At 44.9% G+C, this 57,671-nt stretch carries 41 protein-coding genes and 1 tRNA gene (1 of these 42 running past the window's edge); 19 read left to right on the top strand and 23 right to left on the bottom strand.

The genetic code is table 11. From position 1 onward, the window contains the following. Nucleotides 1-201: 201 nt before the first annotated feature. Nucleotides 202-285, bottom strand: a tRNA-Leu gene (locus tag AAE250_RS07440). 157 nt (nucleotides 286-442) lie between these two features. Between AAE250_RS07440 and AAE250_RS07445 the strand changes: the two genes are divergently transcribed. Beyond that, nucleotides 443-1,528 carry a mannose-1-phosphate guanylyltransferase gene (locus tag AAE250_RS07445; RefSeq protein ID WP_342288797.1) on the top strand — a complete coding sequence of 362 codons (1,086 nt, stop codon included), beginning with the start codon at nucleotides 443-445 and terminating at the stop codon, nucleotides 1,526-1,528. A gap of 90 nt (nucleotides 1,529-1,618) precedes the next feature. On the opposite strand, the gene AAE250_RS07450 is transcribed toward AAE250_RS07445, so the two are convergent. From AAE250_RS07450 to AAE250_RS07460, 3 genes are all read right to left on the bottom strand, one after another. Further along, on the bottom strand, nucleotides 1,619-2,011 hold the full coding sequence (locus AAE250_RS07450; protein WP_342288798.1) for an HIT family protein: 393 nt from the start codon (nucleotides 2,009-2,011) through the stop codon (nucleotides 1,619-1,621). A 48-nt stretch (nucleotides 2,012-2,059) separates the two neighbouring features. After that, on the bottom strand, nucleotides 2,060-2,524 hold the full coding sequence (gene greA / locus AAE250_RS07455; protein WP_342288799.1) for a transcription elongation factor GreA: 465 nt from the start codon (nucleotides 2,522-2,524) through the stop codon (nucleotides 2,060-2,062). Nucleotides 2,525-2,715: 191 nt separating this feature from the next. Then, on the bottom strand, nucleotides 2,716-3,867 hold the full coding sequence (locus tag AAE250_RS07460) for a thioredoxin-like domain-containing protein (RefSeq protein WP_342288800.1): 1,152 nt from the start codon (nucleotides 3,865-3,867) through the stop codon (nucleotides 2,716-2,718). 225 nt (nucleotides 3,868-4,092) lie between these two features. Here AAE250_RS07460 and pnp point away from each other — a divergent pair, with 225 nt between their 5' ends. From pnp to AAE250_RS07485, 5 genes are all read left to right on the top strand, one after another. Beyond that, on the top strand, nucleotides 4,093-6,237 hold the full coding sequence (pnp, locus tag AAE250_RS07465) for a polyribonucleotide nucleotidyltransferase (protein ID WP_342288801.1): 2,145 nt from the start codon (nucleotides 4,093-4,095) through the stop codon (nucleotides 6,235-6,237). A 174-nt stretch (nucleotides 6,238-6,411) separates the two neighbouring features. Next, nucleotides 6,412-6,972, top strand: coding sequence for an RNA polymerase sigma-70 factor (locus AAE250_RS07470; RefSeq protein ID WP_342288802.1), 561 nt, complete (start codon nucleotides 6,412-6,414; stop codon nucleotides 6,970-6,972). A 279-nt stretch (nucleotides 6,973-7,251) separates the two neighbouring features. Then, a complete protein-coding gene (locus tag AAE250_RS07475) occupies nucleotides 7,252-8,190 on the top strand; it encodes a FecR family protein (protein ID WP_342288803.1) in 939 nt (312 codons plus the stop codon). Nucleotides 8,191-8,380: 190 nt separating this feature from the next. After that, nucleotides 8,381-11,809: a TonB-dependent receptor gene (locus AAE250_RS07480; protein WP_342288804.1), complete on the top strand. Its 3,429-nt coding sequence runs from the start codon at nucleotides 8,381-8,383 to the stop codon at nucleotides 11,807-11,809. Between the two features lie 20 nt (nucleotides 11,810-11,829). After that, nucleotides 11,830-13,431 (top strand): SusD/RagB family nutrient-binding outer membrane lipoprotein, encoded by a 1,602-nt coding sequence (locus AAE250_RS07485; protein WP_342288805.1) that lies wholly within the window; start codon nucleotides 11,830-11,832, stop codon nucleotides 13,429-13,431. A 671-nt stretch (nucleotides 13,432-14,102) separates the two neighbouring features. Here the strand turns inward: AAE250_RS07485 and AAE250_RS07490 are convergent. From AAE250_RS07490 to AAE250_RS07500, 3 genes are all read right to left on the bottom strand, one after another. Continuing rightward, nucleotides 14,103-16,931, bottom strand: a complete 2,829-nt coding sequence (locus AAE250_RS07490; protein ID WP_342288806.1) for an ATP-binding protein — start codon at nucleotides 16,929-16,931, stop codon at nucleotides 14,103-14,105. A 477-nt stretch (nucleotides 16,932-17,408) separates the two neighbouring features. After that, nucleotides 17,409-18,470, bottom strand: coding sequence for a butyrate kinase (gene buk / locus AAE250_RS07495; RefSeq protein WP_342288807.1), 1,062 nt, complete (start codon nucleotides 18,468-18,470; stop codon nucleotides 17,409-17,411). Nucleotides 18,471-18,494: 24 nt separating this feature from the next. Further along, nucleotides 18,495-19,406, bottom strand: coding sequence for a phosphate acyltransferase (locus AAE250_RS07500; RefSeq protein WP_342288808.1), 912 nt, complete (start codon nucleotides 19,404-19,406; stop codon nucleotides 18,495-18,497). Nucleotides 19,407-19,617: 211 nt separating this feature from the next. Here AAE250_RS07500 and AAE250_RS07505 point away from each other — a divergent pair, with 211 nt between their 5' ends. From AAE250_RS07505 to AAE250_RS07515, 3 genes are read left to right on the top strand one after another with little or no spacing between them, the layout of a single operon-like run. Then, the gene (locus AAE250_RS07505) at nucleotides 19,618-20,553 is read left to right on the top strand and encodes a S66 peptidase family protein (protein ID WP_342288809.1); all 936 of its coding nucleotides are present in this window, start codon (nucleotides 19,618-19,620) and stop codon (nucleotides 20,551-20,553) included. Then, complete coding sequence (locus AAE250_RS07510) at nucleotides 20,553-21,542, top strand: M20 family metallopeptidase (protein WP_342288810.1); 990 nt, start codon at nucleotides 20,553-20,555, stop codon at nucleotides 21,540-21,542. The genes AAE250_RS07505 and AAE250_RS07510 overlap by 1 nt, the downstream gene beginning before the upstream one ends. A gap of 19 nt (nucleotides 21,543-21,561) precedes the next feature. Beyond that, a complete protein-coding gene (locus tag AAE250_RS07515; protein ID WP_342288811.1) occupies nucleotides 21,562-21,987 on the top strand; it encodes a SufE family protein in 426 nt (141 codons plus the stop codon). A 123-nt stretch (nucleotides 21,988-22,110) separates the two neighbouring features. On the opposite strand, the gene AAE250_RS07520 is transcribed toward AAE250_RS07515, so the two are convergent. The 12 genes from AAE250_RS07520 to AAE250_RS07575 all read right to left on the bottom strand — a co-directional run bounded on the left by AAE250_RS07520 (nucleotide 22,111) and on the right by AAE250_RS07575 (nucleotide 41,266). Beyond that, entirely contained in the window at nucleotides 22,111-22,317 is a 207-nt protein-coding gene (locus AAE250_RS07520; RefSeq protein WP_342288812.1) for a helix-turn-helix domain-containing protein, read from the bottom strand. A gap of 51 nt (nucleotides 22,318-22,368) precedes the next feature. Continuing rightward, the gene (locus tag AAE250_RS07525) at nucleotides 22,369-22,986 is read right to left on the bottom strand and encodes a DUF2975 domain-containing protein (RefSeq protein ID WP_342288813.1); all 618 of its coding nucleotides are present in this window, start codon (nucleotides 22,984-22,986) and stop codon (nucleotides 22,369-22,371) included. Between the two features lie 17 nt (nucleotides 22,987-23,003). Further along, a complete protein-coding gene (locus AAE250_RS07530) occupies nucleotides 23,004-23,669 on the bottom strand; it encodes a DUF2975 domain-containing protein (RefSeq protein WP_342288814.1) in 666 nt (221 codons plus the stop codon). Continuing rightward, nucleotides 23,666-24,463 carry a CPBP family intramembrane glutamic endopeptidase gene (locus AAE250_RS07535; protein ID WP_342288815.1) on the bottom strand — a complete coding sequence of 266 codons (798 nt, stop codon included), beginning with the start codon at nucleotides 24,461-24,463 and terminating at the stop codon, nucleotides 23,666-23,668. The genes AAE250_RS07530 and AAE250_RS07535 overlap by 4 nt, the downstream gene beginning before the upstream one ends. Before the next feature lie 386 nt (nucleotides 24,464-24,849). After that, the gene (locus AAE250_RS07540) at nucleotides 24,850-26,448 is read right to left on the bottom strand and encodes a glycan-binding surface protein (RefSeq protein WP_342288816.1); all 1,599 of its coding nucleotides are present in this window, start codon (nucleotides 26,446-26,448) and stop codon (nucleotides 24,850-24,852) included. 30 nt (nucleotides 26,449-26,478) lie between these two features. Then, on the bottom strand, nucleotides 26,479-28,209 hold the full coding sequence (locus tag AAE250_RS07545) for a RagB/SusD family nutrient uptake outer membrane protein (protein WP_342288817.1): 1,731 nt from the start codon (nucleotides 28,207-28,209) through the stop codon (nucleotides 26,479-26,481). Between the two features lie 21 nt (nucleotides 28,210-28,230). Further along, nucleotides 28,231-31,440 carry a SusC/RagA family TonB-linked outer membrane protein gene (locus AAE250_RS07550; RefSeq protein ID WP_342288818.1) on the bottom strand — a complete coding sequence of 1,070 codons (3,210 nt, stop codon included), beginning with the start codon at nucleotides 31,438-31,440 and terminating at the stop codon, nucleotides 28,231-28,233. A gap of 213 nt (nucleotides 31,441-31,653) precedes the next feature. After that, the gene (locus AAE250_RS07555; RefSeq protein ID WP_342288819.1) at nucleotides 31,654-35,619 is read right to left on the bottom strand and encodes an ATP-binding protein; all 3,966 of its coding nucleotides are present in this window, start codon (nucleotides 35,617-35,619) and stop codon (nucleotides 31,654-31,656) included. A gap of 186 nt (nucleotides 35,620-35,805) precedes the next feature. Then, nucleotides 35,806-36,738: a bifunctional riboflavin kinase/FAD synthetase gene (locus tag AAE250_RS07560; protein WP_342288820.1), complete on the bottom strand. Its 933-nt coding sequence runs from the start codon at nucleotides 36,736-36,738 to the stop codon at nucleotides 35,806-35,808. Beyond that, on the bottom strand, nucleotides 36,710-37,327 hold the full coding sequence (locus tag AAE250_RS07565) for an HAD family hydrolase (RefSeq protein ID WP_342288821.1): 618 nt from the start codon (nucleotides 37,325-37,327) through the stop codon (nucleotides 36,710-36,712). Before AAE250_RS07565 ends, AAE250_RS07560 begins: the two co-directional genes overlap by 29 nt. A 3-nt stretch (nucleotides 37,328-37,330) precedes the next feature. Further along, nucleotides 37,331-40,015, bottom strand: a complete 2,685-nt coding sequence (locus tag AAE250_RS07570) for a calcium-translocating P-type ATPase, PMCA-type (RefSeq protein WP_342288822.1) — start codon at nucleotides 40,013-40,015, stop codon at nucleotides 37,331-37,333. A 90-nt stretch (nucleotides 40,016-40,105) separates the two neighbouring features. Beyond that, a complete protein-coding gene (locus AAE250_RS07575) occupies nucleotides 40,106-41,266 on the bottom strand; it encodes an ATP-binding protein (protein ID WP_342288823.1) in 1,161 nt (386 codons plus the stop codon). Nucleotides 41,267-41,379: 113 nt separating this feature from the next. On the opposite strand from AAE250_RS07575, the gene rd reads away from it, so the two are divergent. Next, nucleotides 41,380-41,541 carry a rubredoxin gene (gene rd, locus AAE250_RS07580; RefSeq protein ID WP_342288824.1) on the top strand — a complete coding sequence of 54 codons (162 nt, stop codon included), beginning with the start codon at nucleotides 41,380-41,382 and terminating at the stop codon, nucleotides 41,539-41,541. Here the strand turns inward: rd and AAE250_RS07585 are convergent. Next, nucleotides 41,538-43,235 (bottom strand): Na/Pi cotransporter family protein, encoded by a 1,698-nt coding sequence (locus AAE250_RS07585; RefSeq protein ID WP_342288825.1) that lies wholly within the window; start codon nucleotides 43,233-43,235, stop codon nucleotides 41,538-41,540. The genes rd and AAE250_RS07585 overlap by 4 nt on opposite strands. A gap of 83 nt (nucleotides 43,236-43,318) precedes the next feature. Here AAE250_RS07585 and AAE250_RS07590 point away from each other — a divergent pair, with 83 nt between their 5' ends. The 4 genes from AAE250_RS07590 (at nucleotide 43,319) to AAE250_RS07605 (ending at nucleotide 48,972) form a co-directional block, all read left to right on the top strand. Continuing rightward, nucleotides 43,319-44,992, top strand: a complete 1,674-nt coding sequence (locus AAE250_RS07590; RefSeq protein ID WP_342288826.1) for a nucleoside kinase — start codon at nucleotides 43,319-43,321, stop codon at nucleotides 44,990-44,992. A gap of 74 nt (nucleotides 44,993-45,066) precedes the next feature. Then, a complete protein-coding gene (locus AAE250_RS07595; protein WP_342288827.1) occupies nucleotides 45,067-46,572 on the top strand; it encodes a sensor histidine kinase in 1,506 nt (501 codons plus the stop codon). 135 nt (nucleotides 46,573-46,707) lie between these two features. After that, nucleotides 46,708-48,438 (top strand): tetratricopeptide repeat protein, encoded by a 1,731-nt coding sequence (locus AAE250_RS07600; protein ID WP_342288828.1) that lies wholly within the window; start codon nucleotides 46,708-46,710, stop codon nucleotides 48,436-48,438. Between the two features lie 114 nt (nucleotides 48,439-48,552). Continuing rightward, a complete protein-coding gene (locus AAE250_RS07605) occupies nucleotides 48,553-48,972 on the top strand; it encodes a DUF3244 domain-containing protein (RefSeq protein WP_342288829.1) in 420 nt (139 codons plus the stop codon). Between the two features lie 857 nt (nucleotides 48,973-49,829). Here AAE250_RS07605 and AAE250_RS07610 read toward each other — a convergent pair. Then, the gene (locus AAE250_RS07610; protein ID WP_342288830.1) at nucleotides 49,830-51,203 is read right to left on the bottom strand and encodes an aminopeptidase P family protein; all 1,374 of its coding nucleotides are present in this window, start codon (nucleotides 51,201-51,203) and stop codon (nucleotides 49,830-49,832) included. Nucleotides 51,204-51,389: 186 nt separating this feature from the next. On the opposite strand from AAE250_RS07610, the gene rpoN reads away from it, so the two are divergent. The 5 genes from rpoN (at nucleotide 51,390) to AAE250_RS07635 (ending at nucleotide 56,435) form a co-directional block, all read left to right on the top strand. After that, nucleotides 51,390-52,880 carry an RNA polymerase factor sigma-54 gene (gene rpoN / locus AAE250_RS07615; protein WP_342288831.1) on the top strand — a complete coding sequence of 497 codons (1,491 nt, stop codon included), beginning with the start codon at nucleotides 51,390-51,392 and terminating at the stop codon, nucleotides 52,878-52,880. A 37-nt stretch (nucleotides 52,881-52,917) separates the two neighbouring features. Then, nucleotides 52,918-53,580, top strand: a complete 663-nt coding sequence (locus AAE250_RS07620) for a hypothetical protein (protein WP_342288832.1) — start codon at nucleotides 52,918-52,920, stop codon at nucleotides 53,578-53,580. Nucleotides 53,581-53,664: 84 nt separating this feature from the next. After that, nucleotides 53,665-54,045, top strand: coding sequence for a glycine cleavage system protein GcvH (gene gcvH, locus AAE250_RS07625; RefSeq protein ID WP_342288833.1), 381 nt, complete (start codon nucleotides 53,665-53,667; stop codon nucleotides 54,043-54,045). A gap of 17 nt (nucleotides 54,046-54,062) precedes the next feature. Then, the gene (gene purE, locus AAE250_RS07630) at nucleotides 54,063-54,572 is read left to right on the top strand and encodes a 5-(carboxyamino)imidazole ribonucleotide mutase (RefSeq protein WP_342288834.1); all 510 of its coding nucleotides are present in this window, start codon (nucleotides 54,063-54,065) and stop codon (nucleotides 54,570-54,572) included. Nucleotides 54,573-54,575: 3 nt separating this feature from the next. Further along, complete coding sequence (locus AAE250_RS07635; protein ID WP_342288835.1) at nucleotides 54,576-56,435, top strand: 4-hydroxy-3-methylbut-2-en-1-yl diphosphate synthase; 1,860 nt, start codon at nucleotides 54,576-54,578, stop codon at nucleotides 56,433-56,435. Nucleotides 56,436-56,481: 46 nt separating this feature from the next. Here the strand turns inward: AAE250_RS07635 and AAE250_RS07640 are convergent, their stop codons facing one another. Beyond that, nucleotides 56,482-57,249, bottom strand: coding sequence for a carboxylesterase family protein (locus AAE250_RS07640; RefSeq protein ID WP_342288836.1), 768 nt, complete (start codon nucleotides 57,247-57,249; stop codon nucleotides 56,482-56,484). Nucleotides 57,250-57,324: 75 nt separating this feature from the next. Then, on the bottom strand, nucleotides 57,325-57,671 hold the final stretch of the coding sequence (locus AAE250_RS07645; RefSeq protein WP_446715744.1) for an alpha-L-fucosidase. Its footprint extends 1,321 nt past the window's final position; the window shows 347 of its 1,668 coding nt (coding positions 1,322-1,668); its start codon lies beyond the right edge, outside the window — the gene reads right to left on this strand; the stop codon is at nucleotides 57,325-57,327.

The raw sequence follows: 57,671 nt of genomic DNA on the forward strand, positions 1-57,671 counted from the left end.
GAAGAAGAAGGCGATAACCGTTTGTTTCCATTATTACATATATTACATAATGTGGAGGCAAAGATAAGAATTTAGACATTAATCCCTCAGGGTTTTACGTTGATCCCAACAAAGTTCTCGATTTAATCTATCAGCAAACCAACGAGTTACGAGGAAAAGAAAAAGCGGACAAACTGAATAATTCAATTTTGTCCGCTTCAGTACCCAGACCCGGGGTCGAACCGGGATGGAAGTGAATCCACTGGTGTTTGAGACCAGCGCGTCTACCGATTCCGCCATCTGGGCATGCTTGATTTCTCAATTGCGGTGCAAAGATACGTCTTTTTTCTGAACCTGCAATACTTTTCCTAAAAAAAGGCGAAAAAAGTAATAAAACATATCGCAAACATTTCTTGTTTGTAAAATATGCAGTACATTAGCAGAAACTTTAAAAACAAATAACATGGTAACCAATAAGGATAACTTCTGTGTGATTATGGGCGGAGGAATAGGCAGCCGCTTTTGGCCGTTCAGCCGCAAAACGCTTCCTAAGCAATTCTTGGACTTCTTCGGTACGGGACGCTCATTGTTACAACAAACGTTCGACCGATTCAGAAAAGTAATACCGGAAGAAAACATACTTATCGTGACAAACGACTTGTATGCCGATCTCGTGAAGGAGCAACTTCCCGAACTCAATCCCGACCAAATATTGCTAGAGCCGACACGCAGAAACACCGCCCCCTGCATCGCATGGGCATCTTATCACATCCGTGCCCTGAATCCAAATGCCAATATCGTGGTAGCACCTTCCGACCATCTGATATTGAAAGAAGGTGAGTTTCTGGCTGCTATCGAAAATGGACTTAAGTTCGTTTCGCAATCAGAAAACCTGCTTACGCTCGGCATCAAGCCCAATCGTCCGGAAACCGGATATGGCTACATACAAATAGCCGAGTCTGCCGGAGGTAACTTCTACAAAGTAAAGACCTTTACAGAAAAACCGGAGCTGGAACTGGCAAAGGTATTTGTAGAAAGCGGAGAATTCTATTGGAATTCCGGCCTTTTCATGTGGAATGTAAATACCATCATTAAAGCAAACGAGGCCTTACTGCCCGAACTGGCCTCCAAACTGGCTCCCGGCAAAGATATATATGGCACTTCCAAGGAGAAACAATTCATCGACGAGAATTTCCCCGCCTGCCCTAATGTCTCCATTGACTTTGGCATTATGGAGAAAGCAGACAATGTATACGTTTCACTGGGTGATTTCGGCTGGTCCGATTTAGGTACATGGGGATCGTTATACGACTTATCTCCAAGAGACGAAGCAGGAAATGTTACCCTGAAATGCAAGTCACTTATCTATAACAGCAAAGACAATATCGTAGTGCTGCCCGACAACAAACTTGCCGTTATCGACGGACTGGAAGGCTATCTCATCGCCGAGTCGGACAATGTCTTGCTGATCTGCAAAAAAGACGAAGAACATGCCATCCGCAAGTACGTGAACGATGCGCAGATTAAAATGGGAGACGATTATATCTAATCAGGAATTTAGAATTGAGAAGATAAGGAAATGGGGACCAGGCTCACGCTCAGTCCCCATTCTTATTTAATTAAGGGAGGAAATTATTAATTAAAGTGCGGCACGAATCGCTTCTGCCACAGTTTTGAACTCTTCGTCCGTAAGCTTCAACTTAGGATTTGAGAAGAGCATGTCCTTTTCGTTCTGCATAGGAATCAGATGGATATGGGCATGAGGAACCTCAAGTCCCAATACAGCCTCACCAACCTTTCTGCAAGGAAAAGCCTTACCGATGGCAAGTGCCACTTTCTTAGCAAATACATGCATTGCTGCCAGATCTTCATCGTTCAAATCGAAGATATAATCCACTTCCTGCTTGGGAACGACCAATGTATGACCTTTCACCAACGGATTGATGTCAAGGAATGCAAAGAACTTGTCATCCTCCGCTACCTTGTAGCAAGGTATTTCACCTGCGATAATTCTGCTGAATATTGTTGCCATAGCTTTATATATTAAATAAGGCAAGCCCGCACGCGGACCTGCCTTCAATTAAATCGATATGTTCATTACTTCCAGATGAATCATGCCCTGCGGCACCTTGATTTCTGCAACGTCACCCACCTTCTTGCCAAGCAAACCTTGCGCAATCGGAGTATTCACAGAAATCTTACCTTCCTTCAGGTTGGCTTCACTTTCCGAAACAATGGTATAAGTCATCTTCATGCCATTCTTTACGTTCTTCAGTTCCACCTTATTAAGAATCTGTACCGAGTCGGTCTTCAACTTGGACTCATCGATGATTTTGGCATCTGCAATGGTAAGCTTCAGATTATTGATTTTCATCTCAAGCATACCTTGTGCTTCTTTTGCAGCATCATATTCCGCATTCTCCGACAAGTCGCCCTTATCACGTGCTTCGGCAATTGCAGCCGAAATCTTGGGACGTTCTACCGTCTCCAGATGTCTTAATTCGGCCATCAATTTCTTGTAGCCTTCTTCTGACATATAAGCCATACTTTTTTCCTCCTAAATATTTATGTTAGTTTTTAATGGTACTATAAACAAAAAAGAATTCCAACATGGTCAGCATGCTGGAACCCTCTTCTCGATTTTCCTTTGCAAAGATAGCCTTTTATTCAATGCATGTCAAGCAAAAAAGGCTGCTTTGTAACATATTTAAATGAAAAGTTCTAATTTATAACATGTTACAGCAATGCTTTCACTGCTGCTTCCAGGTCCTTAATAGTCTCACCACGAGCGCTCAACTCATTGTTTTTGTTGATCAGGAAGACAGAAGGGACGTTTTGCACATTATAAGACGCTGCAATAGAAGAATACACTCCATTCGCATCGCGCACACAAACCCAAGGCAGATTATCGGCCGTTGTTTTCCAATAATGCTCATCGGCATCCAAAGACACCTGATAGATTTCCAATCCCTGGCTTGCATACTTGTCATACAAATCGCGCAACATATAATTATGTGTAGCCGAAACAGCATTCTGATAGATGGTAAAGTCCAAGATAACCGCTTTGCCTTTCAGCTCGCTCAACTTACGCACATTACCTTTCATATCACGCAAGCTGATGTCAATCACACCCGTTTCATTAATTGCCTCTTCGGGAATTTCCAGAACTTTCTGTTGCGGAGTACGCGTATTCTTCATTCCTTTGATTACAATATTATAGAGATTTTTGGAACGGTCGGCATGCGGATAGTAGTTATTCAAGCTTGTTGCAACAGCAGCAAAGCATTTGATATCCTCTTTACTGTTCAACGGATCGAAAATCAGATAGTTATTCAATTTCTGGAACAGTGCGAAATAAGCAGCCGCCATATTGGGAGCAGCAAAGATATAATGAATCTTCACATCATCCTTGTAGTTCTTCAACAGCGTGGCAAGGCTGTCTTCAAACGCATCCACAGCAATGCTATGAGCCTGCACGGACTGCAGCAGCGTATTCACCTTGTTCTGAAGTTCCATTTGTTTCAGAGTCAGTTCCTTAATCTTCGAGCTATTGGGAGAACCTTCTACGGTATAAGCAGTAGCGAAGTCGGCATACGGAGCCTTCACCTGAACCGTTTCCGTAGAATCGACCGAGAAGTTGATAACCTTGTCATCCACCCGCAAACGATAAAATTCGGGAGATGCCGGGCGTGCCTGTTTGAAACTGAATGAGCCGCTACCCTTCAACTTTACAGAATCCAAAGGAACAATGCCTTCCAGCGCCGAAGCTTCCAGATAAAGCATCTTGCCGTCAGCATCGGACACTTCACCTTCTACCTTGAATTTCGGTTCAGAATCACACGCACTCAACGCAACTGCCGCAAGTGCCACAAAAAAGATTTTCTTCATACTATTTCTCTGTTTTTACTTATCCAATGTATTTTTCATATTCAGAATCAGCCTGCAAATATACTCCTTTTCAAGTTTAGTCAAAGCATTTTCTCTTTATCTTCCGCATAGAAAATTGCAAAAAACAACTAAAAGCAAACTTTTTATCTCATTCCCACCATTTTAGACGAATAAAATATGTATCTTTGCGCGAATTTTGTAAGAAAATAGATTAAAACATTTTTTATGATCAACCCAATTGTTAAGACGATCGAGCTTCCTGATGGAAGAACCATCACGCTCGAAACGGGAAAGCTGGCAAAACAGGCAGACGGTTCTGTAATGCTTCGTATGGGTAACACCATGCTTTTAGCTACTGTTTGTGCCGCCAAGGACGCAGTTCCCGGAACAGATTTCATGCCGTTACAGGTAGAGTACAAAGAAAAATTCTCCGCATTCGGACGTTTCCCCGGAGGTTTCACCAAGCGTGAAGGACGCGCTTCTGATTACGAAATCCTCACTTGCCGCCTCGTAGACCGTGCTCTCCGCCCTTTATTCCCCGATAATTTTCACGCAGAAGTATATGTAAACATCATCCTCTTTTCAGCAGATGGTGTCGATATGCCGGATGCATTGGCCGGACTTGCAGCATCTGCTGCTCTGGCAGTTTCTGATATTCCTTTCAACGGACCCATCTCCGAAGTACGTGTAGCGCGTATCAACGGTAAGTTCGTGATCAATCCTACTTTCGACCAATTGGAAGAAGCCGATATGGACCTCATGGTAGGTGCTACTTATGAAAACATCATGATGGTGGAAGGCGAAATGAGCGAAGTATCCGAGCAAGATTTGCTGGAAGCCATGAAAGCTGCCCACGAAGCAATCAAAGTTCAGTGCAAGGCTCAGATGGAACTGGCCGAAGAAGTCGGTTCTACCGTAAAACGCGAATACTGCCACGAAGTAAACGACGAAGAACTCCGCAAGGCAGTTCACGATGCTTGCTACGACAAGGCATACGCCATCGCAGCTTCCGGAAACAACAACAAGCACGAACGCATGGATGCCTTCGATGCTATCCGCGAAGAATTCAAAGCCCAGTTCAGCGAAGAAGAATTGGAAGAAAAGGGTGCACTTATCGACCGTTACTACCACGATGTAGAAAAAGAAGCTATGCGTCGTTCCATCCTGGACGAAGGCAAGCGTCTTGACGGACGTAAGACAACCGAAATCCGTCCTATCTGGTGCGAAATCGGTTACCTGCCCGGCCCTCACGGTTCAGCTGTATTCACACGTGGCGAGACTCAGTCTCTGTCTACCGTTACTCTCGGTACCAAGCTGGATGAAAAAATCATCGACGACGTACTGGAACACGGAAGAGAACGCTTCCTGCTGCACTACAACTTCCCTCCGTTCTCTACGGGCGAAGCCAAGGCACAGCGCGGTGTAGGCCGTCGTGAAGTAGGTCATGGTCACCTGGCATGGCGTGCATTGAAAGGCCAGATTCCTGCTGACTATCCGTACGTAGTACGTGTCGTTTCCGATATCCTCGAATCAAACGGTTCTTCCTCCATGGCTACCGTATGTGCCGGAACGCTGGCGCTGATGGATGCCGGCGTGAAGATCAAGAAACCGGTATCGGGCATTGCAATGGGACTGATCAAGAATGCAGGCGAAGACAAATATGCCGTATTGTCCGACATCCTCGGCGACGAAGACCACTTGGGCGATATGGACTTCAAGGTGACCGGTACTAAAGACGGTATCACTGCTACCCAGATGGATATCAAGGTAGACGGTCTGTCCTACGAAATCCTGGAGAAGGCATTGCTGCAAGCTAAAGAAGGTCGCGAATACATCTTGGGCAAAATTACCGAATGCATCGCAGAACCTCGCGAAGAACTGAAACCTCATGCTCCGCGCATTGAAACGATGACCATTCCGAAAGAATTCATCGGTGCTATCATCGGCCCCGGCGGTAAGATCATCCAAGGTATGCAGGAAGAAACCGGTGCTACCATCACCATCGAAGAAGTGGACAATGTGGGTAGAATTGAAATTGCCGGAACCAACAAGAAGTGCATCGACGATGCTGTACGCATGATCAAGGCTATCGTAGCAGTACCCGAAGTAGGCGAAGTCTACAAAGGTAAAGTACGCTCCATCATGCCTTACGGTGCATTCGTTGAATTCTTGCCGGGCAAGGATGGTTTGCTCCATATCTCCGAGATAGACTGGAAGCGCCTCGAAACAGTAGAAGAAGCCGGTATCAAGGAAGGCGATGAGATTGACGTGAAGTTGCTCGACATCGACCCCAAAACCGGTAAGTTCAAACTGTCTCGCAAGGTATTGCTGCCAAGACCGGAAAGACAGGATAGACCGGAAAGAAAATAAGATTTCCCCTATTCCTTATTATATAGAGGCCCGACGGATATTGTTCCGCCGGGCTTTCTTTTTGTCATAAAAAGACTGTAAGAGAGCGTAAAAAAAAGTATAAAGTTTGCATAATCCAAAAAGATTATGTTGTTTTGCCGAGTGAAACCTTATATTCTATAATAAAGCTCAAAGATGTCCAACCCGGGGAGCCTACATACTATGAATCTTTTCTCACGTTTCTTTCAAGAAAATCAAGAAAAGTTTCTGGCCTTTGCTTATTCTTACCTTAGAGATAAAGCAGAAGCAGAAGATGTGTTGATGGAATCAATGATCGTCTTATGGGAGAACCGTGACCGCTGGGAAGAGAACAGCAACCTGCACGCTTTATTGCTGACCATCATTAAAAACAAATGCCTCAACCTCTTAGAGCACAAGCAAGTACGCCTGCGTGCCGAAGAGGACATCAACAGCCATAGCCAGCGCGAACTGAGCCTGCGTATATCCACGCTGGAAGCTTGTGAACCCGACCAAATATTCGATACCGAAATACAGCACATCGTCCACAAAGCCTTGCAAGGAATGCCCGAGCAAAGCCGGACCATCTTCATGCTGAGCCGCTACCAGAACTTACCGAACAAACAAATTGCCGAACAACTGAACATTTCGCTCAAAACCGTAGAAGCCCACATGACGAAAGCACTGCGCATTTTGCGGCTGGAACTGAAGGATTACCTCGCTTCTATACTATTTTGAATGATTTCAGAAATCATTGCAGCAATGTTTTCAGAACTTATTGCATCAATGATTTCAGAGAACATTGCTGCAATGAATTGAACTTCTGTGATGCATAGAAAAACGATTTTTTAATTCATCGAACTGACGAATGACAGTTACAACAATCTTCAAATGTTAAAAACATCCTTTCTGCAAAAAAAGTTGCATTTTTCCATAGGGTCATCGCAAACTATCCGGTTATATATGCAGAAAGGGCTAAAAAAGCACTTCTATTATTAAGCAAACAATTCATTTACGATGAACCAAGAACTATTATATAAGTATTTCAAAGGCACTGCCTCCATCGACGAAGAAAAGCAAATTCTCGATTGGGTGGAAGCCTCCGATGCAAACCGGGAAGCCTTCCTGAAGGAACGCATGATGTTCGACATCTCCCTGTTCTCCGAAAAGCAAGAAGCAGAAGAAAAGAAGACAGCACGCCTCATCCCGATGCTCCGCTGGACAGCACGTATTGCCGCTGCCGTCATCGTAGCCGTAGCCGGCTATTTCATGACTACCGACTATCTATATAGCAAGGACGCCCAACTGCAAACCATTACCGTACCTGCCGGACAACGTGCACAAATCACCCTTGCCGACGGAACACGTGTATGGCTGAACTCCAAATCGACCTTGACTTATGCCGCCAACTTCGGCCGCAAGGAGCGCAACGTCCAACTGGATGGCGAAGCATACTTTGAAGTAGCCAAGAACAAGCAGATTCCGTTCTACGTAAATACTGAAATGAATAAAGTAAGAGTGGTAGGAACCTGTTTCAACGTTTGCGCCTACAACGACAGCAAAGAATTTGAGACTACTTTGATAGAAGGCATCGTAGACATCTATCCCTCCCGCAGTAACCAAGTCATCACCCGCTTGCAAAAAGATGAATTCTTTGCCAACTACGACGGACGTTACAAAAAGACCGTTCTTCCTTCTTACGAGTATCTGCGCTGGAAAGAAGGATTGTATTGCTTCGACGATGTCCCGTTCAGTTGTATTGTGGACAAACTGGAGAAATACTATAACGTGAAAATCACCGTAAACAGCGCCAAACTACTGAATCACGGAGGATTCACCGGTAAGTTCAGAGAGCAAGACGGCATAGAACATATCCTGAAGACAATCTCCAAGGACCATCCGTTCAGTTACAGCATCAACGAAGCCAAAGACTCGATATTCATATATGAAAAATAAAGACCTTAGAATTTAGTACTAACCCTTTAAAATCTTATAATATCATGAAAGTATAGCAGAAACAGTCAACAATTCCTTTCCCCCTTTTTTGACATATAAAAAAGATCGGAAAGTACCCCCATACTTTCCGATCCGAAACAGTCAAAAATCGACCTTAATCAATTTATTAACTTAACACAGTGACAAAGATATGAGAAAAATTTCTTTGAATGGACTTTTTTGTCCAAAAAGTTTAGAATTTAAGCAATTATTGCGAACTATGAAGATCACACTATTCCTACTTCTGTTTGTAACTTTCCAGGTTTACAGTGCGGACAGTTACTCTCAAAGCGCCAAAGTAAGTATCCCCAACTCCCAGTTAAGAGTGGGACAAGTACTGGCTAAAATTGAATCACAGACTGAATATTTGTTCGTGTACAACAAGAAAAGTGTCGATGTACGTCGCACAGTCAATGTTGACGCCAACAACAAACCCGTATCCCAAGTTTTGGATGAAGTCTTCGACGGAACCAACATCCGCTACGTGATGGAAGGCAAGAACATCGTACTGACCAAACAAGGCGAAAGCGTTGAAAGCGTCGCAGGTGTACAACAAGAAAATGTAGCCGTCAAAGGTGTGGTAACCGACACCAAAGGCGAACCCATTATCGGTGCCAACATCCTTGAGAAGGGTACTACGAACGGTGTTATCACCAATATAGACGGTGAGTTCACCTTAAATGTTCCCGCTAATGCCACGCTGGTTATCTCGTACATCGGTTACGAGCCGGTCACTGTTGCCCTTAACGGACAGAAGATGCTTAATATACAGATGAAAGAAGAAGAACTGACGCTTGAAACTGTGGTTGTGACCGCTATGGGTATCAAGAAGAAAGCCGCTTCACTGACTTACTCTACCCAACAGGTAAACGGCAACGAATTAACCCGTGCCAAAGACCCCAATATGATTAATGCATTAGCTGGTAAAACTGCCGGTGTACAAATCAATAAGACATCCAATCTGGGAGGTTCTGCTAAAGTTGCTATTCGTGGTGCACGTTCTGCATTCGCCAGCGGTAACAACCAACCGTTATATGTAATTGATGGTGTCCCCATGCTGAATAACTCTACCGAATCTACTGCAACCGTTATGGGTGGTGACAATGATGGAGTAAACCGCGATGCAGGTGATGGTATCTCTAACTTAAACCCGGATGACATCGAAAGCATGAACATATTAAAGGGTGCTTCTGCAGCAGCATTATATGGTTCACAAGCAGCCAATGGTGTTATCTTGATTACCACTAAGAAAGGTAAAGCCGGTGTACAACGTATCACCTTCTCTACTAATTTAACAGTAGATCATGCTATCAGCACTCCTGATTTCCAAAACTCGTACGGACGCAATGAAGACGGTGGTACAGCAAGCTGGGGTGCAAAAGGCAACGTGAAAGACTACGACAACGTTGGTGATTATTTCGGAAACGGAGTTACTGCTATCAATTCTTTGTCTATAACAACCGGCAACGAGAAAATACAAACTTACTTTTCTTATGCCAATACCACCGCAAAAGGTATCGTTGACAGCAATAAAATGCAAAAACATAACCTAAGCTTACACGAAACGGCAAGCCTGTTCAACGATCGCCTGAAGTTAGATGGCAGTGCTACGTTGATGATGCAAAAAATTAAAAACTCTCCTGCTACCGGTGGTTACTACATGAACCCATTGGTCAGTCTGTATGGTTTTCCACGTGGCGTTGATATCGCACCGTATAAGAGCGAGTTCGAAACATTTGATCCGAACCGTAATATGATGCTTCAAAACTGGATTGAAAAGAACGATGACGGCACAATCAGCGAATGGTCACAAAATCCATATTGGTTAAGAAACCGAGTACTTAGCACTAATAAGCGCTATCGTGCATTAGCTTCCATCAGTGCTAATCTGAAAGTCACAGATTGGTTCAATTTACAAGCCCGCGGCAACGTAGATTATGTTAGTGATAAGTTCGAAAATCAAATGTATGCCAGTACCGCCCCTAATATCACCGGTAAATACAATGGAAAAGAAAACGGTCGCTATGTATGGTCAGACAACCAAGAATTCCAAGCATACGCCGACGTAATGGCAATGTTCAACAAGAATTTCGGAGACTTTTCGCTCAACGCAGCCTTAGGTACCAGCATCAATTTAAGCACTGTCAATTCACTAATGCTCGACTCAAAGGTGGCATCATTATACAAACCCAATGTATTCACTGTACCAAACATTGTAATGGATACTAAAGCTGCCGCTACTCAAACGATTAACCAGAAGCGTACACTTCAGTCCGTATTCGCAACAGCACAATTCGGTTGGAAAGAAATGTTATATTTAGACCTTACTGCTCGTAATGACTGGTCATCTACATTGGCCTACACAGACAGTAAAGAATCCGGTTTCTTCTATCCTTCAGTAGGTTTGACGTGGATTATCAATAAAACTTTTAATCTTCCGGAATGGATTAACTTTGCCAAAATCCGCGGATCATGGGCAGAAGTAGGTAATGACCTTCCTTTGGGAATCACAAATCCGGTAGATATTATCACAGCCGGTGGGGGTGTAAACGTTAATGATACAGAACAACGAGGTGACTTAAAGCCTGAAATCAGTAACTCTTTTGAGTTTGGTACAGAATGGCGTTTCTTCCACGACCGCTTTGGAATTGATTTCACATGGTATAAAACGAACACCAAGAACCAACTGCTCAGAATGGTAAACCCCTCCGGATCGGCTTATAAGTTCCGTTATATCAATGCAGGTAAGATTCGCAACCAAGGCTTTGAAATGACAGTCGATGCAACTCCATTGATGAATGAAAACTTCCGTTGGAAAACAGCATTCAACATGTCAGCCAACAGCAATAAAGTTGTATCATTGCATCCCGATTATACCCAATTCTCTTACTATGACGAAGGCTTCAATATGGCATATCAAATGCGCATCAAAGAAGGCGGTAAGTTAGGAGACATCTATGGTAACGCATTTCAACGTGACGAAAGCGGAAAGATCATAACCAAAATAGATGAAGAAACAGGAGAAGAAAAGCCTCAAGGCAATAGCGGAAACAAAGATTTGTTAGGCAATGCAAACCCTGACTTCTTACTGGGATGGGGTAACACAGTTACTTATAAAAACTTCAGCTTATATTTCTTAATAGATTTCCGTTTTGGTGGTGATGTAATGTCGCTGACCCAAGCCGATTTGGATTCCAAAGGTGTAACCAAAGCAACCGCTGAATCTCGTGACCGTAATTTTGTTGAATATCAAGGCCAGCATTTCAAAGACGTAAGAGCATTTTATAGTACAGTCGGTGGCAGAAACGGTATTTCAGAATACTACATGTATGATGCAACCAATATCAGACTACGTGAGGTTTCATTAAGCTATTCCTTCCCAAAGACTTTGCTTGCAAAGACTAAGTTTATCGAAGGACTTGACGTATCATTGATAGCACGTAACTTGTTCTTCTTCAAAAAAGATGCACCATTTGACCCGGATGCAGTATTGTCAGTAGGTAATAACAACCAAGGTGTGGATGTATTTGGCATGCCAACTACTCGCAACATAGGTTTCAACTTGAAATTTACATTCTAAAATCCCAAAAACGAAAGATTATGAAAAGCAAATATATAGCAACATTACTCCTCGGTGGCTTCCTTGGCTTTACAGCTTGTACCGATGGGTTTGAAAGTGACAATGAAATCAAAGGTGGTTTCTCAGAGGAATCACAAAAGCAAGATTTCCAGAACCTTACTTCTCCATTTGAGACGATTCAATCTGGTATATATTTTAACTATGCACCGGCTGGTCTCAACTGGGTATGGCAGTTGACACAAGCCCTGAGCCACGATATGTATGCCGGTTATTTCATGGATCCCACTCCGAAGTTTATGGTAAATAATGCCTGCTATAACCTAAACTCAGGATGGACAAATGCAGAGTGGCAATACACATACGGTAATATCTACACAGAAGTGCAGAAGGCCGAGAAGAACTTTAACGGAAATGAGCAATTGAAAGGCTATTTGGGTGTTACAGAAATTCTAAAGGTGGAATTAATGCACCGTGTTGCCGACACATACGGCCCGTTGATTTATCATAAATTAGGCGAAACTCCAAGGGTTTATGGCTTGGAAGAAGCTTATAAGCAGTTCTTCGAAGACTTGGATGAAGGACAGAAATTAATCAATGAATATCTTACAGCCGGTGGCGACAACAACAAATTTAAAGAATTTGACATGCTGACTAACGGCAAGACATTAAAAGATTGGTTGACATTTGCCAATTCCCTACGTCTGCGCTTAGCTATGCGCATCTCCAATGTGGATGCTGCAACAGCCAAAGCACAAGCCCAGAAAGCGCTGAATGATAAGAATGGAGTATTGGAAGGTGCTAAAGAGACAATTGCCGTATCAGGCAGAACATACGTAAATCCGCTATATGGTGTAGCTGGTTGGGGCGAAGTATATATGAATGCTTCCATGGAGTCCATACTTAATGGCTATGAAGACCCCCGTGGTGAGAAATGGTACAATACAGCTTCCCTTGAAGGATATAAAGACAAGTTGTTAGGTATTCCTGTAGGATTACCGATGAAAGATGGTGACGCCAATCTTTACGGTGCATGTTCTGCATTGAATACCAATACTATTGGTGAAAAGACTCCTGCTGTATTGATGACTGCCGCCGAAGTATGGCTGCTCCGTGCAGAAGCCGCACTCCGTGGCTATACCGACGAAGACGCAAGAAAATGCTACGAAAATGGAATTTCAACATCATTCACACAGTGGGACTGTACAGGTGCTTCCGAATACTTAGCAAGTGACAAAACTCCTGCCGACTATAAAGATGTTGCTTCAAAAGGCAAAGTCGGCAAAGATATGGAGGCTCTCATCACTGTTTCTCCTAAATGGGACGAAACAGCGAGCAAGGAAGTCAAGCTTGAGAAAATCATCACTCAGAAGTGGTTGGCATGTTGGCCCGAAAGCTATGAAGCATGGACAGAACAACGCCGTACTGGATATCCAAAGCTATTCAAAGTACAAACCAATACAAGCAAGACTATTGATACTGATGCCATGATTCGTCGTCTGCCATTCTCTACAGATGCTGCAGAAAACGACCCGGCTCAATATTCTGAATTATGCAATAAGTTAGGTAAAGATGACAACGGTGGTACTCGCCTTTGGTGGGATGCCGGAAAGAACAACTTCTAAATAGAACAAAGGTATATTTTTGATTAGTGGTGTTTTCTTCGTATTAGTTTGCGAGGGACAAAAGGTTGGAAGGAGCAAAGTCTTTGGGGGGCTTTGCTCCTTTTTTGTTTTTGGCTATTTATCTTTCAGTAATTCAGACCTTCCCCCATTCATTTCCCTCCGGCGGCAAGTAGAAAAATAGAGAAATACCTTGGCGAAAAGATGGCTTTGCCCTATTCCTTTTGTTGCTATGCCTTATCTGTTTCTTCGCCCCTCGGTTCGGGGCTATTCGGGGGACAGCCGTGGGCTATACAGCCCTCGTACGGAAACCGTTCGGCCCGCAACTGAGGGACAAAGAAACAGATAAGGGTGAAGGAGGTTATGTACAAGGCTGAAGTACAAAACAAACAAAGCAAATAGGTATTACTCCACCTCATTTCGGTTCATAAACGCAGAGGAAAACACCGAAAAACTCCATATATCGCGTTAATAGAAGTTATTTAGCTACGGTCGTAGAAAACCCATAGAAGAGGAAGGAAACAGCTGAATATAAACAAGTTGCATCGACAATCAGCCAACTATCCTCCCAAAAGGTGTATAAGAAGTAAACAATCCTTATACACCTACAACAGTTCTTATACACCCGTAATCGTCATTATATGAATAGATTATCAAGCGGGTGTAGGGTGTAGTTAGAGCATCACCAACCTTGTAGCCAGCAGATCGAGAATCTTCGACCGCAACAAATTAGGATTGACAGGTTTGGAAGCATAGTCATCGAAACCGTAGTTCAGGATGCGTTGCTCGTCCGAGGCATAGGCATAGGCTGTCACAGCAAGGATGGGCACATCGGCCGATATCTTGCGAATCTCGGAGGTGGCCTCATAACCATCCATCACGGGCATATTGATATCCATCAGCACAATGTGCGGCCGATGCATCTTAAACATTTCAACAGCCTCTGCCCCGTTCCAGGCATGAAGAAGACGATAATCCTTCCGTAGAATGGACTCAAAGAACTTAAAGTTACTGTCGTTGTCTTCGGCAACGAGGACGGTTATATCACTCTTGCTTACTGCTTGCAACTCGTGTTCTACCACCGGTTTCTCTGGAATCACAGCCTTCCGGTCAGGTATCACAAACCAGAATGTCGATCCTTTTCCCGGTTCCGAATCCACACCGATCTCTCCGCCCATCTTGTTTACGATGGTTTTGCAGATAGAAAGTCCCAGCCCGGTTCCTTGCGCAAAGTTGTTGAGCTTGACGAAACGCTCGAAAATATCGGCTTGCTTTTCTCTCTGAATGCCGCATCCTGTATCGGTAACGTAAAAGCGAAGCATATCTTTCTGCGAAGTATATCCCACAGTGATAGAGCCATTCTCAGTGAATTTGATTGCATTGGTCAGGAAATTGGTCAATATTTGGCTCAAGCGGTTGCGATCGGTGAGGATGCAGCATTCGGGCAAATGGTCACGGAACTCGATCTTAATATTCTTGGCATCGGCACGCATTTGCTGTACGCGGATCACGTCTTCCATCAAGGTGTTCACGTCGACGGGGGCTTCAACGAATTCGAAAGTGCCGGCTTCTATCTTCGACAAATCCAGGATATCGCCGATAAGTTGCAGCAACAGGGTATTGTTGTTTTCAATGATGCGGACGTATTCTTCCCTTTCCTCTTCTTCCTCGGTAGAGTTGAGCAAGCCCGAAAAGCCGACAATGGCATTGAGCGGTGTGCGTATTTCGTGGCTCATATTTGCCAGAAAAGCCGACTTCAAGCGATTCGATTCTTCGGCTTTCTCTTTGGTAGTGATAAGTTCCGATTCCATCCTTTTACGATCGGTGATCACATGCGATGAACCGATCAGCGAGAGTGGCAACCCTTTCTCATCGCGGCTTTCGACGGCGGCACGCACTTCTACCCAATCCAGACGGAAGCCAAAAGCTGTGCGGTTGATAATCCGGTATTCTTCATAAATCTTCGAAGTCCGCCCCTCTATCAGTTCCCGCCAGGCTTGATGAACCCGTTCGCGGTCTTCCTTATGTATTTTCGAGAAGTACATGGTTTCGGGAACTTCCATCCGTCTCTCTGCCATTACCGGAATTCCATCTGCTTCCTTATCCGGGCGGTTCATCTCGCAAAGAATGGTCTGCTTCCGCAAATCCCAGTGCCAAGGCACAATATTGGCAACGTCGAGCACCAATCCCAGTTTCCGGTTTGTCTCGTCAAGTTTTCGTTGAGTATAGTAGAGGTCGGTAGCATCTACACAGTAAATGTCGACATGTTCTTCTTGAGTGGCAGGCGTCATCACAGCATAAATATAAATATCTGATTTGGAGATGTATTGTGTAAACGTAATAGGTTTCCGCTCCTCATCCACCAACTTCAAGTATGGGAGGAAGAGTTTGAAGTCATCTCCCAAAAGCTCGCTTCCTCGCTGGTTGTTTTCATAGGTAGCACCGACAAAGTGATTTATGAAACGCCCGTTCATGCGGCAAATGGCAATGTCATCAGGACTTCCGGCATCATCGCGCATGAACTTGGCTTTCATATAAAAAACAGGCATATTTTCGAAGAGGCTGATCAATTCCCGATCTGTTTCGAGTTGTCGGCGCCGGACTTCATCGAGTTCACGCAAAGAAACAATACGGTTACGCTGATGTACATAGATATAAACTAACAAAGCAGCAAGTAACAGTATTCCCCATATTAAAACATATTTGTTCCGTTCAAAGAAATTCACCGGACGATTAAGGAACACACTATTCGAAGGAAAACTACTTACACTAAAACCCTTCATCAACAGCGAGGGATAATCGAATGTCGGGACTGCCTCTTCAGGAATATAACAAGGTATATTACGGACTTCTGCAAAGTCGTCTTGACCCGTTTGAATGTAGGTTATCGCTATGTCTATAACATGTTGCAACTTGGAGAAGAACTTATCCCTGTCAAAAATATACCCCCCAATCAATCCACTATTCGGCATGACGGCATACTTAAGAGCAAATATCGGAAGGGAAATATTACCTATAATACGAAACGAGTTGGCATCGAGCACAGTATTGCCAATGACATTCGACTTACTGGACCATGAGGAAAAGAGCACTCCGGTTTGAGAAGCTTCAACCTCATTCAACCGCTCCACCAGGTCGTCAAGGCTCAGTTCGGTAGCCGATAAAAAATCATACTCCAGATTGGGATATTGTGCAGTAATAAGTCGACGCATATCGTAATCAAGCTGTTGATTAAAATAACGACCATCTCCTATCAATATAACTTTCTTTAAGTCGGGAACCATACGTTCCAGCAGTTCTATATTCTCTTGTGGGAACATCCGCGTCTGCAGTACTGTCATATTGTACTTATCCATCAAATTAGAAAGTGGAATACGTTGTTCCTCAATGACGGGCTTACTAAGGATATAGTTCGAATCGGGAGCAATAAAATCCATCTCCGCACAAACAATCATCGGAACATCTCCCCATTGTTCCTTAATGTCATCTCTTAACAGAAGCATAGGATTACCCAACATAACAACTGCTTTTGGAGGGCAAGCTGCATATTTACTGAAAAGAGTTTGCTTTATTTTATCAAATTGGGCAGCATCTTCTACAAGCAACATATTGAGATGCTCAATGAATATGCTTATTTTATCATGCCTCAAAACTATTTTTTGTACTGATTCTATAAGTTCATTACTCCAAGGTGCACTCGAAATATAAGTACTTACAATCAGTACATATTCTCCCTTAGATGCAGAATGGTTTTCTCCATAAACATGGAGGGGAAAGGCAAACATTAAACTTAAAAAGAACATCATGCAACTTTGCAGGCATGGACGCAAACTTTGAATAAAATAGGGTTTCATCGTGGCAAAATATAAAATGAGGAGGCAAATATACTAATAAAATATCAATCAATTCTCATTTTATGTAATAAATTATATACAAGTACAGCTATTTACAAAATACCATGATAATACTCATCAAGCCGGTTATTGATAAACTTGTATCGGCAGTTCCCCACGCAAAGCACTCAGCACATTCAGCGCCAGGGCTTCCAGTTCATCCTCGCCGGGATAGACATGGACGGGAGCGAGGAAGGAGATACGTTCGCGCAAGCGGGAAATGATATATTCGGAATGCGCTATACCACCTGTCAGCAAGATGGCATCGACCTTGCCATAGAGAACAACGGCGGCAGCGCCGACGTGCTTGGCTATCTGGTAAATCATGGCATCGAGCACCAGGCGGGCATGCTCGTCGCCTTCCTCAATGCGCTTGATGATGGCAGGAATATCCGTAGTGCCCAGATGAGCCGTCAGCCCGGCACGACCGGAAATGCGTTTCTTCAATTCGTCTCTCGTAAAACGGCCGGAGTTGCACAGGTCTATCAACTGGCCGGCAGGAAGTGTCCCGGCACGCTCGGGCGAGAAAGGGCCTTCACCATCAAGAGCATTGTTCACGTCGACAGCACGACCGTGGCGATGTGTACCGACGGAAATGCCGCCCCCCAAATGGCAGATAATCAGATCCAAATCCTCGTAGCGTGTACCCTGTTCGGCTGCATAGCGGCGGGCAATGGCACGCTGGTTTAGTGCATGCCAGATGGTGATGCGGGGCATCAGAGGCGAACCGGTGATGCGGGCTATCTCGTCCAATTCATCCACCACGCCCGGATCGGCAATGAAGGCACGACAGCCCGGAAGCAGTTCCGCCAGTTCGGAAGCAATAAGACAGCCCAGATTGCAGGCATGGCTGCGCATGGCGTGGGCGATGTCATCCAGCATGGCATCGTTTACCTCGTACACTCCACCGGGAATCGGTTTCAGCAGCCCGCCACGCCCCACGATGGCATCGAATTCAAAAGGAATGCCGTTCTCCTGCAACGCTTGCAATACCAGTTGCTTGCGAAACTCAAACTGGTCGATGATACGGGAAAATTCGGACAATTCTTCTACCGAATGACGGATGTTGAGCACCAGGCGGGGAGTTTCGTCCTCGTAAACGGCAATCTTTGTTGAGGTAGAACCGGGGTTGATAGCGAGTATTTTCATAAGCCGAGGTTTAAATGTAAAGTATCAGGTTGTGGAAGTCAGGCAAGCCATTGCCATACTGTAATACTTGGATAGGCCGGAGTCACTGCGCGAAGGCAACACTACAGGACAAGAAGGGCCTTGGAGCAATCCCGCCATATCGGCATGGGAGAACAGGGAGACAGCTTTATAGAAAGCATTGGCCGATTCGATGTTGGGGAAAATCAGTACATCCGCCTCTCCATTGATGGGGGAGGCTATTCCTTTAATATCACCGCTGGTCTTCTCGCAAGCCGTCTTCACATCCAGCGGACCGTCGATGATAACATTGCCAAACTCTCCGGCTTCCGCCAGTTCCACGATGTTGACGTAATCCAGCGAATGGGGAAACTTGGCGCTGACTTTCTCCGTGCAGTGAATCAATGCAATGCGAGGCTGTTCGATACCGAAATGACGGCAGGTGTGAATGGCATACCAGATCATCTCGATACGTTGTTGCAAGGTGGGCCGGGGAATAACGGCGGCATCGGAGAAGAACAGCAGTTTATCGTACGTAGGTATCTGCATCACTGCCAGATGGGTCAGGATTTTGCCTTTCGGCAGCAGTCCATGTTCTTTGTCCAAAATAGCATGAAGAAGATTGTCAGTATTGATGATGCCTTTCATCAGAATATCCGCCCCACCCTCACGGACAATGCGCACTGCTTCTCGGGCCGCTTCGTCGGAATCTTCTATATGTATGGTCTTGACGTATTGGGGATACTTCTTCAGCGTAGGATATTTTTCCAGAATGGCAGAGTCGCCAATCATCAGGAATTCCGCAATCCCCTCTTCCAAGGCGCGTGAAATGGCATACTCCGTATTAGGGTCGTTAGCGCAAACTACTGCTATGCGCTTCCTTTTATTCAAAGTTTTCAGGTGGGCGGTAAGCTCATCAAAGTTCCGAATCGGTTCCATAACGTTAGATTTTTAGCAAATATCCGAAAAAATGTCGAAAAACGATGCATGGAAGGGCGTTAAATTTTATATGTTTAATATCATTTTGACAGAACACGCCACTGATTACACAGATTAACATAGATTGCCTTCTTTCTTAAAAATTTGCGTTAATCGGTATTATCTGTGGTGAATTGTGTATTTTTGCAGCAATATAGATATCAGATAATATATGAGTAACCTTATTTTTCCTCCATACCTGCAAAAGGGTGATCGCATCATTGTTCTTTCCCCTTCCAGCAAAATTGACAAGTCCTTCCTGAAAGGTGTCAATAAGCGCTTGAAGTCCTGGGGACTGGAAGTGGTCTTTGCAAAGCATGCCGGCAGCTCGCACGGCACTTATGCAGGAAGCATCCGGCAACGCCTGGAAGACTTGCAGGAGGCGATGGACGACGAGAAAGCCAAAGCCATACTTTGCAGCCGCGGCGGATATGGCGCCGTGCATCTGGTGGGAAAACTGGACTTCAACAAGTTCAGGGAGCATCCCAAATGGCTTATCGGGTTCAGCGACATCACTGCCCTGCACAATGTATTCCAGCAAAACGGCTTTGCTTCACTGCATGCTCCCATGGCGCGGCACCTGAGCGTAGAGCCGGAAGATGACTTCTGCACACAGGCCCTGAAAGACATCTTGTTTGGAGATGCATTGAAGGGAGAGGAAACATTCAGCTACGTCTGCCCGGCAAATAAGCTGAACCACAATGGGAAAGGAGAAGGAATTCTGCGCGGCGGCAATCTGTCTGTATTTTACGGGCTTCGCGGCACGCCTTATGACATCCCCGCCGAAGGTACCATTCTCTTCATCGAGGATGTGGGAGAACGTCCTCATGCTGTGGAGCGCATGATGTATAACTTGAAGCTGGGTGGTGTGCTCGAGAAACTTTCGGGCCTCATCATAGGCCAGTTTACGGAATACGAAGAAAACAAGTCTTTAGGAAAGGACTTGTACGGCGCGCTGGCCGATCTGGTGCAAGAATACGATTATCCGATATGTTTCGATTTCCCCGTAGGACACGTCACCATGAACGTGCCATTGATTAACGGGGCGGAAGTGACGCTGGAGGTCGGAAAGAAAGAAGTAAAACTAAGTTTTAATACAGAAAGATAATGAAACGGAATTATACATTTATCCCCCTGTTTCTATTACTGATTGTGGCAATAGTAGCATGTAGCAACAACAGCAGCAAGTCTACCGACGACAGTGAAGGTAGCACGACCAAGGTAACGGTCAATGTCCCGGCATTCAATGCAGACAGTGCTTATCAGTACGTCAAGGCTCAAGTAGATTTCGGTCCGCGCGTTCCCAATACCGATGCCCACAAGGCATGTGGCGATTACCTGGCCAGTAAGCTGGAACAATTCGGCGCAAAGGTTTATAATCAGTACATTGATTTATCTGCTTACGACGGCACTCTCCTGAAAGCAAGAAATATCATCGGTGCCTACAAGCCCGACAGCAAAAAGCGCGTTGCTCTCTTCTCCCATTGGGACAGCCGTCCGTGGGCCGACAGTGATCCGGATGAGAAGAAGCACTATACTCCCATTTTAGGCGCAAATGATGGCGCAAGCGGTGTAGGTGTACTGCTGGAAATAGCCCGGCAGATACAGCAACAAGAACCGGAACTCGGCATTGACATCATCCTGGTGGATGCGGAAGATTACGGCACGCACACTGCCTACCAGGGAGAACACAAGGAAGAAGCTTGGGGACTTGGCTCACAGGCATGGGCACGCAATCCTCATGTAGACAAATATCATGCCCGCTTCGGCATTCTGCTGGATATGGTGGGAGGTAAGAATCCTGAGTTCCGCTACGAAGCGACCTCCGAGAGAGTGGCCAAAGACGTCAACCGCAAGGTATGGAAAGCTGCCAAAGACCTGGGCTTCGGACGATTCTTTGTTCCCAAGAACGGAGGCGAAGTAACCGATGACCATACATTTATCAACCGGTACGGCAATGTACCCACCATAGATATCGTACCTTACGGCTTCTTCGAGCATTGGCATACGGTGAAAGATGACATGGATGCCATAGACAAAGAAACGCTTCAGGCTGTAGGACAGACTGTAATGCAAGTAATCTACAACGAAAAATAATCACTAATAACTAAATATCATGACCATCAACGAAGTACAAGATGAAGTAATCGCCGAATTCAACGATTTCGACGACTGGATGGACCGATACCAGCTCCTTATTGACTTAGGAAACGAGCAGGAACCGCTCGATGAAAAATATAAGACGGAACAGAATCTGATAGAAGGTTGCCAAAGCCGCGTATGGCTGCAGGCAGACGAGGCGGATGGAAAAATAATCTTTCAGGCAGAAAGTGACGCGCTGATCGTGAAAGGCATTATTTCGCTGCTTATCAAAGTGCTTTCCGGTCATACTCCGGACGAGATATTGAATGCCGATCTCTATTTTATCGATAAGATTGGGCTAAAGGAACATCTGTCTCCTACCCGCAGCAACGGTTTGCTCTCGATGGTAAAGCAGATGCGGATGTATGCGTTGGCGTTTAAGGCGAAAGGGAACAAATAACAACTTATCTTTTTAAGACAAAAGAACATAAGAACATATTTAAGGTAATTCCTTCTTTTGCTCTTATGTTCTTTTGTCTATAAAATCTTCTGTCAACCACTAAATTCCCATTTATTCATCTGTCTACTCCTCTTTATATTCAAGAATATCCCCCGGCTGACAATCCAGTTCCTTACAGATTGCCTCCAGTGTAGAAAAGCGGATAGCCTTTGCCTTCCCCGTTTTCAAGATAGAAAGGTTGGCCGGAGTGATATCAATCTTCTCCGCCAGTTCGCTCAAAGATATTTTCCTCCGAGCCATCATTATATCAAGATTTACTATAATAGACATAGAACCATTAAATTTTCGTATTTCTTACTTGTCGTCATAACATTCATCATCCTAAATAGTTAAGTCCTGCTCTTGCTTTAGCTTCACCCCTACAGCGAATATTTCGGTAAAGAGGACGACAATAACTAACAGCAGCCAGTCAGCAGACATCTCAAAGGACTTTACCTCATACCCCGGCAGTACAATTTGCTTGGTTACTTCCAGGTAGTTAAACCACTCCGTCAAAGAATTTAATAAGCTAAATGCAACCAAAGAATAGGTAAAGATACGTATCCTCAATACATTGCGGTCGGTAAAAACGTCACGCTTCGATATGGAAATGAAGAGGCGTATCAGACAATAAAGTCCGATAAGAAGAGCAAAAGTAAAGAATACTCCAAAGAACGTAATAATACTGGTCCATACCGACGGAACAATAGGAACACGTATCTTTTCTATTTTGTAAGGCACGTTCTCTTTCGAAAGACTATTTGATAAAGAATCCAACCGAGTATCCGATAAAGGCTTCAGATCTACAGAAGCTGTCTGGTAGAACCTATTTTCGTATACACTATTATATCCTTCCATAAAGCTATCACTGGCGCTTTCCCAGCCTACTGCGAAAGAGAATATAAATTCCACCACAATCACTATGATTGCCAATACACCTAATATTCTAAACTTTTTCATTGTTCAATCCTCCCACTCTATATAGTCAGGTCTTGTTCTTCCTTCATTTTCAATCCGATAGCAAACACTTCCCCCACAATCAGCGCACAAAGTCCCAATACCAGCATAGTGGTATTTATGACTCCTGAAATATCCAGACTGTATCCATGGAGTGAGAAAACTTCATCCACCCCATACACCGTAAGATAAGCTGTGAGAAGTGCACAGCAGAAGCTGATTATCAAAGCAAATCCCAAACGACGCAAACGACGGACATTCCTCCAATTAAAGATATCGGACTTATTGATGGAGATTATCAGCCGGATAAACAGCACAATAGCCCAGATATATACTCCCATTTGCACAAAAGCCAGCCCTTTTGCAGTAATCATTTCCCAAATAGCAGGATGAGTATCCACACTGATTATCATAGAAGCATAAGTGGCAGGCACATACTCTCCACTCTTTTCGTTGTAGACAGAATCCTGAAAAATGTCGCTGCCGCTCGTAGAAAAGTTCTCCGGCATCAAGCTGATGTATTTCATATTCCAAAGTTCCTTTTGCGCCGAAAGAGAAGGGCCCTTTTCCGCAACCGATTCCGCACCAAGTTTAGCCCCGATAAAGAAGCCATAACCCATCTCCAGTACCGAATAGCTCAGTACGAGTATTACTATTAAGCAAAGGATGTTCAATCGTCTCTTCATACTTCAGTTATTGTAGTGTTTTTAATATCAGATATTTTATAGTCATTCAGTTTTTTCAAGGAAAGGAAAAATAATAAAGTGAATATCACCAAGTAGATAATCAATTCTGTACTCCCTACCAAGTCCGGCAGTTCTTCTGCTTCAGGATATTTCAGATTCAGATATACGGCCAGACTGTTATTCAGAATATGAAGCAGAATACCCGGAATAAGACTCCTCGTTTTATAAAAAAGCCAAGCAAGAAAGAAACCGAGGAAGCATGCATTCACTATTTGTGCAGGATTCAGATGAAAGATTCCGAAAAGCAAACCGGAGATCAGAATTGCTTTTGCAGGAGAATACTTCTCGAGCAGCACTCTGGTAATGGCACCACGAAACAACAGTTCCTCCAATATCGGGCCCAGCAGAGCTATGCAGAGAATCCCCAGCCAACCGGATTGAAGCAAATTAAATGTATCGCTCATCCAATCGGGCAGAAATGCAAGTTGAGAAACCAAAGTACCTACCAGGAAAACTAAAGACAGCCCACCAAGTGCGCTCCACGTCAGAAAAGAGAATGATACCGGAAAGTACAGATGCTTGTCGCCCGACAGATAATTCTTCCACCATAGATATAGTGTCATAAATACAAAACCCAGCAGCATGGCAGGTGCCATCGAAATCTCTTTTGCCTTATCCATATCCATTGCACCAGATACACTATAAGTATATAGCAAGCTAAAAACTCCTGCAACCAATCCACCAGCCAACTGCATCAGAAAGTAAACCAATATCAACTTTATTGCTGTTTTCATCGTTCCGCTTTTCTTAAAAGTCTGCAAAGATACACATTTATCTCACAAATTGTCAAGCGGCAGCAAATGCTCCTACCAACAATCCCATCACCATAGAGAGTGATAAAACCAATAGCGTAATGCTCATTAATGCTTTTCTCATAACCTTAACCTTTTTAGTGAATATCATTTTATTTGTTTGCTCTATCTTCGTTTTTCGATAAGTATTTATCGTTTTTCGATATGCAAAGAAAAAACGTTTTTTTGTAATAACCAAGAAAAACAGAAAATATTTATCGAAAAACAATAAAAAAGATACGTTTTACGATAAACAAGAATGTCCGGACTCTCACAAGCCCGGACATTCATCATTTGTTTAACAATCTATTACCCTATCAAAACACGCACTATTTCGTAACTACACGTATATTGTCGAAACAAACATTCAGCAACATGGGGTCACCGGCCCAGTTCATATCCATCAAACGGATCGTTGTGATGCCCGATTCTACAATGTCTTTGTACGTCTTTCCCGAGTAGATACCGAACTTTCCAAATGGAAGTACAGCCCTATACCACTGATTCAAAGGAGTATTTCCTTCTATATCTGCAAGAACCGGTTCCATGGGCTTGTTCGTACCCCAATCGAAGTTCTCCCATACAGATTCACCGGCATTGGCAGTCTGCAACTGGTAGTGGATCATTGCAGAACCGGTAAACGGAGCATTAATATTGTAACATTCCATCGCCAGGTAAACCTGATCGGCAGGTGTATTGGCAGGAATCAAGTCATAACTTGGTAAAGTAAACGGTGTTCCTTCTGCATTAGCCTGCCAGTAGATCATGGTTCCCCACCAGTTCCAGCCATTATCCTGTACATTCATCAAAGCAAACTTACCATCCGATACGTAAGGCGGATTCGTACCATCGGCCTCCTGATAGGTAGCATTGGGATCCCATTTCATATCTACACCACGGTTATCGAAGTCAACCAACAGACGCTCATATTCATAGAACTTCATTTCAGTCTCACCACCCGGAGTTATTACCGTTAACGTCGAAGTAGCAGCAGCCGGTTTATCTCCCATCGTAAAGGTTATCGCATCTTCACTCTCGGCTACGGTGAGCTGGTCTCCCGGAATAGTGATGTCACCATACTTCACAGCTTCTACCTGGATGAAGTTCGTACCGCGCAATGTAACGGCAGCACCCGGTATAGGCATGTCAGTAGAAATACCTGTCAATACCGGACGCGGCGGCAATGTTGCATATTCGGCAGCCGCAACACCGGCTTCACATTCTACCACTACCGAACCTGTCTCATAAGTTATCGCCGGCAAAGTGAATGTCATGACGGATTCCGTAACATAGGTCTTCGTCTGATTATCCAGATAACGGTTCTGCGTCAGGCTATAACCTGTTATTTCAACCTGATTTCCACCGATCTCAGTCATATCTTTCATGGCTGAAATCTCATCGAGTGTACGGTCGGTCATATACACCCGGGTAATATCGAGCAGATTCTTGCCATATAGTTTCAGTTCATCCCCCGGTTCACGCGGATATACACCTGCAATGCGCTGGGCAGTCGGCTTCGGACTAAGCACTTTAAAAGAATAGGTAGCAATACCTCCGGGAGTCTCTACACGGATTTCGGCCTTCAGCTCTGCATTCCAGGGAGTCAGCATAAAGCCATCTTCTTCGGTCGGGATGGTGAGCATTATGCTATGATCCGTATTCATCGTCGGGTTAAAATAGATGCTCTGGTCATTGATATAGACGTGATGCGCATTTTGCAGGTTCCGTCCGATAATAGCAATCAATTGTCCGGGAGAGGTCTTCACAAAGGTACTATCCGCTTTCTCCGGATCGGGTACGCGAACTGCCGTGATTTCAGGCATTCCACCCCCATTTTCGTCATCATTGCACGATGTAAGGTTGAACTGCAATGCTACTATCAGCAACATCAGCCAACTTAGTCTTATATAGAATTTATTGCTTGACATAAAATAAAAGTTTTATCAGTTAAACGAATCTCAATTTTCATCACCGAAGTCATAAGGTTGAGGTGCTTCACTCAAGTAAGGATTCTGCAAAACATCTGCTTCCGGATAAGGCACGAAAACATTGCTGCCATCTATCTTGATACGATCTACGTCATTCTCCGGCATGAGCACCTCAAGATCAAATACATATCCCTCTTCCTTAGTCTGTACTACATTACCGTCGGCATCACGAAGAGCATCGCTCCAATAGATATTTCCATCGGCATCTGTCCAGCCGAAGGTATATCTGAACTTGCCGTCGTCGTTGATCTCAACGTTTCCTTCAGTAAAGAAAAGATTGCGATGCTGTTCATGATTAAAATAATTCAGCATATATTCCGGTTTCCAGCGATACCAGGTTACCATGTCAAACCAATTGCAATACTCCATGCAGAACTCTACACGACGTTCGCGAATAATATCCTCAAATGTAATCTTGGCCTTGGGCTGCAATCCTGCACGGCTACGGATTGCGTTGAAACTTGCCAGCCCGCGTCCGCCTGTCAATTCAGCACTGTTACCCAAAGCAGCTTCTGCATGAGTCAGATAAACATCGGCCAGACGGATGATATATGTATTGAGAGGCGAAGCCATCTGTGCCAGCTGTCCGTCCACATCTTCCTTACTGCCTACTACACCTTTCTTCAGTTGTATCAGCTTCTTGTTGTAAGTATAGCCGCCGGAAGCCGATTTAATATAGTCATAGTGACTGTTTTCAACAAAGAATGTAGCCTTCAGACGTTTCTTATCCTGCGGTTCCATATTATACAGTTCGACCATATCTACAGACGTTCCCAAGCTACCACCCCAACAATTCACATCGCAAACGTCGGAGAAGGAAATATCGGACAGCAATGCATTGCATTCGCCCCAGCCACCGGTAAGCGGTGAAGCCCACTTCATAGCCAGCAATGATTCGGAATTGTCATTAAACTGATATTTGAACAAGTCTTCATAGTCGATGAGTTCCGATCCGCTGTGGTCTATGATATCTTCACAAATACTGATACATTCCACCAGGTCACTTTCGTTTCGGGTGCCACCGTTGTTCCAGCCCGAACGTGCCAGAAGAGCCTTTGCCAAAAGAGCTTTAGCCGCATAACTGGATGCACGCCCATTACTTCCCTTTTCGGGAAGCAGAGTAGCAGCTTTGCGGAAATCACGGATAACAAACTTCAGTACATCTTCTTCCGGATTGAGCGGACGAATAGGAGTAAGCACCACTTCATCATTGTTTTCGAAGAGGATAGTTGCCCCCCAAATACGCACCATATAGAAATAAGCAGCGCCACGCATCAGGTAGGCTTCTCCCATTACCTGATTCTTCACACTTTCTGTGACGGCTTCACTCGCATTCTGGCTCACATCATGCAGGATGGAGTTCGACATCGTTACTACCGTAAAAAGAGAAGACCACGCCTGCACTACCTCACCGGTGAGCGCAGTAGTCTGGAAACGGGCAAACTCCGCATTGGCATAAGGATTCCATGCATCATTGGCACGATAGCTACCAAGCCCCATCATGGCACGGCGGTTAAAGTTGAACCAGGCACGGTTATAAAGCGGTTCACAAGCCTTCAACACCGCTTTGTCCGATGAATAATAACTTTCACCCGTATAATTACTGCCGGGATATTTCTCCAAAAAACTATCAGAACAACTACCGGTCAGCAGTGCAATGGCCATAAGACCTATAGCTGATATTTTATTTATCTTTTTCATATTCCAAAGTCTGTTTAATAGTTAAAAGTTCAGTTTAAGACCTACGTTATAGATGCGCTGTGAGGGATAACGGCCATTATCCAAACCCATCAGGGTTACATTCTGCCCCTGGGCACCTACTTCCGGATCATATCCGTCATAAGAAGTGATAGTGAAAAGGTTCTGTGCATTGACATACACTTGCATCCAATCTACATTGATCTTCTGAAGCCATCTCTTGGGAAGGTTATAAGCCAGCGAGAGGCTCTTCAAGCGGATGTACGAACCGTCTTCCACAAAGCGGGAACTGACACGGTTGTTATCATTGTTGCTTTGTCCGGCAGCAGATACGCGCTGTACTGTCGCTGTATTAGGATTCGTCACACGTACATTGGATATTACCTTCTCACCGTCCGGGTCAATCAACTCTATACGGGCATAGTTAGCCACTTCTTTCATTTTATTACCCCAGCCCAACGGATCGGTATGCGACTGGCGCAATACATTATACACATCATTACCCACACTGCCATTGAAGAACATGGACAGTTCAAAATCCCGGTAAGTAATCACATTATTGAAACCGAAAGTAAACGTAGGATTCGGGTTACCGATATACTTACGGTCTTTCTCGGTAATTTTGCCATCACCATCCACATCTTCAAAGATATAATCACCGACCCAGATACTATTCTCAGCTATAGGATAAAGCGTTCCATCCGAATTGGCCGGACGGGCTACGGGGATACGTGCACCTGTCTGGTCCAACAAAAATTCACCGGCAGCATTACGCTGGTAGAAGTCAGCCTCTTCCTTGAACATACCGATTACGTTGTAACCGAAGAACTGTCCGACAGGCTTGCCGATCTCAGACTGCGTATAGATATTATCACCGATACGGCCCAGGATTTTTGAGTCGGAAGAGTAAAGTTTGGTCAACTCGTTTTTATTGAACGAAAGAGTCAGGCCAGTACGCCAAGTTAAATCTTTATTGCTGATATTTACCGTATTCAGTGTAAACTCAATACCCTTATTGCGCATAGAACCTGCATTCACCCAAGGGGCAGACATGCCCACTCCTTCCGAGTCGATGACATAAGCAGGAAGACTGGCAAGCATCAACAAGTTATCCGTATTCTTATAATAAGCATCTACAATAAATTCCAGACGATTGTCGAACATGGACAGATCCAAACCGAGATTATAAGCTTCTGTTTGTTCCCACTTCAAATCCGGATTACTATAATTGCCCGGATAGTAACCGGTACCCCAGGCCGTAGTAGAGTTCTTCATGGTGGTTCCGTAAGCATAGGTTCCGGCATTCTGATTACCTACAATACCCCAACCCAAACGAAGCTTCAAGTTGTTAATTGCTTTTATACCTTTCATGAACGATTCATTATTGATGCGCCATGCCAATGCGGCAGAAGGGAATGTACCCCATCGGTTATTCGGGCCCAGATTGGATGAACCGTCCGAACGAAGAGTACCGGTCAGCAAATAGCGATCATCGAAATTATAATTCAGACGTCCGTAATAAGACTCTATCGCCCAACCGTTACCTCCATTGCTGTTCTTGGCCGTAGTAGCGTCACCTACATCAAGGTTATGAATGGCATCGGAGATGTACCCTTTACGGCTACCCGAAAGGTTCTCCCAACTGCCTTCCTGCGCTTCGTGTCCTGCCATAATCTGGAATTTGTGCTTCCGGGCTACAGTAAAATCGTATGTAGCATAAGTCTTCAGCGACCAATTATCACTTTTGCTGCTGCCACGGTTGGATTCCGATTCTACTACTACCGTACCATACTGATATTCGGGACAGAAGTAATAGCTGTTGCCATAATTGAGACTTCCACCATACTCCAAACGCAGATTCAGTCCTTTTATAGGATTGATATTGGCATAGATATTATAGTAAAACTGTGAATTTGTATTATAATTCTCCTTCATTTGCGCTTCGAACAAAGGATTGGTATAATAAGTACCGAATTGGTCCTGTTCAACGAACCCATAAGAGCCGTCAGCATTGCGAGGAGATACGTCGGGGCGTTGGTCAAGGGCCACGCTGATAAGACCTGAACTATCCAGTGTCGTCACTTGCTTGGTGTGTGCATAAGAAGCATTTACACCGATTTTCAGCCAATTGGTAATTTCAGCATCAAAATTGGTTCTGAAAGAAACACGGTCGAAACCGGAACCTAAACCAATACCATCCTGATTAAGATAACCGCCGGACAGAGCATAGTTCACGCCCTTGTTTCCACCACTCACACCTATCTGGTGATTGTGCATGAAGGCTGTACGGAAAAGTTCTTCCTGCCAATCCGTACCGGCAGTCAGCAAAGAGGGGTCTTTGTAATCTTCGCGTACTCCCCAACCCATAATTTCAGCACGAGTATTGTAATAGTCTGCATAATCATAAAGATCCATCACCTTCAACTTGCCCGGTAGCTGCTGCCAACCAGCATATCCTTCGTAGCTCAATTTTGGCTTGCCTTCTTCTCCACGCTTGGTATTGATAAGAACCACACCATTCGATGCTCGTGAGCCATAAATAGCTGTGGCCGAAGCATCTTTCAAAACTTCCATTGAAACAATGTCCGATGGATTGATAGAGCTCAACACACTTGAATTATTGCCAGTTTGGCCCGAAATAGCCACCCCGTCAATGACATAAAGCGGTTCGTTGCCGTTCAGTGAGTTGATACCACGAATCTGCACCGAGATACCGCCACCGGGAGCACCCGAGTTCTGCATTACCTGTACACCGGCAATACGTCCCTGCATGGCCTGTTCGATAGAAGTATTCACACCTTGCTTGATTTGTTCTTCCGAAATGGAAGCTACGGAACCGGTCAAGTCGCTACGTTTCATCGTACCGTAACCCACTACTACTACTTGATCCAGCATTTGGGCATCTTCTGTCAGTTCCACATCCAGCCTGCCGCTTTTCCTGACAGTCACCGATTTGTTTTTATACCCTACATACGAGAATTCCAATTCCTGACCGGGATTGGCTGTCAGCGAGTAAGAACCATCTACACCGGTTACAACACCCTTTCCTGTGCCTTTTACCAATATCGAGACTCCTATTAATTCTTCTCCGGTGGAGGAACTGGTCACTACACCATTGATTTTTAGCTCTTGTGCCAATGCTGTAGTTGAACATAACAGCAATGTCACCAATAAGAAAGACATGCGCCTGCATATAGCAAAGGCATGCCGACTCTGAAATGTTGTGTAAATCATAGTCTTTTGCTTTTCATCATGAATTAAACTTAGGATAACTTAATTGTTTTTCACTTGCAAAAGTGTAGCTAAAAAAGTCCAAATCAAAAAAAAGCAAAGAAATAAATGGGGTGTGAATGTCGTAACATTATGCTACGTTTGATGTTTTGCCACCGGTTAACAAATCATCACTCTTTTATTAACAAACCAGCACAAAGAAAATACCTGAACTTCTCATTCATGTTCCCTGATATTCAAAGATTTAAGATATTCACGCGGAGACATTCCAAACTCTTCCCTGAAATACTTTGCAAATATCTTGGGAGAATTGAAGCCTACCTTATAAGATATTTCAGATACATACAGCTGGCTTTTGCCAAGCAACTGCATAGCGCGTTTCAACCGAAGCAGTCTGATAAATTCTATCGGCGTCTTTCCCGTAACAAAAAGAAGCTTCTTATAAAGACTGGTACGGTGCATTCCTAATTGAGAACTAAGCATATCTACCGAGAAACCGGAATTTTCCATATTCTCCTCCACTATACGGATGGCATCTGCTATCAGTTTCTCGTCCAACGGAGTAATGGTTATTTCAGAAGGATTGATTTCGATTTCCTTTTTGAATCGTTCGTGGGAATACAGGTTACGGTCGAGTAACTTCTGTATTCTATGCCGGAGAATGGAAAGGTTGAAAGGTTTTGTGATATAATCGTCCGCCCCCATCTCCAAGCCTTTCAGTTCATCTTCTTCCAGCACTTTGGCCGTAAGTAATATAATAGGTATATGTGAGGTTTCTATATTGTTCTTCACAGTCTTGCACAATACCAACCCGTCCATTTCGCTCATCATAACATCGCTGATAATAATATCCACCGAGTTGTTTTTCAGTATTTCCAGTGCTTCTTTACCATGATGCGCCTGAAGAATGCGATACTTGTCAGACAGCGTTTTGCTCATATAGGCAAGGAAATCCGGATTGTCTTCTACCAACAGCAAGAAAGCAGCATCACTTCTTTCGTTTTCATCCGTAGTGGTTTCTTCCTCCTGCAAGTCTTCTTTGGCCGCAGTCAGAGAAATGGCTTTTTTCTCATCCTTCAAGATAGGTAAGGTGAACAGGAAAACCGCTCCTTGAGGCTGATTGTCCATAACAGTTATCTTACCTTTATGCAGTTCTACAAACTCTTTCACTATATGCAGCCCGATGCCGCACCCCATCCCTATCGTATTCTGACCGGATGACTGATAGAAGCGTTCGAATATACGCTGTTTGTCGGCATCAGGTATTCCTCGCCCCGTATCCGCAACCTTCACTTGCAGTTCCGTATTCCAAACTTCTATCGAAACATGCACAGAGCCCTCGCTCGAAGTAAACTTAAATGCATTGGAAAGCAGGTTCATCATGATTTTTGTCACTTTATCCTTGTCAAAAGACATTTCCAGCTTCTCAACGGAAGAATGAAAGGACAACATCAAATGACTGTCATCGGCCAATACTGCAAATGAGGAGCAGACTTCTTTCATGAAAGAGATTATGTCGCCATAAGACAAGTTCAGAGTTCCGCCATATACTTCCAATTTACGGAAATCGAGCACCTGGTTCACCAGATTCAACAATCGCACTGCATTTCTGTGCACCGGTTCCAAGAACATCTTCATGCGATCATGATCTTCCGCATGGCTCAGATAATCTTCTAACGGAGTTATAATCAGAGAAAGCGGGGTACGAAAGTCATGGCTGATATTAGTGAAGAAACGCAACTTCATTTCGTTCATCTGGAATTGGCGTTCAGCCTCCATTTCCATCTGCTTCAAGCGCAGTTTATACTTCTGTTTGTTATACCAATAGTAGAAAAATATAGTGAGCAGAACTGCAAAGAGGATAGCATAACAGATATAAGCAATTGTAGACTTCCACATAGGAGGTCTGATAATGATCTCCAATTCAGCCAGGTTTCCGGACAGTTCTCCTGTTGTATCCTGCTCCCTGATGAATAGCTTGTAACTCTTGGGAGGCAGGTTGGCAAGCATCACAGTATAGTCGTTCACCGACATCCATTCAGTGCTCCAATTATCCAACCAATAATAATAATTCCGTTTGAAAGGCACACCGTAGTCCTGTGGATACAGTTCCAAAGAAATATTATTTTCATAATACTCCAAATCGAGTTTCCGAACATAAGTGATATTTTCATTCAGCAATATCCTGCCGTTATAGGGCTTACCTGCCATAACCGGAGAATCGTTCACCCTTAATGAAGTGAACTTTATCGGGCTATACTCCTGCTTCCTGCTCATCAACGATGATAAGATTACCGGATTTATCACCTGATAACCATTAGTACTCCCAAAAATCAATCTGCCGTCCGGCAATTTCTTCGCAGCACGGAAATTATAATAAACCGATTCGTGCGAGTTATCATTCTGATAATAATAGGTATGCAAAACATGTTTACCCGTCACACGATTTGTCCGTACTGTAATCTGCACTATTCCCTGATCGGAAGCCAGCCACATATCTCCCCGGTCATCTTCTACAAAGCTCTTGATATTGTAGTCTTTTAGTTGGGGCAATGTAATGATGGTATCATTCTTCAAATCAAAGATGTTGACTACGCCTTGGCGGCGATTGCAAAGCACCCATACCCAACCCCTGCTGTCGTAAGCCACAGCAGCCAAGTCTTCGTTCGAAAAGGATTGTGTACCTGCCCTATTTCCTAACAAAGTTTCTATTTGCTGTGTCCCGGTATCGAGTATGTGAAGTCCGTCTGTCGCAGCAATATATATCTTCTGTTCCTGCCCGCATACCATTTCCATCACCCACTCTCCTCCGAGGTATATCTTTTGTGCTTCACCGCTTTCCGGTTGAATCCGATGAAGTCCTTGCCCTAAAATTGCCACATAGATATATCCTTTGGCATCTTCTATTATACAATAAGGAGACAATCCTTCAAAGTAGCGCGTACGCTTCCCGTTTTCAATACAAATCAAACCGTGCCGATACACACCCACCCATTGCCTGCTTTTCGAGTCCATAAACATTGAAACTACAGCAGCCTCTTCAAGTCCTTCCAACTGTTCTTCAGTTCCCTTTTTACTATCCACGCAATAGGCTCCATTACCATCGGTACCAATCCAGAGTTTTCCTCCAGGATCCGTATAAAAACTTAAAATATCATCCGGGATATTACGATGAAGCAATGAAGCCAAGTGCTGCATGTAGTAATCCTGATATTGAGGATTATAAACAGACATCCCCTGTTTGGTATAAGTAATCCATAGATTACCCATATCATCACAATAGATTGCTCCCAAATGGTCATTGTATAAACCACCTTTATGAAACGGATCATAGCGCAATATCCGATTAAGCTTCCCGTCTGCATTGAACAGCCACAAACCGTCACCATTTGTACCTACGCAAACTGTTCCGTCCGGCTGTGACAAAATGCCCATGATATCCGATTTCAGCTTATCCGCACAGATATCCCAATGGTTTCCGGTCGCTATATAGCGCAACAAGATGTTGTTATGTCCCAACCATAAATTACCCCCGGTATCTTCATGCAAAACAATTTTTCCGGTAAATTGAAAAGGAAGTTTTGTCCGGGTATGACATGCAAAAGAGGCAATATCCAATGCATATAGACTATCGGCCGTGCAAAAGTAGGCTTCCTTCTGTCCAATCGTTAAAGACAATATCTTTCCGTCAGGTGCATTGAACGAGCGCAATCGGTTGTCGGGACGCTCGTAGCAATATAAGGTGCCATCCTTGTAAATCCAGAAACGGTATTGCCGGTCTATCAGCAAATCAAAATCATACCACACTCTAATTCCCCATGATTGCAGCAATGCCTCCACATCCTCTATCACTTCATTCGTTTTCGGATCATAAACCACCATCGAGCATAATACTGTCCTCAGCCAGAGTTTACCTTCTCCGTCACATTGCACACTCTCGGTATGTACATCGAGTGCTTGCAAATATGTTTCGAAAGAAGGGCGCCTACTCATCAATTCACCATAGTTTTTCAAGCCCGTCGAAGTAGCAAGCCATATCGTCCCGGAACGATCTTTGCAGATGCCGCTCACACTACTTCCACGAGTATCTATATGCTGAAAATAAGGCGTTGTGTCTGCCAAGAGAGGCAATCCCTGCAAACAGAAGCAGAGCATAAAAAAAACGGCAAAGGTGTTTTTCATTGCAATCATCATATTAATCAAATACAATGTTACCAAAAACTTTCCGCATGTGCAAAAAGGGGAAAAAGAAATATACCGCCCCAATATCTTCGTTTGTTGAAATATAGGGGGTAATTTGAAGATTGATATCATTCGATATCATCCCACCACTTTCTCTTTACGTTTTTTCAGTATTAAGTAAGTAGGTTATTGAGCAAGTATACTCTTTATCTCAGCTTCATCTTTATGGAGTTGAGATATCAACTCTTCTATACTGTCGAATTTCAATTCCGGGCGAGTGTGGCGAACAAAGGAAATGCGCATCGGCCGATTATATACATCGGCGTTGAAATGGAAGATATGAACCTCAATACTGCGGTCGGGACCATTGTCAAGCGTAGGGCGATAACCGATACTCAGCATACCACCGTACTTTTTCCCATCAAGAAACACATGAACAGCGTATACTCCATCCGCAGGAAGTAGTTTATCCGGGTCGCCTACACGAAGATTGGCAGTAGGGAAGCCGATTTTACGTCCCACATGATACCCGCTTACTACAGTACCATCCAGGAAGAAATCATATCCCAGGTATTCGGCTGCTTCGGACACATGGCCTTCATGCAAAAGGCGGCGGATGACGGAAGAACTGACTGTTACTTCGGCCTCGTTATCTTTCTTATAAGAGTACGCGCGCGCAAGAAGTACTTCCATACCCAGTTCCTGCCCGTAACGCACATAATCATCAAAGCCTTCACTGCGATTATGCCCGAAACGATGGTCATAACCTATCACCAGCGCTTGTATACGATACTGTTCTTTCAATACCGCCATAAATTGCCGGGCCGATAGGCGGGCTATCTCAGGAGTAAAATCAAGCATAATGCAATAGTCCACTTCCGTTTCGGCAAGCAGGGCAACCTTTTCATCGCAAGTAGTCAACAATTCCGGATGATAATCTGCCTGCATCACCTTGCGCGGATGCACAGGAAACGTGACAACCGACGAAGCAAGACCACGCATGGCAGCAGCTTCACGTACCTGTTCTATCAGATATCGGTGCCCCCGGTGTACTCCGTCGAAAAAGCCGATAGTTGCTACACTCGGACGATTATCTGAACAAATGGCTCCAATCTTCATGTGCTTCCGGCGTATAAGTAGAAATGCCCAATGTCTCTGCCGTACGACAATTGGCATCAGAATCATCAATGAAAAGGGTTTCCTGAGGAACAATGTCGGTTTCATCCAATACTCTCCGGAATATCTCGGCATCCGGTTTCGCCATTTTCATCTCATAAGAGAGGAAGATATGTTCAAAGTAGTCCTCTACACGAAAAGTCTTGTAAGGAAACGCATGTTGGCACGACCATTGCCAATGAAGTTCATTCGTATTGCTCAGCAGATAAACGACATAATCCTTGCGTAAATTCAGCAGCAAATCCAGTTTATACGTAGGGATATTTACCAAAAAGCTATTCCACGCCTCGTCTATCCGGGCATCCGTCACCGGCTTCCCAATCTTTTCACGAATCACGTCCCGAAACTCCGCTGTAGTAATCAGTCCTTTTTCATACTGCTGGAAGAAATCTTGCTGGTGATAGATATCCAATACGACCTCCGTATCCGGCATTCCCAATTTCTTAAAGTTGTCGAGGCAGCGCTGACGGTCCAGATCAATCAAAACTCCTCCAAAGTCAATAATAAGGTTCTTAATTCCTTTTCTTTCCATTTTCTATTTTTGTGTTAAACGTCGGATAAGACGGATTAGTTCACCTATCCACAACACCAAGGAGGTGGAAGCAACTATCGTTATCCAGGTTATGAAATCAAGGGGAACAGTACGGAACACCGCACCGCCAAATTGCACAATCAGTATTTGCCCGCCCAATATGGCAAGTATAATCAGCTCCATGCCATAGGACTTGGAGAGACCTTTAAATGCAGAATCCGAAGTTCCGAATACACGTGCATTGAAAAGATTCCAGAACTGCAACATAACGAAGAAGGTGAAGAAAATAGTCAAGCGACGCATCGTCATGCCGCCTTCTGCATTATTAAACAAGAAAAGCATGCCCATAAGCAGTACCAGGAAGGTGATACCCATACCCAAGATATAATACCTCATGGGTTTAGTGATGATGAAGTCGGTACTCTTACGCGGCTTTTCTTTCATTACACTTTCGCTGGGTGGAATGGAAGCCAATGCCAAAGCTGCAAAGGTATCCATAATCAGGTTGACCCACAACATCTGCGTCACAGTCAGAGGAAGCGTTGTACCGACCAGGGAACCCAGCAGGACAATGAATAGTGCAACAAAATTGATTGTCAACTGGAATACGATGAAGCGCTGTATATTCTTGTACAAAGAACGTCCCCACATTACAGCTGTACCGATACTGTTAAATGAGTCGTCCAGCAAAGTAATATCACTGGCCTCCTTGGCAACAGACGTTCCCGTTCCCATCGAAAGACCTACCTGCGCATGATTCAAGGCAGGAGCGTCATTCGTCCCGTCGCCCGTCACTGCTACCACTGCACCTTTCTGTTGCAGTAACTGTACCAGTCGTTGTTTGTCCGTGGGACGAGCACGCGACATAATCTTCAAATCCATCACGCGATCCAGTGCTTCTTCATCCGTCAATTCGGCAAATGCAGCACCCGTAATGCGGTTCTTTTCCGTATCTTCCGGCTTCCATAAGCCTATCTGACGAGCTATTTCGGTAGCTGTACCCGGCGTATCGCCCGTTACAATCTTGATGCCGATACCTGCCGACTGGCATTTAGCAACCGCTGCAGGCACATCCGGACGGATGGGATCACTGATCGCAACTACTCCCAAGAAGGATAAATCATTTCCGGCAACCAGTGACACGCAATCACCGGTTTCGGCCTCATCCACAATCTTGAATGCAAAGCCAAGCGTACGCATGGCCATATTCTGATAATTGAGCAACTGCGCTTCCACCGTAGAACGATATTCCACAGCATCCACTCGCTTGCTGTCCAAGAGTACATCTTTACATTTACCTAATACGATTTCGGGGGCACCCTTCACGTACAACACTTTCTTCCCCAGCAGAGGAGATTGCACCAGGGTAGCCATGAATTTCCGCTCTGTAGAGAAAGTCAGCTGGTCAATAACTTTGGCATCTTCACGCAGGCTCAGATAATCGCATCCCTGCCCGTTCAGCCACAAAAGCAAGGCAACCTCTGTCGGATTACCGACTCCCTTCGGTCTCTCGCCGGACACCTCCTCTTCCAGAAAAGCAGTGGAATTGGCACTAATGCCTTCCATCACCAACTTGCTGAGGTCATCTTCTCCCAATTCTCCGTTATTCTTCAATCCGTAGAAATTAGGTTCGTACACCTGCATCAGGTTTTGTGTCAACGTTCCGGTCTTATCGGTGCAGATAACCGTAATGGCTCCCATCGTCTCACAGGCATGCATCTTACGCACCAGATTATTGGTAGAAAGCATACGGCGCATGTTCAATGCCAGACTGAGCGTCACACTCATCGGCAACCCTTCGGGCACGGCAACCACAATCAAGGTGACAGCCATCATAAAATATTGCAGGGTAGCCTGTAAAGCCGGCAACCAGTCACGGAACGTATGGAACGAAGAGAAATCAAAAACCAGCACCACATCCTTTATAAAGAAGATAAGGAATGCCAGGCCTGCTACAGTGAAACCAATTTTCCCTATGAGATTGGCTAATTTGGTCAACTGGATATTCAGAGGGGTAGGCTCTGTATTCTGCTCGGTACTCTGGCGGGCCACTTTGCCTATTTCCGTAGCATCGCCTACGGCTTCTACACGCATGGTACCGTGTCCGTCCACCACCGTCGTACCGCGCAAGACACGATTGGAAGCATACGTTGCTTCTTCATCAAAATCAGCTTCTACGATAGTCTTGGTCACTACCGGCTCTCCCGTCAGGTTCGATTCATTCACCTGCAAGGAAATGGCTTCCAGCAGTACACCGTCAGCAGGCACTTCTTCGCCGGTTTCCAGCACCACGATGTCACCTACCACTACATCTTTACGGGGAATTTCCTGCACATGGCCATTGCGGATCACTTTTACCAAAGTTTCTTCGTTCACCGCATTCAGCAAGTCGAACTTCTTGCCGGCATCGTATTCAAAGAAGAAACCGATACCGGTAGCCAGCAGGATGGCAGCAATAATACCGATTGTTTCGGCATACTCATTCTCTACAATGGAAATAATCAAAGAAAACAATGCGGCAACCAGCAGTACTCTTACTACAGGGTCCTCAAACTTTTCCAGATACAACTTCCACAGAGAAGGGCGTTTGGGGGGTGTCAATAAATTTACACCATGCTCAGCGCGGCTCTTCCGCACTTGCTCGTCGGTCAGTCCGACATGAAAATAATCATCCTTTGTTGCAGTCATGCAAGTCTTTAGGTTTAATTTTGAATGACAAAAATACAACAATAATTCGGGATACCTAAGGTTATTAAATCTTTTTATAAATTTGTCTTTTTACTCTTTCTCCTTTACATTTTTTGGCCTGGTCTTAGGCTTCCACGGCAAAGTGAACCAGAAGGTAGAGCCATTGCCTTCTTCCGACTCCACACCGATTTCTCCACCCAGCTTATGAACAATGGTCTGGCAGATGGAAAGTCCCAATCCTGTACCCGTCTTTTCTTGTTCCAGTTTGACAAAACGTTCAAAGATATGGCCCAGTTTCTCTTTCGGTATGCCGCTCCCGGTATCTTTCACATAGAAATAAAGTCCTTCCTCGTACGGACGATAGCCCAAGGTTATGCTACCCGTAACAGTAAATTTCAAAGCATTGTTAATGAAATTGGAAACGACTTGAGCAAAACGGTTTCTGTCCGTATGCATTGTATATCCCATTTCGGGTGTTTCACGGATAATCCGGATATCACTTCCCAAATCAGACACCCTCATACGGAATTGCTGCTCCAAATCGGACATAACCTGATTCAGTTCCACATCCGAGAAGACAAACTCCAATGTGCCCGCCTCTATCTTTGAAAGATCCAGAATATCTGCTATCAGCTGTTGCAGCATCTCATTATTACTCTGCACAATCTCCAGGTACTGCATTTTTTCTTCTTCTGTCGAAGCAGAAGCCAGCAACTCGGAAAAGCCGACTATTGCATTCAGGGGAGTACGGATTTCATGGCTCATATTTGCCAGAAAAACAGATTTGGCCCGGTCGGCCCGCTCCGCCTTCTCGCGTGCCTGCTTCAGCTCTTTTTCCACCAGCTTCAGATGCGTGATGTCATGTACGGTAATCACCATGCAATCGCGCCCTTCTATTTCCATATATTCCCCGGAAATATGAGTATCACAAAGCACGGTTGCCTCTCCGGTACCTTTCACCTTCAAAGTAGCTTCCATATCCACAAAATTCTTTTGCTGCCGGAAAGCTTGTTCTATTGCATTCCGCACGGGGCAATCCCCACAAAGTTCATGAGTTCCGCATCCCCCAGCCGCAGACAAGGCGTTATAACAGCGCAAAAGGTCACCCACACGTTTGGGAGTGGCCGGTTTGTCTACTCCGGTTATATCGTAATAATTGGTGTAGAATACAGTAAAGTCACGGTCTATCAACAAAACATACGCATGAAGGTTTCGCATGATTGCTTTAAATAGGTCATCTGTCATCTTCATATGAACAGTCGTTTTAAGTTTAAGTAGAAAAAAACAATTATTTTTGTTCAAAGATAAAACAAAAAAGAATAGTCAGCCGTTATATTTGAAGAATAAACTTAAAAAAGAGAAATATGGAAAAGTACATCTGCACTGTTTGTGATTACGTTTACGACCCGGAATTGGGCGATCCCGAAAATGGAATTGAGCCGGGAACGGCTTTTGAAGACCTTCCCGAAGATTGGGTATGCCCCTTGTGCGGAGTAGGTAAAGAAGAATTTGAGAAAGCGTCCTAAGACGCTTTCTTTTCTTTTATATCGCTACTGGCTTCCACTACGTTCACCACATAGTCACCCAGTTTCTCACACTCAGCAATGATATCCATATAGTAAACTCCCATCTGATAGTCATACTCCTTGTTGTTTACATCCAGGATATTCTGATTCTTCAGCTGGTTGCGGTAATTATTGATTTCATTCTCGATATTGAATGATTTGTTCACGTCTACACTCTGATGTTCCGAACGTTCCACCACAACAATCATCTGCGTCAAAGCATCATTTATCAGTTTCATCATGAAGTGGATATGCTCATATTGCTTCTCTGTAAAATCCTGATTGATCTGACGCTTGCGGTTGATAGTACGTGCCAGGTTGTAGCAACTGTCTCCAATGCTTTCTATCTCTGTCACTTCACGAAGCATGGCGCGTATCTGCAATTTACTTTCCGAGCTCAAGCGCCCTTCTGACACCTGGTTCAGGTAATTGGCAATTTCCAGCTCCATGCTGTCACTGATATTCTCATACTTCTCCACACGACTGAAAAGCTTGTTGAAATCATCATCTTTGTCCGTATGCAACAAGTCCTGCACCATACCGAACATGCGATGTGTACGTTCTGCAAACAGATGGATTTCCTTACGTGCCTCAAGGATGGAAAGCTCTGCCGTAGAAAGCAATCCCCTGGAAATAAAGCGCAAGCGATACTCTTCGTCCACATCCTTCAGCGGTAAAAGCACGCATACCGTACGTTCTATCCACTTCACAAACCAGATAAGCAGCAATACATTGAAGATATTGAAAGCCGTATGGAAAGCAGAAAGTTCAAAAGCCACCTGCGTACCCGGATCTGTCTGGTGCATAACGTCCGAAACAAACCAGACCACCGCTTTTGTGAACGGGTGGAAAAGACATAGCACCACCACTACACCGAAAACATTGAAAAGTAAATGCGCCAATGCCGCCCGGCGCGCCTGTGTATTTCCCGTCAGTGCGGCAAGGTTGGCAGTAATCGTTGTACCGATATTCTGCCCCATGGCAAGTGCGGCTCCCAGTTCAAAGCTGATCCATCCATTGGCACACATGATAAGGGTGATAGCCATTGTAGCTGCCGAAGCCTGAACAATCATAGTAATCACCGCTCCCACCAGTACAAAGATAATGATGGAGAAGAATCCCATATCCGTATAGTCTTGCACGAAGGCAAGCATCTCGGGATTCTTGCTCAAATCCGGTGAATATTGTTGCAGGTATGCAAGTCCCATGAAAAGGAAAGAAAAACCAAATATGAACTCACCGATAGACTTGCGGGAGCTTTTTTGAGAGAAGAGAAGGGGAACGCCGATTGCTAAAAGCGGAAGGGCAAAAGCAGCAACATCGACTTTGAACCCGAAGACTGAAATAATCCATGCCGTAACGGTGGTACCGACATTCGCACCCATGATTACACCAATGGACTGCGACAGCGTAAGAAGCCCCGCATTTACAAAGCTCACTACCATCACCGTAGTTGCAGAAGAGGACTGGATAAGGGCCGTTATCAAAATACCCGTCAGCACACCAGTCACCCGGTTTGTAGTCATTGCCGTCAATATGGTCCGCAACCGGTCACCGGCAAATTTTTGAAGTCCCTCACTCATAATTTTCATTCCATAAAGGAATAATGCCAACGAACCGAGCAGCTTTAAAAAATCATAAAAAGAATATTCCATCTTTAATTAATTAAAGGGTTTCTTTGTCGCATGTGTTATTATAGCCTATATTTAACGTGTCAACCAATTAAAATTGAGGCATCATGAAACACATGTTACAAATTTGTTGCAAAAATAATAATATTTATAAAGAATTCCCTATCGGAAGCTCACTTTTGGATATTTATTACGGTTTTAATCTAAATTTCCCCTATCAGGTGGTCAGTGCAAAGGTCAATAACCGCTCCGAAGGACTGAATTTCCGCGTATATAACAATAAAGACGTAGAATTTCTCGACATACGAGACTCCTCGGGCATGCGTACCTATGTCCGTTCATTATGTTTCATCCTTTACAAAGCTGTCAGCGAACTGTTTCCCGAAGGAAAGCTGTTTGTGGAGCACCCCGTATCCAAGGGCTATTTTTGCAATCTGCGCATCGGCCGTCCCATCGAATTGGAAGATGTAGCTGCCATCAAGAAACGGATGCAGGAGATTATCGCCGAAAATATCCCCTACCATCGCATCGAATGCCATACCACTGAAGCCGTACGCATCTTCAGTGAGCGAGGCATGAAAGATAAGGTGAAGCTGCTGGAAACTTCGGGTTCGCTCTATACCTATTATTATACGTTGGGCGATACCATCGACTACTATTATGGCAATCTGCTTCCCAGCACCGGCTTCATCTGGCTGTTCGACATCGTGAAATACTACGACGGTCTGCTGCTGCGCATCCCCAACAAGCAGAACCCGAATGTACTGGAAGAGGTGGTGAAGCAAGAGAAGATGCTCGACGTATTCAAGGAACATCTGCATTGGAACTATATCATGGGGTTAAGCAATGTAGGCGACTTCAACCTGGCCTGCGAAGAAGGACATGCCACCGACCTCATCAACGTGGCAGAAGCCCTGCAAGAAAAAAAGATTGCCCAGATTGCCGACGACATTTACCACCGCGGCGAAAACGGAAACCGGGTGAAGCTCGTACTCATCTCCGGTCCGTCTTCTTCCGGCAAGACCACGTTCAGCAAACGCCTGTCCATACAGTTGATGACCAACGGCTTGCATCCATATCCCATCTCCCTTGACAATTACTTTGTAGACCGCGAAGACACTCCCCGCGACGAAAACGGAGACTACGACTACGAGTCGCTCTACGCTCTCGACCTCGACCTCTTCAACACACAGTTACAAGCACTGCTGCGAGGTGAAGAAGTAGAACTTCCGCGCTACAACTTCAATCTTGGAAAGAAGGAATACAAGGGCGACAAGCTGCGCATCGACGAGCACATGATCATCATCCTGGAAGGCATCCATGCCTTGAACCCGGAACTCACTCCGCAAATTCCCGCCGAAAGCAAATATAAGATTTACGTATCTGCCCTGACGACTATTTCACTGGACGACCACAACTGGATTCCCACCACGGACAACCGTCTGCTGCGCCGTATCATCCGCGACTTCAACTACCGCGGCTACTCGGCACAAGAAACCATCTCGCGCTGGCCCAGCGTACGCGCCGGTGAAGACAAGTGGATTTTCCCTTATCAGGAGAATGCCGACGTCATGTTCAACTCCGCTTTACTGTTCGAGTTTGCCGTGCTGCGCTGTCACGCAGAGCCTATACTGACCAGTGTACCACGCAACTGCCCGGAATATGCCGAAGCGTATCGCCTGCTGAAATTCATAAAATATTTCACCCCCGTACAAGACAAAGAAATTCCTCCAACCTCTCTGTTAAGGGAATTTTTAGGCGGAAGTAGTTTCAAATATTAAAAAATAGAGACTTTGCAGTACCATCTATTAAAGAATATTGTTACTTTTGTGTGCGAATCAAACGAATTTACATAATGAAAAAGATAATCATTACATTCTTCTTAGCTACATTATGTTTCTATAGCCAAGTCCATGCACAGAGCCGTGCTGATGAGTTTATGAAACAAGCACAAGAGAGCCTTGCGAAAAAAGAGTATATTAAAGCCCGCTACCTATTCTTGCAAGCTTACAATGCCTTTGCTGGTCAAGACAAGTACGACAAGGCTGTAGAATGCGGTGTCAATGCCAGCGCTCTCTATCACCGGGAGAACTACTACCAAGAAGCATTTGAGCTGCTTCGCGGCGCTGAGCAAGTAGTGGCAGCCGGCGAGCAGAAAACCGGCAAAGCAATGCCGGAACAGCGCTTCCGCATCAACAAAGAGCGCTTGCAGATGTATATCAACCTCAAGAATCCCGCACGTGCCAAGGAGCAACTGACCCGACTGGAAGAAACAGCCAAAGCATCGCGCAACGATTCACTGAAGAACGACTTGCTCTATACCCAGGCCAATTACTATTATACCTTTGGCATGAACGAGCAAGGCGATGCCGCTACCAACCGCCTGATAGGGCAATACAAGGAGCAGAAGAACTATGATAAAGTAGACGAATGCTACAAGACACTTATCAGCATTGCCCGCAAGGCAAACAATGCCGGACTGGTGGCACGTACCTACGACAAATACATCCTCTGGACCGATTCCGTAAAAGCGCTTACCGCTCAGGACGAGCTGAATGTCTTGAAGAAGAAATACGATGAAAGTCTGGCTACCATCCAGGAGAAGGACAGCTCTTTAAGTGCCAAGCAGTATATCATCATCGGACTTTGCGTACTGGCAGCCATCCTTGCCGCAGCTTTGATATTAGGTGCCATTGTACTGTTGCGCTTTGTCGTCCTCACCCGCAAACAGAAGAAAGCTATCAGCGTGGCCAACGAGCACAACGAACTAAAAACCAAGTTTATTCAGAACATCTCTGCACAAATGGAGCCTACTCTGAATACACTCGATGCTTCATTGCCCGGTGTACGCGCCTTGCACACATTCGCCAACCATATCCAGGAACTGTCCGAACTGGAAAATACTTTGTCCGAGCCTTACGAAATGCAGGAAAAGAATATTTCTACTTTCTGCGAAAGCGTAATGGACAAGATTAAGGGAAAAACGCAGGAGGATGTTACACTGGCCGTAAACGCTCCAAAGCTGAATGTAAAAATCAACCCCGAACAACTGGAACGCGTCTTGCTGCATCTGCTGGAGAATGCCGCCGAATATACTCCCGCCGGCGGAAAGATATGGCTCGACTTCAAAAAGCGCGGCGCACATACGCACCAGTTTATCATCAGTGATACCGGCTGTGGAGTTCCCGAAGAGCAACGCGAAAATATTTTCAAGCCCTTCACTGAGGTTAAGGATCTAACACAAGGTGATGGCCTTGGTCTACCCATCTGCTCATTGATCGCTACCAAGATGAACGGTTCTCTGACGCTGGACAGCGGATATAATAAGGGAGCACGCTTCATTCTGGAACTACACGCATAGCATAGTCGGTACACAAGTTTGCAGATTACAAACTTGTGTACCGGTCTTTTTTCACAAATTGTCTTTTCATGTTTTTCATCAGCAGATCAACAGGAAGAAATAGTATCTTTGCAGCAGATCAAAGAAATAAGACGCATGAAAAAACAAACTATTATTCTTATATCTATACTGATTGTCCTTTTGGTAGCTTGTACGAATCGAAGCAATTACCACCAAATACTAATACAGGCCAACTCGTTAATGACTGCAATGCCGGATAGTGCACTGCACATTCTGCAAAACATCATACCGCAACAACTGCCCACGCAAGCAGACAAGGCTTACTATGCATTACTATTTACACAAGCTCAAGACAAAAACTTTATCCTGCAAACAAAGGACTCACTCATACGTACTGCTGTACAGTACTATGATTCCATTAAAGATGAAAGGATGCAAGCCAAAGCATATTATTATTGGGGTTGCATCTATAGAGACAGTAATAAACAATCGGCAGCCATAGAGAAATATCTCACAGCAATATCCCTTGCCTTAAAAATAAATGATGAACCTCTTTTAGGACGTATATACAACAGTATGGGTTATTTATATTACCTGCAAGGACTGTATGATAGAGCAGATTCTATTTATCTAAAAACTGAGCAAATAGGGATTCAACTAAAAGACACCAGTCTGTGGGCAGAATCACTGCTCAGACAAGGAAATATAAAACTCAACCAACAACTTTACTCACAAGCAGAAAAGAATCTACAACAAGCTATCCATATTTTAGGAGATGTAAAGCAAAACAGAATGCAGAGCACGATTGCCGCTACATTAAGTTCTTTATATGGAAAAACGGGAGATGGGGCAAAAGCGATCCAGTATGCCAAACAAACTATCAAGTTTCAAAAAGACACGACACATTGCTACCGAGCATTTTTATTATTAGGCGATGCTTATTTCAAAATGGGACAATACGACTCTGCAAATATTTATATCAACAAAGTTCTGCTTTCTCCGAGTTATGCAGACAAGGCCAGTGCCTATATGCGTTTAGCAGATATAGCCCAAATACGAGGAGAAATAGCTCAATCATTAGAAATGGAAAAATTATATTCTGCTTATAAAGATAGTTTAAGCAAAACATCACAAAGAGATAAAGTTATAGAAACAGAAAAGCAAGTCTTGATAAAACAACAAAAAATCCAATATGAACATTTTCTTAGTCAATATCGCTACTATATTTTTTTACTCATAATAATCAGTATTTTACTTCTCTACATCTTGCAAAGGCGATACCAGCAAAGAATTCATCGACAAAATCAAGAGAGGATTCAGTCTGAAAAAGTATTAAATCAACAATATTCATTACTGAAAGAAGAGCTTAAACAAAAAGAAGGACAGATTGCAAATCTCCAAAATGAAATCACACAAAATCTCACAAATGAAGAGCATAGAAGAGTTTTACATAAAGAACTTGTCGAAATGAACAAACAACGAGTAGCATTAGCTCGAGAAGCTTTAGAGCACTTAGATGTATATGCCAAAGTACAACGCATCATTAATGACTACAAAGTGAAAGACTATTCAAAAGAATCTCTGAGTAAAGAAGAATGGTTAAAACTTATAGCAGAAATAGATAAAGACGGCATCATAACCCAATTAGGTATACGATATAACCTTTCAGAAAATGAAGTTCATTTATGTTGTTTGTCACTAATGAATTTATCTCTTATCGATAAAGCAAGAGCTATGCATTATAAACGAACTACAATTTATAGAAAAGAAAAAGATATCTTAGAGAAAATGGGAGAAAACTACCAAGCTGGTAAATTAGAAGTTCTGCTAAAAAAGTATATCAAAGAAGCCGTTTTTTCAGAGTAATATTATGTGTAACCTAAAAATGTTACACTTTCCCCAGAAAATGTTACACTTATTTTATACTGTATTCAGTAAATTCACACGAACTTTGTATCAAACAAAACAAGGTACAACAGTATGAAGCAGATTTTATTTTTTGTCGTATTATTGGGATTAGGAAGCATAGCTACAAATGCCCAAGCATCTATCAATACACATAGAGCCATCGCTCTTACCATTAGTAATGGAGGTGATACTGGTAGAGAAATTATAGAAGAACAAGATGTAGTCCCCGGTAACGGTCCTTTCACTCGTGGTGTCATCCCTCAACCAGCCTATGCCTACATCGACAATAATGTAATAACCGTAGCATTCCAAGAATCCTTCTCCTCCGCTACCGTTACCATCACCAACGAAACAACCGGTGAAGCAGTTTATTCAGAAACTTATAATAACCCTGCTACCCTTAACATCGATTTAAATGGTAAAAGCAGTGGCACCTATCTTATCCAGATAGAAGCCGACGACACCTATTTAGAAGGCAACTTTGCTCTATAACAGACCTTAACATAAAAGCAAATCACTCATGACGGCAGTTGACAACACCGACATCGTTCTTTATCGTTATCTACGGGCTTTATCCGTAAAAGTAAGCCGAAGCACAGTGCTTCATTTACTTGACACTTCCGAAGATAATGACATGCAAAGTATCAGTGATGCACTGAATGTATTGAATATAAAGAACGAGGTGTGTCAACTTCCACCGTCACCCGATTACTTTTTTCAACTAAGTACTCCTTTCATTACTATACTGCAAATGGATAGAAGTCCATGCTGTGTAGTGACGAAAAAGGACGATTTCATCGTGGAATTTAGTGATGCAAAGGGAAAAAAATACTACGTCAAAACACATTGCTTCTTAAAAAGATGGACAGGAACTGTACTGTTTGGAGAAACTACAGGAAGAACCCCATCCGAATCTTTCTATAGATGGAAGAATATAAGTTTCCGTTTCTTAAATCACTAACAGACATACCACTCCACCACCTTACATTACTGCCTGCTAACAGGTAAATACAAAACCTGCTAAATCCTTGCAGAAAAGATGCCCGGTATAAGGGCTAAAGTTCTTCGATTCAGTAAGAGAGTTCTATTCGCAGTGCGCGAATACAAATCCGTAACGCGCGAATATGTGTTCGCAGCGTGCGAATACATATTTACGTCCTGCAAACAAAGAATCTCATCCTTACCTACTCCTAACCCATAGGAAAGGAGAAAGTAAGGAGTAGGTATGGAGTAGGTAAGGAGAAGGTAGAGAGTAGATAGGTGAAAGTATACTTAAAATTAAAACAACAAAGCCTGTCACACCAGTCAAAGTGCAACAGGCTTCCTTCTTTTTTATCAGTGAAAAGAACTTATCTCAGTGCCTCCACCTCCTCCGGCGTCAGCGGTATCTTCTTACCCAGGCGGCGTGCACCGGTTTCAGTAATCAGATAATCTTCCTCGTTACGGATGCCGCCGAAGTTACGGTATTCTTCTACCTTATCATAGTTGATAAAGTCAGTGAATTTCTTCTCTCCTCTCCAGAGGTCTATCAGCTCGGGGATGAAGTAGATGCCCGGTTCAACTGTATGCACAAAGCCCGGCTCCAAAGGTATGGCAAGGCGCTGACTCTTACGGCCGAACTGCGTACTCTTAGGTTGACCGTCGTAACCTACCCAAACTTCGCCCAGGTTCTCCATATCGTGTACATCCAGTCCCATCATGTGACCGAGACCGTGAGGATAGAACAGCGCATGGGCACCTTCGCGTACGGCATCTTCAGCATTGCCCTTCATCAGCCCCAGTTCTTTCAAGCCCTCTACCATCACCTGGGCAGAAATCTCATACACCTTCATATAAGGAATGCCCGGACGAAGTGCTTTGACAGATTCGAGATGCATGGCGTTTTGCACTTCGTAAACAGCACGTTGGCGGGGCGTAAACGTTTTGTCGGCAGGAACGGTAGAAGACATGTCACCACAGTAGCCCGAAGGAAGTTCAGCACCGGCATCGATCAGGAACAAATCTCCCGGTTTCACCTTATTGCCATGATAATGATTATGTAAAGTCTGACCGTTGATAGTAGCAATCGTAGCAAAAGAGAGTTCGCAGTTATTCATCTCCGCGATGCGGTTCATCTCTGCCACTACCTCATACTCGTACATTCCCGGACGAAGCACTTTCATGGCCGTGATATGCATATCGGCAGTCACGTCGCAAGCCTTCTCTATTTCTACAATCTCTTCTGCCGACTTGTAATTACGTTGCGCCACCACCGCACGGATAAACGGCACAGAACCTTCCTGGCGGGCAGGCGGTATGCCCAGCCAATCTATCAATTTCAGTTTATGCTCGGCACGGTAAGGGGGAAGATAATGTATGTTCTGACCTTTCTGCACAGCCTTATGCAGATAACTGATAATATCAGCAGAAGGGCGGGTTTCGGAAATGCCTACTGCAGAAGCCTTTTCGTGAAGGGTAGGTTGTGTTCCCATCCACACAATATGATCGATGGTTAATTCATCACCGAAGATAATCTCCTTATCTTCATCTATGTCTATTATAGCCGACAGTCCGGCAAACGACAGACCGAAATAGTAGAGAAAAGTGGAATCCTGGCGGTAACGGAAAGTATTGTCCTCATAATTCAGACCTTGTTCATCGTTACCCAAAAACAGTAACACTCCGGAGCCGATAGTTTTCTTAAGCAGGGCTCTGCGCTGCACATAGGTTTCTTTAGCAAACATAACGTTCTATTTTTTGTAGTTATGACACAAAGATAACAACAAAAATGCAACCAAGCCTCTGCTTTCTTGTTAAATATAACAAGAGAAGGTTTCGCGTTCCCGAACTATTCACTATTTTTGCCGTAGAATTTGAATGGCATCGCTGCAATTCGTAATTCAGAACTTAGCAAATCTATAATTATAAGTATGGCACAAGGTTCCCGACAAGTACAAACGCAGGCGCAGCAACAAATACAGACGCTGTCGCCGCAACAGATTCTGGTAGTGAAGCTGCTGGAACTCCCTGCCGTGGAGCTGGAAGACCGCGTGCGTGCCGAACTTTTAGAAAATCCGGCACTGGAAGAGGGCAGAGAAGATAGCCCCGGCGATGAATATTCCGACTCTCCCGATGCGGAAACCAACTCTGAGGACGGTGGAGATACCAGCTACGATTCGTTGAGCGACTACCTGAACGAAGACGACATCCCCGACTATAAGCTACAGGAAAACAACCGGAGCAAAGGTGAGCAAGCCGAAGAAATCCCTTTCTCAGACTCTACCTCCTTCTACGAAACCCTGCAAGAGCAACTGCGCGAGCGTGACCTCACCGAGCATCAGCGCGAACTGGCCGAATACCTGATCGGTTCGCTGGATGATGACGGTCTGCTACGTAAATCGCTGGACAGCATCAGTGACGAGCTGGCCATCTATGCAGGCATCGACGCCTCTCCCCAAGAGTTGGAAGATGTGTTGAAGATTATCCAGGACTTTGACCCTGCCGGACTGGGCGCCCGCGATTTACAAGAGTGCCTCCTCATCCAGATACGCCGCAAGATAGAGCAGCAGCACTTCACTCCCAACCCGCTGCTTTACATCGAAGAAGCCATCATAGCCGAGTGCTACGAAGAATTTACCCGCAAGCACTGGGACAAGATACAACAGAAGCTCGGCCTGGAAGAAGATGCCTTTGAACAAGCCATCAAAGAAATATGCAAGCTGAATCCCCGTCCGGGAGCATCCCTCGGAGAAGCCATCGGCAAGAACATGCAGCAGATAGTGCCCGACTTCATCGTAGATACATACGACGACGGTACCATCAACGTGACGCTGAACAACCGCAATGTGCCCGAACTGCGCATGAGCCGCGACTTCAGCGAAATGGTGGAAGAGCATACCAAGAACAAGGCGAACCAGTCGAAAGAATCGAAAGACGCCATGATGTTCCTGAAGCAGAAGATGGACGCCGCACAAGGTTTCATCGATGCCGTGAAGCAACGGCAGAATACGTTGATGACCACCATGCAAGCCATCATCGACCTGCAACGCCCATTCTTCCTCGAAGGAGACGAATCCCTGTTGCGCCCCATGATATTGAAAGATGTTGCCGAACGTACCGGACTGGACATCTCGACCATCTCCCGCGTCAGCAACAGCAAATATGCACAGACCAACTATGGCATCTACCCGCTGAAATTCTTCTTCAACGACGGCTATACCACCGAAGACGGTGAAGAGATGTCCGTACGCGAGATACGCAAGATACTGAAAGAATGCATAGACGGCGAGGACAAGAAAAAGCCCTACACAGACGATGAGCTCACCGATATGCTGAAAGAAAAAGGCTACCCGATAGCCCGCCGCACGGTAGCCAAATATCGCCAGCAGATGAACATACCGGTAGCAAGACTGAGAAAATAGTGGTAAGTGGTAGAGTGATAACGTAACAGATAGAATAATGGAAGAACATATCATAGCAGATAGAACCCTGATCCGGACAGCGAAAATAATCTCGGCTATATTCACGCCGTTTTCCATTCCTTTCCTGGCTTTCCTGATTCTATTTATATTTTCGTACCTGCGCATCATGCCCCTGCAATACAAACTGATTGTGCTGGGTGTGGTCTATTGTTTCACAATCCTGATGCCTACGCTGACGATCTTCATCTTCCGCAAAATCAACGGTTTCAGCCCGGAAGACCTGATAGAAAGGAAGAAAAGGTATATACCTTTCATTCTCACAATCACTTCCTACGTATTCTGCCTGCTCATGATGCACCGGCTGAACATCCCCTGGTACATGACCGGCATCATCCTGGCCGCCCTGGTGATGATGGTTATCTGCGTCATCGTCAACCTGAAGTGGAAACTCAGCGAACACATGGCAGGTGCGGGAGCAGTAGTAGGCGGACTGGTGGCTTTCAGTGCCTTATTCGGCTATAACCCAGTGTGGTGGTTATGCCTCTTTATACTGGTTGCAGGGATATTGGGTACGGCCCGCATCATCCTGCAACACCACACGCTGGGCGAGGTGATGGGAGGATTCACCGTAGGACTTGTCTGTTCCTTGCTGGTGCTCCACCCGTTGAGCAACATATTGTTCCGCATCTTCCTCTTCTGAGGAAAGCACGGCACCCCCTTTTCATTCTTAACTTTTAATTTTTAATTGAATCAATATAGTATTAACCCTTAAAAACTAATGATCATGAATCTTCCAACAAATGTAAAGTACACCAAAGAACATGAATGGATTCGCCAGGAAGGCGATGTAGCTTATGTAGGCATTACCGACTATGCACAAGAGCAACTGGGCGACATCGTATTTGTCGATATCCAGACAGAAGGTGAAACACTGGCTGCCGACGAAGTATTCGGTACCATTGAAGTAGTAAAAACCATTTCCGATCTTTTCCTGCCCGTAGGCGGAGAGATTCTGGAACAGAACGAAGCCCTGGCCGACCAGCCGGAACTGGTAAACAAAGACCCGTACGGAGAAGGCTGGCTCATCAAAATGAAGCCCGATGCTGATGCAGACTTCGACAGCCTGCTGGATGCAGAGGCGTATAAGGCACTGATTAATGCTTAATTATTAATTAAATGAATATGAATCCAATTGTTAGCATCATCATGGGCAGCACTTCCGACCTTCCTGTTATGGAAAAGGCGGCACAACTGCTCAATGACCTGCATGTACCGTTCGAAATGAACGCTCTCTCTGCCCACCGCACTCCGGAAGCAGTAGAAGAATTTGCCAAGAATGCCCGCCAACGCGGCATTAAAGTGATTATCGCCGCCGCCGGTATGGCTGCCGCCCTGCCCGGCGTTATTGCTGCCAACACCACATTGCCGGTTATCGGCGTACCCGTAAAGGGTTCTGTACTCGACGGCGTAGATGCACTTTATTCCATCATCCAGATGCCTCCGGGCATACCGGTAGCCACCGTTGCCATCAACGGAGCCATGAATGCAGCCATTCTTGCCGTGCAGATGCTGGCACTAAGCGACACCTCACTGGCAGAAACATTTGCCGCCTACAAAGAAGGTCTGAAGAAGAAAATCGTGAAGGCAAATGAGGAACTGAAAGAGGTGAAGTACGAGTATAAAGTAAATTAGTACATGGATTTATTCAACTATTCCCGACGGGAAACATCAGAAGTAAATATTGGAGCTACCCCTATGGGTGGCTCCAATCCTATCCGCATACAGAGTATGACCAATACGGCTACACAGGACACAGAAGCCAGCGTAGCCCAAGCCAAACGCATTGCAGATGCCGGAGGTGAGTATGTACGCCTCACGGCACAAGGCATCAAGGAAGCCGAAAACCTGATGAACATCAACGCTGCTCTCAGGCAAGACGGTTACATGGTGCCACTCGTAGCCGATATCCATTTCAACCCGAAAGTGGCGGATGTAGCCGCACAATACGTAGAGAAGGTACGCATCAACCCGGGAAACTATGTAGACGCGGCACGCACCTTCAAGCACTTGGAATATACCGACGAGGAGTATGCCGGGGAGTTGCAGAAGATACGCGACCGCTTTGTACCCTTCCTCAACATCTGCAAGGAGAACCACACCGCTATCCGCATTGGTGTGAACCATGGCTCATTGTCCGACCGCATCATGTCCCGCTACGGTGATACGCCGGAAGGTATGGTAGAATCGTGCATGGAATTCCTGCGTATCTGCGTGGAAGAAAACTTCACGGATGTAGTAATCTCCATCAAGGCCTCCAACACAGTGGTGATGGTGAAGACGGTGCGTCTGCTGGCTGCCGTTATGGAGCAGGAAGGCATGCACTTCCCCCTGCACCTCGGCGTAACCGAAGCCGGCGACGGAGAAGACGGGCGCATCAAATCGGCCCTGGGCATCGGTGCGTTGCTGGCCGATGGTTTGGGAGACACCATCCGTGTATCTTTGAGCGAAGCTCCCGAAGCCGAAATTCCCGTAGCGCGCAAACTGGTGGATTACGTCGTGCAGCGCCGCGACCATCCTTATATTCCGGGACCGGATGTGCCGGAGTTCAATTACCTTTCCCCTACCCGCCGCCAAACGGTAGCCGTACATAATATCGGTGGAGAGAATCTGCCCGTAGTCATTGCCGCACGCCTGGATGGCAACATGGATTTCAATCCACAGTTCATGCCCGACTATGTTTATACAGGACGCTCCGTACCCGAACAGTGTCCGGAAGCCGTGCAGTGCATCATCGATGCGGATACATGGATAGGCCAAGCCAACACATGGCCCGCCTTCAAAAGTGACCAGATGCCTTTCCTCAGCGGATGCAGCGCTTCCCTGAAATTCCTGTTCATCACCTACATGGGCCTGAACGACGAAGCAATCGCCTGCCTGAAGTTCCATCCGGAAGTGGTGCTCATTTCACAAAGCAACCATCCCAACCGCCTGGGAGAACAGCGTGCCTTGGTACATCAGATGATGCAGGAAGGGCTGAAGAATCCGGTTGTCTTCTTCCAGCATTACGCAGAGGATGAAGCAGAGAACCTGCAAATTAAATCGGCTGCCGACATGGGTGCACTCATCTTTGACGGGTTGTGTGACGGCATTCTCTTATTCAACCAGGGAAAGGAAGAGGGTGATAAGGTGATAAGTGATAAAGTGGTGGATGCTACTGCTTTCGGCATTCTGCAAGCCGGACGGGTGCGGACGAGCAAGACGGAATATATATCTTGTCCGGGATGCGGGCGTACGCTATACGACTTGGAAAGCACTATTGCGCGCATCAAGGCTGCAACCGGACATCTGAAGGGATTGAAGATAGGCATCATGGGCTGTATAGTCAATGGGCCGGGCGAGATGGCAGACGCCGATTACGGTTACGTAGGCGCGGGACGAGGCAAAATCAGCCTTTACAAGAAGAAAGAGTGTATAGAGAAGAATATTCCTGAAGAAGAAGCTGTAGACAAGCTGATAGAGCTGATTAAGGCGAACGGGGATTATACTGAGAAATAAATATAAAGCCCGCACATCGGTTGTGCGGGCTTTATTTATCATATAATTATTTCTTTTGGCTGAACAGCCAACTCATAAAATCCGGTTCATTGAATGCAGGGTTCCAACTGCCATGACTACAACCTGGGAATTCGATGTATTCCACTTCGGCGCCGGCGGCTTTCAACGCTTTGTACGCTTCACGCGAGCCTTCTGTAGTAACTACATTATCCGCATCCCCGTGGAAAATACGGAACTTCACATCTTTGGCTGCTTTCAACCGTGCAGGATTTACCGTCCCGCAGATAGGAATAGCAGCCGCAAAGATTTCCGGGAAACGGACTACCATATCGTACGTACCCATGCCACCCATGGAAAGTCCTATGATATAGACACGATTCTTATCCACCTGGGGCATTGCCAGATAAGTATCAAGCAAGTCTTTCAATGTGCGGAATACCGGAGATATCGGATTATCAAGCGGCATCTCTGCCGGAACAAAAGATTCCGGACGTTCCGTATAAGCCCAATAACCGCTCTCTGGACATTGCGGAACCAATACGAATGAGGGATATTTCTCCCTGTTCACCGGATTAAGCCACATCTGCCCGCCATGCACCAGCTGTTTTTCATTGTCATTGCCCCGTTCTCCGGCACCATGCAGGAAAAGTACCAATGGGTACTTCTCGCCAGCCTTCACCGCCGCCGGACGAAGCAAACGATATAACAACGTATCTCCACGGGAAGAGACAAATGCCTCTTTCTGATAAGTCTCCTGTGCCGATAAGGGCAGTAAAGACAGCAATACACATACAATACTGAATATCCGTTTCATTCTATTCTTTATTTTAAATGTTTTACCTTCCGAACGCAAAGATACTCCATTTTCATTGATAGTCAACAGATAGCATTACAAAGTTTCTATAACAAGAGTAGTACTGATAGTATCGGGAGCCTTCATTGGCAAAGAAACAATATGCTTACCATTATTTTCCTTAATGGGCAAAGCTGATTTCTTCGAATCCATCAACAAATATGCTCTCTTAATTTTAAAGCCAAAATCCGGAACAAGAAGCTTACCATCCTTCGGCCAATATTGAGTAAAAACATGCAAATACAAATGGAGTTTCCCATTTACCATCTTTCTTGTAGCTCTTCCCCAATCGAGTTGATGCACAAAAGGACTCGGCTCCGTACCATAAATAGCCTCTCCATTCACCTTCATCCAGGCACCTATTTCTGCCAGACGATTCACAC

Origin of the sequence: Bacteroides sp. GD17, from assembly GCF_038448625.1 — a bacterium.
Classification (GTDB): domain Bacteria; phylum Bacteroidota; class Bacteroidia; order Bacteroidales; family Bacteroidaceae; genus Bacteroides.

Excerpts from the sequence above, each read along its gene's own strand:
- AAE250_RS07590 (WP_342288826.1), top strand. The coding sequence starts at position 43,319 with ATGAAACACATGTTACAAATTTGTTGCAAAAATAATAATATTTATAAA.
- pnp (WP_342288801.1), top strand. The coding sequence starts at position 4,093 with ATGATCAACCCAATTGTTAAGACGATCGAGCTTCCTGATGGAAGAACC.
- AAE250_RS07550 (WP_342288818.1), bottom strand. The coding sequence starts at position 31,440 with ATGATTTACACAACATTTCAGAGTCGGCATGCCTTTGCTATATGCAGG.
- AAE250_RS07595 (WP_342288827.1), top strand. The coding sequence starts at position 45,067 with ATGAAAAAGATAATCATTACATTCTTCTTAGCTACATTATGTTTCTAT.
- AAE250_RS07445 (WP_342288797.1), top strand. The coding sequence starts at position 443 with ATGGTAACCAATAAGGATAACTTCTGTGTGATTATGGGCGGAGGAATA.
- AAE250_RS07635 (WP_342288835.1), top strand. The coding sequence starts at position 54,576 with ATGGATTTATTCAACTATTCCCGACGGGAAACATCAGAAGTAAATATT.
- greA (WP_342288799.1), bottom strand. The coding sequence starts at position 2,524 with ATGGCTTATATGTCAGAAGAAGGCTACAAGAAATTGATGGCCGAATTA.
- AAE250_RS07585 (WP_342288825.1), bottom strand. The coding sequence starts at position 43,235 with ATGGAATATTCTTTTTATGATTTTTTAAAGCTGCTCGGTTCGTTGGCA.
- AAE250_RS07510 (WP_342288810.1), top strand. The coding sequence starts at position 20,553 with ATGAAACGGAATTATACATTTATCCCCCTGTTTCTATTACTGATTGTG.
- AAE250_RS07570 (WP_342288822.1), bottom strand. The coding sequence starts at position 40,015 with ATGACTGCAACAAAGGATGATTATTTTCATGTCGGACTGACCGACGAG.
- AAE250_RS07505 (WP_342288809.1), top strand. The coding sequence starts at position 19,618 with ATGAGTAACCTTATTTTTCCTCCATACCTGCAAAAGGGTGATCGCATC.
- AAE250_RS07515 (WP_342288811.1), top strand. The coding sequence starts at position 21,562 with ATGACCATCAACGAAGTACAAGATGAAGTAATCGCCGAATTCAACGAT.
- AAE250_RS07500 (WP_342288808.1), bottom strand. The coding sequence starts at position 19,406 with ATGGAACCGATTCGGAACTTTGATGAGCTTACCGCCCACCTGAAAACT.
- gcvH (WP_342288833.1), top strand. The coding sequence starts at position 53,665 with ATGAATCTTCCAACAAATGTAAAGTACACCAAAGAACATGAATGGATT.
- AAE250_RS07475 (WP_342288803.1), top strand. The coding sequence starts at position 7,252 with ATGAACCAAGAACTATTATATAAGTATTTCAAAGGCACTGCCTCCATC.
- AAE250_RS07525 (WP_342288813.1), bottom strand. The coding sequence starts at position 22,986 with ATGAAAAAGTTTAGAATATTAGGTGTATTGGCAATCATAGTGATTGTG.
- buk (WP_342288807.1), bottom strand. The coding sequence starts at position 18,470 with ATGAAAATACTCGCTATCAACCCCGGTTCTACCTCAACAAAGATTGCC.
- AAE250_RS07480 (WP_342288804.1), top strand. The coding sequence starts at position 8,381 with ATGAGAAAAATTTCTTTGAATGGACTTTTTTGTCCAAAAAGTTTAGAA.
- AAE250_RS07620 (WP_342288832.1), top strand. The coding sequence starts at position 52,918 with ATGGAAGAACATATCATAGCAGATAGAACCCTGATCCGGACAGCGAAA.
- AAE250_RS07535 (WP_342288815.1), bottom strand. The coding sequence starts at position 24,463 with ATGAAAACAGCAATAAAGTTGATATTGGTTTACTTTCTGATGCAGTTG.
- AAE250_RS07470 (WP_342288802.1), top strand. The coding sequence starts at position 6,412 with ATGTCCAACCCGGGGAGCCTACATACTATGAATCTTTTCTCACGTTTC.
- AAE250_RS07610 (WP_342288830.1), bottom strand. The coding sequence starts at position 51,203 with ATGTTTGCTAAAGAAACCTATGTGCAGCGCAGAGCCCTGCTTAAGAAA.
- AAE250_RS07460 (WP_342288800.1), bottom strand. The coding sequence starts at position 3,867 with ATGAAGAAAATCTTTTTTGTGGCACTTGCGGCAGTTGCGTTGAGTGCG.
- AAE250_RS07555 (WP_342288819.1), bottom strand. The coding sequence starts at position 35,619 with ATGAAAAACACCTTTGCCGTTTTTTTTATGCTCTGCTTCTGTTTGCAG.
- AAE250_RS07540 (WP_342288816.1), bottom strand. The coding sequence starts at position 26,448 with ATGTCAAGCAATAAATTCTATATAAGACTAAGTTGGCTGATGTTGCTG.
- AAE250_RS07565 (WP_342288821.1), bottom strand. The coding sequence starts at position 37,327 with ATGGAAAGAAAAGGAATTAAGAACCTTATTATTGACTTTGGAGGAGTT.
- purE (WP_342288834.1), top strand. The coding sequence starts at position 54,063 with ATGAATCCAATTGTTAGCATCATCATGGGCAGCACTTCCGACCTTCCT.
- AAE250_RS07490 (WP_342288806.1), bottom strand. The coding sequence starts at position 16,931 with ATGCTTCTGTTAAGAGATGACATTAAGGAACAATGGGGAGATGTTCCG.
- AAE250_RS07520 (WP_342288812.1), bottom strand. The coding sequence starts at position 22,317 with ATGTCTATTATAGTAAATCTTGATATAATGATGGCTCGGAGGAAAATA.
- AAE250_RS07450 (WP_342288798.1), bottom strand. The coding sequence starts at position 2,011 with ATGGCAACAATATTCAGCAGAATTATCGCAGGTGAAATACCTTGCTAC.
- AAE250_RS07605 (WP_342288829.1), top strand. The coding sequence starts at position 48,553 with ATGAAGCAGATTTTATTTTTTGTCGTATTATTGGGATTAGGAAGCATA.
- AAE250_RS07600 (WP_342288828.1), top strand. The coding sequence starts at position 46,708 with ATGAAAAAACAAACTATTATTCTTATATCTATACTGATTGTCCTTTTG.
- AAE250_RS07485 (WP_342288805.1), top strand. The coding sequence starts at position 11,830 with ATGAAAAGCAAATATATAGCAACATTACTCCTCGGTGGCTTCCTTGGC.
- AAE250_RS07560 (WP_342288820.1), bottom strand. The coding sequence starts at position 36,738 with ATGAAGATTGGAGCCATTTGTTCAGATAATCGTCCGAGTGTAGCAACT.
- AAE250_RS07545 (WP_342288817.1), bottom strand. The coding sequence starts at position 28,209 with ATGAAAAAGATAAATAAAATATCAGCTATAGGTCTTATGGCCATTGCA.
- rd (WP_342288824.1), top strand. The coding sequence starts at position 41,380 with ATGGAAAAGTACATCTGCACTGTTTGTGATTACGTTTACGACCCGGAA.
- AAE250_RS07530 (WP_342288814.1), bottom strand. The coding sequence starts at position 23,669 with ATGAAGAGACGATTGAACATCCTTTGCTTAATAGTAATACTCGTACTG.
- rpoN (WP_342288831.1), top strand. The coding sequence starts at position 51,390 with ATGGCACAAGGTTCCCGACAAGTACAAACGCAGGCGCAGCAACAAATA.
- AAE250_RS07575 (WP_342288823.1), bottom strand. The coding sequence starts at position 41,266 with ATGAAGATGACAGATGACCTATTTAAAGCAATCATGCGAAACCTTCAT.
- AAE250_RS07640 (WP_342288836.1), bottom strand. The coding sequence starts at position 57,249 with ATGAAACGGATATTCAGTATTGTATGTGTATTGCTGTCTTTACTGCCC.